Annotated in this window: 44 protein-coding genes and 4 tRNA genes (2 of these 48 only partly in view); 23 read left to right on the top strand and 25 right to left on the bottom strand. The window is 43.2% G+C overall.

Going from position 1 to position 57,671, the window contains the following annotated elements; all coding sequences use genetic code 11:
* A protein-coding gene (gene pilB / locus E0H80_RS04285; protein ID WP_131363451.1) for a type IV-A pilus assembly ATPase PilB crosses the window boundary here: on the bottom strand, positions 1-710 show its beginning. 1,003 nt of this gene lie to the left of the window's left edge; 710 of the gene's 1,713 nt are visible here — the first part of the coding sequence; it begins with the start codon at positions 708-710; its stop codon lies beyond the left edge, outside the window.
* 281 nt (positions 711-991) lie between these two features.
* Here pilB and tpiA point away from each other — a divergent pair, with 281 nt between their 5' ends.
* From tpiA to E0H80_RS04235, 10 genes are all read left to right on the top strand, one after another.
* On the top strand, positions 992-1,783 hold the full coding sequence (tpiA, locus tag E0H80_RS04280) for a triose-phosphate isomerase (protein ID WP_131363449.1): 792 nt from the start codon (positions 992-994) through the stop codon (positions 1,781-1,783).
* Positions 1,784-1,796: 13 nt separating this feature from the next.
* Entirely contained in the window at positions 1,797-2,126 is a 330-nt protein-coding gene (secG, locus tag E0H80_RS04275; RefSeq protein ID WP_131363447.1) for a preprotein translocase subunit SecG, read from the top strand.
* A 53-nt stretch (positions 2,127-2,179) separates the two neighbouring features.
* A tRNA-Leu gene (locus E0H80_RS04270) sits at positions 2,180-2,264 on the top strand.
* Positions 2,265-2,310: 46 nt separating this feature from the next.
* Positions 2,311-2,387: transfer RNA gene (locus tag E0H80_RS04265), tRNA-Met, on the top strand.
* Positions 2,388-2,458: 71 nt separating this feature from the next.
* Positions 2,459-2,535, top strand: a tRNA-Met gene (locus E0H80_RS04260).
* A 92-nt stretch (positions 2,536-2,627) separates the two neighbouring features.
* Positions 2,628-2,704, top strand: a tRNA-Met gene (locus E0H80_RS04255).
* Positions 2,705-2,915: 211 nt separating this feature from the next.
* Positions 2,916-3,440, top strand: a complete 525-nt coding sequence (rimP, locus tag E0H80_RS04250) for a ribosome maturation factor RimP (protein WP_131363445.1) — start codon at positions 2,916-2,918, stop codon at positions 3,438-3,440.
* A gap of 39 nt (positions 3,441-3,479) precedes the next feature.
* Positions 3,480-4,964, top strand: coding sequence for a transcription termination factor NusA (gene nusA / locus E0H80_RS04245; protein WP_131363443.1), 1,485 nt, complete (start codon positions 3,480-3,482; stop codon positions 4,962-4,964).
* A gap of 10 nt (positions 4,965-4,974) precedes the next feature.
* Positions 4,975-7,674 carry a translation initiation factor IF-2 gene (gene infB / locus E0H80_RS04240; protein WP_067866126.1) on the top strand — a complete coding sequence of 900 codons (2,700 nt, stop codon included), beginning with the start codon at positions 4,975-4,977 and terminating at the stop codon, positions 7,672-7,674.
* Positions 7,674-8,078 carry a ribosome-binding factor A gene (locus E0H80_RS04235; protein WP_131363441.1) on the top strand — a complete coding sequence of 135 codons (405 nt, stop codon included), beginning with the start codon at positions 7,674-7,676 and terminating at the stop codon, positions 8,076-8,078. The genes infB and E0H80_RS04235 overlap by 1 nt, the downstream gene beginning before the upstream one ends.
* A 141-nt stretch (positions 8,079-8,219) precedes the next feature.
* Here the strand turns inward: E0H80_RS04235 and E0H80_RS04230 are convergent, their stop codons facing one another.
* The 14 genes from E0H80_RS04230 to E0H80_RS04165 all read right to left on the bottom strand — a co-directional run bounded on the left by E0H80_RS04230 (position 8,220) and on the right by E0H80_RS04165 (position 24,152).
* Positions 8,220-8,621 (bottom strand): Na+/H+ antiporter subunit G, encoded by a 402-nt coding sequence (locus tag E0H80_RS04230; RefSeq protein ID WP_131363439.1) that lies wholly within the window; start codon positions 8,619-8,621, stop codon positions 8,220-8,222.
* Positions 8,622-8,632: 11 nt separating this feature from the next.
* Complete coding sequence (locus tag E0H80_RS04225) at positions 8,633-8,908, bottom strand: monovalent cation/H+ antiporter subunit F (RefSeq protein ID WP_131363437.1); 276 nt, start codon at positions 8,906-8,908, stop codon at positions 8,633-8,635.
* The gene (locus E0H80_RS04220; protein ID WP_131363435.1) at positions 8,905-9,426 is read right to left on the bottom strand and encodes a Na+/H+ antiporter subunit E; all 522 of its coding nucleotides are present in this window, start codon (positions 9,424-9,426) and stop codon (positions 8,905-8,907) included. Before E0H80_RS04220 ends, E0H80_RS04225 begins: the two co-directional genes overlap by 4 nt.
* Positions 9,427-9,428: 2 nt before the next feature.
* Positions 9,429-11,237 (bottom strand): monovalent cation/H+ antiporter subunit D, encoded by a 1,809-nt coding sequence (locus E0H80_RS04215; RefSeq protein WP_131363433.1) that lies wholly within the window; start codon positions 11,235-11,237, stop codon positions 9,429-9,431.
* Positions 11,237-11,602 carry a Na+/H+ antiporter subunit C gene (locus E0H80_RS04210; RefSeq protein ID WP_067866138.1) on the bottom strand — a complete coding sequence of 122 codons (366 nt, stop codon included), beginning with the start codon at positions 11,600-11,602 and terminating at the stop codon, positions 11,237-11,239. The genes E0H80_RS04215 and E0H80_RS04210 overlap by 1 nt, the downstream gene beginning before the upstream one ends.
* On the bottom strand, positions 11,595-14,444 hold the full coding sequence (locus E0H80_RS04205) for a monovalent cation/H+ antiporter subunit A (RefSeq protein WP_131363431.1): 2,850 nt from the start codon (positions 14,442-14,444) through the stop codon (positions 11,595-11,597). The genes E0H80_RS04210 and E0H80_RS04205 overlap by 8 nt, the downstream gene beginning before the upstream one ends.
* A gap of 371 nt (positions 14,445-14,815) precedes the next feature.
* The gene (locus E0H80_RS04200; protein ID WP_131363429.1) at positions 14,816-16,183 is read right to left on the bottom strand and encodes an ATP-binding protein; all 1,368 of its coding nucleotides are present in this window, start codon (positions 16,181-16,183) and stop codon (positions 14,816-14,818) included.
* Positions 16,184-16,213: 30 nt separating this feature from the next.
* On the bottom strand, positions 16,214-17,719 hold the full coding sequence (locus E0H80_RS04195; RefSeq protein ID WP_131363426.1) for a UvrD-helicase domain-containing protein: 1,506 nt from the start codon (positions 17,717-17,719) through the stop codon (positions 16,214-16,216).
* Between the two features lie 10 nt (positions 17,720-17,729).
* On the bottom strand, positions 17,730-18,521 hold the full coding sequence (hisIE, locus tag E0H80_RS04190) for a bifunctional phosphoribosyl-AMP cyclohydrolase/phosphoribosyl-ATP diphosphatase HisIE (protein WP_131363424.1): 792 nt from the start codon (positions 18,519-18,521) through the stop codon (positions 17,730-17,732).
* A gap of 243 nt (positions 18,522-18,764) precedes the next feature.
* Positions 18,765-19,844, bottom strand: coding sequence for a patatin-like phospholipase family protein (locus E0H80_RS04185; RefSeq protein ID WP_131363422.1), 1,080 nt, complete (start codon positions 19,842-19,844; stop codon positions 18,765-18,767).
* 187 nt (positions 19,845-20,031) lie between these two features.
* Positions 20,032-21,651 (bottom strand): ABC1 kinase family protein, encoded by a 1,620-nt coding sequence (locus E0H80_RS04180; protein WP_131363420.1) that lies wholly within the window; start codon positions 21,649-21,651, stop codon positions 20,032-20,034.
* A gap of 12 nt (positions 21,652-21,663) precedes the next feature.
* Complete coding sequence (locus E0H80_RS04175) at positions 21,664-22,326, bottom strand: ubiquinone biosynthesis accessory factor UbiJ (RefSeq protein ID WP_131363418.1); 663 nt, start codon at positions 22,324-22,326, stop codon at positions 21,664-21,666.
* Positions 22,327-22,337: 11 nt separating this feature from the next.
* Positions 22,338-23,282 carry a bifunctional demethylmenaquinone methyltransferase/2-methoxy-6-polyprenyl-1,4-benzoquinol methylase UbiE gene (gene ubiE, locus E0H80_RS04170; RefSeq protein WP_131363416.1) on the bottom strand — a complete coding sequence of 315 codons (945 nt, stop codon included), beginning with the start codon at positions 23,280-23,282 and terminating at the stop codon, positions 22,338-22,340.
* Between the two features lie 165 nt (positions 23,283-23,447).
* On the bottom strand, positions 23,448-24,152 hold the full coding sequence (locus E0H80_RS04165; protein WP_131363414.1) for an FFLEELY motif protein: 705 nt from the start codon (positions 24,150-24,152) through the stop codon (positions 23,448-23,450).
* Positions 24,153-24,359: 207 nt separating this feature from the next.
* Here E0H80_RS04165 and E0H80_RS04160 point away from each other — a divergent pair, with 207 nt between their 5' ends.
* The gene (locus E0H80_RS04160) at positions 24,360-25,778 is read left to right on the top strand and encodes a phosphate--AMP phosphotransferase (RefSeq protein WP_131363412.1); all 1,419 of its coding nucleotides are present in this window, start codon (positions 24,360-24,362) and stop codon (positions 25,776-25,778) included.
* A gap of 67 nt (positions 25,779-25,845) precedes the next feature.
* Here E0H80_RS04160 and E0H80_RS04155 read toward each other — a convergent pair whose 3' ends face one another.
* On the bottom strand, positions 25,846-26,352 hold the full coding sequence (locus E0H80_RS04155; protein ID WP_131363410.1) for a hypothetical protein: 507 nt from the start codon (positions 26,350-26,352) through the stop codon (positions 25,846-25,848).
* 184 nt (positions 26,353-26,536) lie between these two features.
* Between E0H80_RS04155 and E0H80_RS04150 the strand changes: the two genes are divergently transcribed.
* From E0H80_RS04150 to E0H80_RS04125, 6 genes are all read left to right on the top strand, one after another.
* A complete protein-coding gene (locus tag E0H80_RS04150; RefSeq protein ID WP_131363408.1) occupies positions 26,537-30,229 on the top strand; it encodes an exodeoxyribonuclease V subunit gamma in 3,693 nt (1,230 codons plus the stop codon).
* A gap of 6 nt (positions 30,230-30,235) precedes the next feature.
* Positions 30,236-33,946, top strand: coding sequence for a UvrD-helicase domain-containing protein (locus E0H80_RS04145; RefSeq protein WP_131363406.1), 3,711 nt, complete (start codon positions 30,236-30,238; stop codon positions 33,944-33,946).
* Between the two features lie 63 nt (positions 33,947-34,009).
* Positions 34,010-35,785, top strand: a complete 1,776-nt coding sequence (recD, locus tag E0H80_RS04140) for an exodeoxyribonuclease V subunit alpha (protein ID WP_171457804.1) — start codon at positions 34,010-34,012, stop codon at positions 35,783-35,785.
* 978 nt (positions 35,786-36,763) lie between these two features.
* Entirely contained in the window at positions 36,764-37,033 is a 270-nt protein-coding gene (gene rpsO, locus E0H80_RS04135; RefSeq protein ID WP_067722305.1) for a 30S ribosomal protein S15, read from the top strand.
* A 263-nt stretch (positions 37,034-37,296) separates the two neighbouring features.
* The gene (pnp, locus tag E0H80_RS04130) at positions 37,297-39,384 is read left to right on the top strand and encodes a polyribonucleotide nucleotidyltransferase (protein WP_171457811.1); all 2,088 of its coding nucleotides are present in this window, start codon (positions 37,297-37,299) and stop codon (positions 39,382-39,384) included.
* 256 nt (positions 39,385-39,640) lie between these two features.
* Positions 39,641-40,876 (top strand): magnesium transporter CorA family protein, encoded by a 1,236-nt coding sequence (locus E0H80_RS04125; protein ID WP_131363400.1) that lies wholly within the window; start codon positions 39,641-39,643, stop codon positions 40,874-40,876.
* A 127-nt stretch (positions 40,877-41,003) separates the two neighbouring features.
* Here E0H80_RS04125 and E0H80_RS04120 read toward each other — a convergent pair whose 3' ends face one another.
* The 6 genes from E0H80_RS04120 to E0H80_RS04095 all read right to left on the bottom strand — a co-directional run bounded on the left by E0H80_RS04120 (position 41,004) and on the right by E0H80_RS04095 (position 48,724).
* The gene (locus tag E0H80_RS04120; protein WP_131363398.1) at positions 41,004-41,270 is read right to left on the bottom strand and encodes a YdcH family protein; all 267 of its coding nucleotides are present in this window, start codon (positions 41,268-41,270) and stop codon (positions 41,004-41,006) included.
* A 98-nt stretch (positions 41,271-41,368) separates the two neighbouring features.
* Positions 41,369-41,707 carry a chaperone modulator CbpM gene (locus E0H80_RS04115; RefSeq protein ID WP_067866172.1) on the bottom strand — a complete coding sequence of 113 codons (339 nt, stop codon included), beginning with the start codon at positions 41,705-41,707 and terminating at the stop codon, positions 41,369-41,371.
* A 10-nt stretch (positions 41,708-41,717) separates the two neighbouring features.
* Positions 41,718-42,686, bottom strand: coding sequence for a DnaJ C-terminal domain-containing protein (locus tag E0H80_RS04110; RefSeq protein ID WP_131363396.1), 969 nt, complete (start codon positions 42,684-42,686; stop codon positions 41,718-41,720).
* Positions 42,687-43,674: 988 nt separating this feature from the next.
* A complete protein-coding gene (locus E0H80_RS04105; RefSeq protein ID WP_131363394.1) occupies positions 43,675-44,550 on the bottom strand; it encodes an Hsp33 family molecular chaperone HslO in 876 nt (291 codons plus the stop codon).
* Positions 44,551-44,600: 50 nt separating this feature from the next.
* On the bottom strand, positions 44,601-46,442 hold the full coding sequence (locus E0H80_RS04100; RefSeq protein ID WP_131363392.1) for a monovalent cation:proton antiporter-2 (CPA2) family protein: 1,842 nt from the start codon (positions 46,440-46,442) through the stop codon (positions 44,601-44,603).
* Positions 46,443-46,501: 59 nt separating this feature from the next.
* Positions 46,502-48,724 (bottom strand): primosomal protein N', encoded by a 2,223-nt coding sequence (locus tag E0H80_RS04095; RefSeq protein ID WP_131363390.1) that lies wholly within the window; start codon positions 48,722-48,724, stop codon positions 46,502-46,504.
* Between the two features lie 152 nt (positions 48,725-48,876).
* Between E0H80_RS04095 and gspF the strand changes: the two genes are divergently transcribed.
* The 3 genes from gspF to E0H80_RS04080 all read left to right on the top strand — a co-directional run bounded on the left by gspF (position 48,877) and on the right by E0H80_RS04080 (position 51,178).
* Entirely contained in the window at positions 48,877-50,082 is a 1,206-nt protein-coding gene (gspF, locus tag E0H80_RS04090; RefSeq protein WP_131363388.1) for a type II secretion system inner membrane protein GspF, read from the top strand.
* A 38-nt stretch (positions 50,083-50,120) separates the two neighbouring features.
* Positions 50,121-50,558: a type II secretion system major pseudopilin GspG gene (gene gspG / locus E0H80_RS04085; protein WP_067866614.1), complete on the top strand. Its 438-nt coding sequence runs from the start codon at positions 50,121-50,123 to the stop codon at positions 50,556-50,558.
* 284 nt (positions 50,559-50,842) lie between these two features.
* Positions 50,843-51,178 carry a hypothetical protein gene (locus E0H80_RS04080; RefSeq protein WP_131363386.1) on the top strand — a complete coding sequence of 112 codons (336 nt, stop codon included), beginning with the start codon at positions 50,843-50,845 and terminating at the stop codon, positions 51,176-51,178.
* A 233-nt stretch (positions 51,179-51,411) separates the two neighbouring features.
* Here E0H80_RS04080 and lnt read toward each other — a convergent pair whose 3' ends face one another.
* Positions 51,412-52,971, bottom strand: coding sequence for an apolipoprotein N-acyltransferase (gene lnt / locus E0H80_RS04075; RefSeq protein ID WP_131363385.1), 1,560 nt, complete (start codon positions 52,969-52,971; stop codon positions 51,412-51,414).
* Complete coding sequence (locus tag E0H80_RS04070; RefSeq protein ID WP_131363383.1) at positions 52,968-53,807, bottom strand: HlyC/CorC family transporter; 840 nt, start codon at positions 53,805-53,807, stop codon at positions 52,968-52,970. The genes lnt and E0H80_RS04070 overlap by 4 nt, the downstream gene beginning before the upstream one ends.
* Positions 53,808-54,009: 202 nt before the next feature.
* Here E0H80_RS04070 and tusA point away from each other — a divergent pair, with 202 nt between their 5' ends.
* The gene (gene tusA, locus E0H80_RS04065) at positions 54,010-54,267 is read left to right on the top strand and encodes a sulfurtransferase TusA (protein WP_004649978.1); all 258 of its coding nucleotides are present in this window, start codon (positions 54,010-54,012) and stop codon (positions 54,265-54,267) included.
* A gap of 125 nt (positions 54,268-54,392) precedes the next feature.
* Here the strand turns inward: tusA and E0H80_RS04060 are convergent, their stop codons facing one another.
* Positions 54,393-56,105 (bottom strand): electron transfer flavoprotein-ubiquinone oxidoreductase, encoded by a 1,713-nt coding sequence (locus tag E0H80_RS04060; RefSeq protein WP_131363381.1) that lies wholly within the window; start codon positions 56,103-56,105, stop codon positions 54,393-54,395.
* 188 nt (positions 56,106-56,293) lie between these two features.
* Between E0H80_RS04060 and E0H80_RS04055 the strand changes: the two genes are divergently transcribed.
* Together E0H80_RS04055 and murI are read left to right on the top strand one after the other, a co-directional pair.
* The gene (locus E0H80_RS04055; protein WP_131363379.1) at positions 56,294-56,905 is read left to right on the top strand and encodes a DUF1285 domain-containing protein; all 612 of its coding nucleotides are present in this window, start codon (positions 56,294-56,296) and stop codon (positions 56,903-56,905) included.
* Positions 56,906-56,952: 47 nt separating this feature from the next.
* On the top strand, positions 56,953-57,671 hold the 5' portion of the coding sequence (gene murI, locus E0H80_RS04050; protein ID WP_131363377.1) for a glutamate racemase. It continues 154 nt past the right edge of the window; 719 of the gene's 873 nt are visible here — the first part of the coding sequence; the start codon lies at positions 56,953-56,955; its stop codon lies beyond the right edge, outside the window.

The following is a 57,671-nucleotide window of genomic DNA, read 5'->3' as shown; positions in this document are numbered from 1 at the left end:
CGTGTGGACAATTGCAAGGGTGGGGTCGCAATGTGACGCAATACACCATCAATACGATAACGAACCCGATAACTTTTTTCATAAGGTTCAAAATGCAAGTCTGACGCACCCATACGAATGGCATCAATCAGTAATTTATTAATATATTTAACAATCGGTGCTTCATCAGCCTGTTGATTATCATCTTCATCATCTTTTTGACTGAGATCTTCCTGTTCCAGATTTAAATCAATATCATCATCAGAAAATTCAAAGTTATCGGCTTCGGCAAAATTCTGTTCAATCAGTTTTATTAATTTTTGATGTTCAACAATTACCGCTTCAATACTCATTTTACTACTGAAGCGGATCGCATCCATAGCATCCATATTGGTGGGATTGCTGGTGGCGACATAGAGTAAATTGCCACGTTTAAAAATAGGCAATACACGATGTTTGCTAATCAGTTTTTCATCGATTCCTTCACGGATAATTTGTGCCGAATCATAAACACTGAGGTCGAACAGCGGTTCCCCAAATTCTTGAGAAATTTTTTCTGCAATATCGAGGGACGAAATTTTTAATTGATCAATGAGAAAAGGAACAATATCTTGATTGGCTTTTTTTGCACTTAATACTACATTCTGCATGTTTTCCGCAGAAACTAAGCCATCTTCAACCAAACGGCGAATAAAACCAGTAAATCTTGGTGAACCTTGTAATGCTGCCATGCTTTAATATGCCTGCTCAATCAATTTGTTTATAATTGGTATCTTTAAATTATACTTTTGTTGTATAAAAATACCATATCTGAATATGTTGTCATCTACTTAATATCAGATAATACTTTGAACCAGTCGTAATTCCATGCCGAAGTTTTTCTTAACAAGGTAATGATGCGTTGCAAAAAATAAGAATGGCTGAAAAAAAGCCCTGTGAAAATTTTCTAAAAAATGCTGAATTCCGTGTAGAATGTGCGCGGTTAAATGAATTGTTTTTAATAGGTTACTGTATGTCGGGTTCGGCTATTACTCCTTGGGTTGTTGGCAATTGGAAAATGAACCCAATGCAGGCAGACGCCAAAGCGCTGTTAAATGACTTTAAAGAATTATTGCAAAATAATGAAATTAAAGAAGAAAATTGTCATTTAGGTGTTGCGCCTACGATGCTGGCTTTGGCAAGTGTTCAGCAAGAATTAGCCAGTTCGGTTAGACCTGTTTATACCGTTGCGCAGAATGTTTCGCGCATCGCGGGTACGGGGGCATATACTGGTGAAGTAAGTGCTGAACTGCTGAAAGATCATCAAATTGATTTTGTCCTGATCGGTCATTCAGAGTGCCGTGAAATCTTTGGTGAAACTGCGCAAATCCTCAATGAAAAAGTTAAAAATGCTTTAAATGCAGGCTTAACCATTATTTATTGTGTAGGTGAAAGCCTAGAACAACGTGAAAATGGTCAGGCAGAGCAGGTGGTATTGCAACAAATCTGTGATATTTCTGCGGTTGTTCAAGCGGAACAGTGGCAAAAAATTGTAATTGCCTATGAACCGATTTGGGCAATTGGCACCGGTAAAACTGCTTCACCCGAAGATGCACAGGGTATGCATGCCAAAATTCGTGAAGGTTTAACTCAAATCACATCCTTCGGTTCAAGCATCGCCATTTTGTATGGCGGTAGTGTTAAAGCTGAAAATGCAGTAGAGTTGGCCGCCTGTCCAGATATTAATGGTGCGCTGGTTGGCGGTGCATCTTTAAATGCAGAGTCTTTCTATAAAATAGCTCAGGCTTTTGCAAATACAAAATAATTAGGAGTTCAGCATGCAAACTTTTGTGCTGGTGGTACATATTATCTTAGCCATTTTAATGATTGTATTGATTCTGGTACAACATGGTAAAGGTGCAGATGCAGGCGCATCATTTGGTGGCGGCGGTGCTGCAACTGTATTTGGTGCTTCAGGTTCAGCGAATTTCATGACTCGCTTAACGGGTATTTTGACGGCTTTATTTTTTGTCACCAGTTTAACTTTAGCGGTGTTTGCCAAAAAACAAACTACAGATGCTTATAGCTTGAAATCAGTACAAACCACGACGACTGCGCCGGCGAATTCGAATGAAACTTCGCCAGTCGCACCGAAAACTGGCCAATAACGCAATTTAGTCCTTTCTTTTTGGGTTTGATGCTACTAGAATGCGACACAGCTGCGGTGGTGGTGGAATTGGTAGACACGCTACCTTGAGGTGGTAGTGCCTTCGGGCGTGGGGGTTCAAGTCCCCCCTTCCGCACCAACTTGTAATCCAGAACATAAGTTGGTGTGTGCAGCAAATCTGTTGATGCGGGATGGAGCAGTCTGGTAGCTCGTCGGGCTCATAACCCGAAGGTCGTTGGTTCAAATCCAGCTCCCGCTACCAATACTATTTAGAAGCAAACTAAATAGGCGATTTAAATAATATTTAAATGGTGATTGATTTTTGCATGTTGTTGCGGGATGGAGCAGTCTGGTAGCTCGTCGGGCTCATAACCCGAAGGTCGTTGGTTCAAATCCAGCTCCCGCTACCACTTTTTGATTAGGGTGCAACCTAATCAAGCAACCATTGAACATTTTTTGATTGAAAATGCTCAGTGAATTGTATATAATTTTTGCACGTTGTTGCGGGATGGAGCAGTCTGGTAGCTCGTCGGGCTCATAACCCGAAGGTCGTTGGTTCAAATCCAGCTCCCGCTACCAAGTTTCTAAAAGGCTCACAAACATGGTGGGCCTTTTTGCACAGTGGACTTTGGTTTTTCTGTGTACACAGGGGCGATTACGCCCTTTTTTATTGGCTATCGTGTAGTGTCGACATCCATTGGTCAAATTGTCATGTTTCACTACTAATATAGTTGAGTTAGTCTGAACTGGTCATATTGACCATTGAATCGCACAACAATGACGAGAGTAAATGAAGCTATCAAATAAAACTCAAGCACTCCAAGACCTTATAACTCCTGCAGTGCAAGCTTGTAATGTAGATCTTTGGGGAATTGAATTTGTTCCTCAGGGTAAGCGTTCTTTATTGCGTATCTATATTGATAAAACCAACGAAAATAACACGCAACCTGTTATGCATGAAGATGGTGAGCCTGAACAAGGTCAGGGTATTGGCGTACAAGACTGTGTTCGCGTAACCCAGCAAGTAGGTGCAATGCTTGACGTGCATGATCCAATTTCTGGCGAATACTCACTTGAAGTGTCTTCTCCAGGTTGGGATCGTCCTTTCTATCAACTTGCGCAAATGCCTGCCTATATTGGGCAGCAAATTGCTTTACGTCTGATCAGTGCTGTAGAGAACCGTCGTAAATTCCAAGCGAAACTGATTGCTGTTGATCTTGAGAATGAAATTATTCAAGTCGAAGTTGAAAATCAACACGTACTTGAAATCGACAGTCATAATATCGACAAATCAAATTTGATCTTTCAAGATTAATTCATTCAATCAATAAGAATCTGAACGAATAGGTGACTTATGGCTCGTGAAATTCTTACCGTAGTAGAAACGGTTAGTAACGAAAAAGGTGTAAGTCGTGATGCAATTTTTGAAGCGCTTGAACAAGCTTTAGTTGCTGCGACTAAAAAGAAATTTTACGAAGGCACCCATGCAGAAGAAGCACGTTTACGTGTGGAAATCGATCGTAAGACCGGTGATTACCGTACTTTCCGTCAATGGGAAGTGGTAGCTGACGAAGATCACGAAATGCCTGCTTGTCAGGATGCGATTTCGGATCTTGACCCGGAACAATGGGCAATCGGTGATATTCGTGAGCTTGAAGTGGAGTCGATTGACTTCGGTCGAATTGCTGCACAAATTGCGAAACAAGTGATTGTGCAAAAAATTCGTGAAGCTGAGCGTGCTTTGGTTGCTGATGCATACGAATCTAAAGTGGGTGAACTCATCTACGGTGAAGTGAAAAAACAAACCAAAGATGGCTTTATTATCGACTTGGGTGACAATGCTGAAGCATATCTTGCTCGTGAAGAAATGATTCCTAAAGAAATTCTTCGCCCGAAACAACGTATGAACGCCATTTTATATAGCGTGAATCGTGAAGGTCGTGGTGCACAATTATTATTGTCACGTGCACGTCCTGAAATGCTGATTGCTTTGATGACCAAAGAGATTCCTGAAATTTCTGAAGAAATCATCGAAATTAAAGCAGCTGCACGCCAACCGGGTGTTCGTGCTAAAATTGCTGTGAAAACGAACGATCATCGTATTGATCCTGTCGGTGCTTGTATTGGTATGCGTGGTACACGTATCCAAGCAGTACAATCAGAATTGAACGGTGAGCGTATTGATGTAGTGGTATGGTCTGATGATCCAGCACAATACATTGCAAGTGCTTTAGAGCCTGCAGATGTATCCAGTATTGTGATTGATGAAGATGCACATAGCGCAGATATCATTTTCGCTGCAACGGATCAGTTGGCACGTGCCATTGGTTCGCAAGGTCAAAATGTTCGTTTAGCCTCTGAATTGACTGGCTACAAATTGGATATGATGCTCGAAGAAGAATTCTACGCGCGTCAACAAAATGAAGCTCAACAATACCTCGACTTGTTTGTAACACGTCTTGATATTGAAGAAGATTTGGCAATGGCTTTAGTTGAAATGGGCTTTACTTCTCTTGAAGAGATTGCTTATGTTCCAGCTGAAACATTCGATGAAATTGAACTTGATGCTGAAACTGTTGAATTATTGCAAAGCCGTGCGAAAGAAATTACATTGGCAGATGCATTAAAACAACAAGAAAACATCCAAGAACCAAGTGCAGAACTTCTTGCAATGGTTGGGATGACACAGGAAATCGCGTATGCACTTGCAGCTCGCGGTGTGGTAACAGTAGATGATTTGGCTGACCAAGCAACTGACGATATTGAAGATATTGAAGGTTTAGGTGCTGAAAAAGCAGGTCAACTTATTATGAAAGCGCGCGAATCATGGTTTAACTAGGAGGAAATATATGACGGACAAGTCGATTAAAGAGTTAGCTCTCAGCGTAGAACGTCCAGTTGAGAAGCTCCTAGAGCAGGTTCGTGACGCAGGTTTGCCGCAACGTAAAGCTGAAGATATTATTTCCACTGAACAACAAAATACCCTCGTTAGCCATTTAAAGAAAGTTCATGGTCAAGACGATGGGCATGCAGGAAAAATCACGTTGAAACGTAAAACAACCAGTACTGCTAAAGTAGCCAGTACATCAGGTAAGGCGAAAACAATTAATGTAGAAGTTCGTAAGAAGCATACATTTGTTAAGCCCGATCCTGAACAGATCAAAGCAGAAGCATTGGCTAAAGCCGAGCAAGCTAAAGCTGCACCTGAGCAAACTACAGTAGCGAAAACTGCTGATGCTCCAAAAATTGGTGTAAATAACGCTAGTAAAGCCTTAGAAGCTATGCGCGCCGCTGCGAAGCAAACCAGCGACAAGCAAGAAGTATCTAAAGCTGCTGTTGTCGTGACACGCAAGTCAAACAACAAGCCGATTGTAAAACAAACGGTTAAGCAAGTTGAAACAGCTGAACAGAAAAAAGTACGTGAAGCTCAATCAGCGCAATTAAAAGCAGTTGAAGAAGCAGCACGTCGCAAGTCGGCTGAAGAAGCGCAACAGCGTACGCTTGAACAAATGCGTCAAATGGCGACTAAGTACTCAGCAGAAGACACTACAGCAACCATCCGTGTTGTTGATGATGCGCCTTTGGCAGCTGGTCTTGTTGGTCAGGCTTATGAAGATTCATTTGCGAAAGAAGACCGCGAAATCAAACGTGGTACCAATACGCCAACTGCACGTGCACCGAAAAAAGGTGGACGTCGTGGTCAAGAAGAGCAAAGCTTCAGTAAACAGCCTAAACGTGGTTTGAAAACCAGCCAAGGCAACAAGCATGGCTTTGAAAAACCAGTTAAGAAACAAATTTATGATGTTGAAATTGGTGAAACCATTGTTGTTGCTGACTTAGCTGCAAAAATGGCGATCAAGGTTCGTGAAGTAATCAAATCACTCATGAAAATGGGTGAGCTTGTGACTCAGAACCAAGCGATTGAGCAAGAAGTTGCGGCACTTGTGGTTGAAGAAATGGGTCATAACCCTGTTCTAGTTTCTGATACTCAAGCTGAAGATAACTTACTTGAAGCAGCTGAAGAAGCGCGTGGCGTTCAAACCACTCGTGCACCAGTTGTAACCATCATGGGTCACGTTGACCATGGTAAAACATCGCTTCTTGACCGTATTCGCCGTACCAAAGTGGCTGCGGGCGAAGCGGGCGGTATCACACAGCATATCGGTGCATATCACGTTAAAACCGATAAAGGCATTATCACTTTCTTAGACACACCGGGACATGCAGCGTTTACTGCTATGCGTTCACGTGGTGCGAAAGCGACTGATATCGTGGTTCTGGTTGTTGCTGCTGATGATGGTGTAATGCCACAAACTGCAGAAGCAATTGATCATGCTCGTGCTGCAGGTACGCCAATCATTGTTGCAATTAACAAGATGGATAAAGAATCTGCCGATCCAGATCGCGTATTGAATGAATTGACTGCTAAACAGATCGTACCTGAACAATGGGGCGGTGATGTACCTGTAGCCATGGTTTCTGCACATTCTGGTCAAGGTATTGATGAACTGCTTGATCTTATTTCAATTCAATCAGAAATGCTTGAATTGAAAGCATCTGAAGAAGGTGCTGCACAAGGTGTGGTCATTGAAGCACGTGTAGATAAAGATCGTGGTGCGGTTGCTTCTATTCTTGTACAAAACGGTACACTGAATGTGGGCGATTTAGTCCTTGCCGGTTCATCTTACGGTCGTGTTCGTGCGATGGTGGATGAAAATGGTAAACGTATTAAATCAGCAGGACCTTCTATTCCAGTAGAAATCTTGGGTCTTCCTGAAGCGCCAATGGCGGGTGACGAAGTTCTTGTTGTAAACGACGAGAAGAAAGCACGCGAAGTGGCTGATGCACGTATGGCACGTGAACGTGAAAAACGTCTTGAGCGTCAAAGTGCAATGCGTCTTGAAAACATCATGGCGTCTATGGGTAAAAAAGATGTGCCTTATGTGAACGTGGTGCTTAAGACTGATGTACGCGGTACCTTGGAAGCATTGACTGTAGCCTTGCAAGCATTGGCAACAGATGAAGTACGCGTTCGTGTGATCGGTTCTGGCGTTGGTGCAATCACTGAATCAGACGTAACACTGGCTGAATCTTCTGAAGCAGTTCTGCTTGGCTTTAACGTACGTGCTGATACGACTGCACGTCAAAAAGCGGATGCAGATGGCATTGATATTCGTTACTACAGCATCATCTATGAATTAATTGATGACGTGAAAGCAGCGATGAGCGGTAAGTTGGCTCCTGAGCATCGTGAAACGATTCTTGGTGTAGCTCAAGTACGTGAAGTATTCCACTCAAGCAAATTCGGTGCGGCTGCGGGCTGTATGGTTCTTGAAGGTATGCTGCACCGTAATAAACCGATTCGCGTATTACGTGATGACGTGGTGGTGTTCCAGGGTGAGCTTGAATCTCTTCGTCGCTATAAAGAAGTGGTTGAAGAAGTTCGTGCCGGTATGGAATGTGGTCTTGCGGTGAAAGGCTATAAAGACATCAAAGCACTCGATAAGATCGAAGTGTACGATGTTCAATTGATTAAACGGAGTCTTTAATGGCGGGTAGTCAACGTCTTAAGCGTATGGGGGATTCAGTTCAGCGCGAGTTGTCTGAACTGATTCGTCAAGAGCTTAAAGATCCACGCTTAGGTGGTCTGGTGACCATCTCTGCGGTGAAAGTTAGCGCAGACTTGGGATATGCCGAAGTTTATGTGACTGTAATGGGTCGTGAACTTGGTGATGAGCAAAGCGAAGTCGCAAATAAAGAAACTTTGGATGTATTAAACAAAGCATCTGGTTTCTTGCGTCACGAATTGAGTCGTAGTATCAAGACACGTATTACCCCACGTTTGCGTTTCCATTATGACAAAACCAATGCGTACGGCAATTATATGTTCGGTCTGATTGCAGAAGCAGTGAAGGATTTACCACCTGCTGAAGCAAAGCAAGATGATGAATAATTGATCTAATAAAAAAGCCACCTTCGGGTGGCTTTTTTATGCGCTGAAACCTTGTTTAGAGCAAGCTTGATATTAGGACATTGCAGAAAGCTGAATTGAATAGAGTTAAATAACTGAAATAATAAAGCAGCTAACTTCCGTTTAGATTGGCTCATCATGTGAGTTATTTTTGTCTTGAGTTGGAGCACGACGACGGCTGCGTTGCCAAGGTAAAGGGCGCTCAATCGCTTCCGGGACTTCACCACCGGTTGAGCGTAAACGTAGATGCAGTGCGGCTTGCGCCATTAAATTTGCAGATACAGGTGCGGTTATGAACGCCAATAAAGTCAATAAAATTTCGGCAAAACCAAAACGGCCCTGAAATGCTGCAAAAATCATTGCCGCAATTAAGAAGCTACCCAGTCCCAAAGTGCTGGATTTTGTCGGAGCATGCAGGCGCATAAATAAATCGGGAAGGCGAACCATACCAATGCCCCCGACCAACATAAAGAATGAGCCAATCAATAAAAAAATTGAGACCAGGATTTCCATCACGAGTTGCATCACTGTTTCTCCTAATCTACGACATGGCCAGTAGTAAAGTAGCGGGCTAAGGCTGCGGTAGACACGAAGCCCAGCATAGCAATCAATAAAGCCCCTTCAAATAAGGAGCTACTTGCCCAATAAATGCCAAGGATCACCACGAGGCAGGTGGCATTTAGAAAAAGCGTATCCAAGGCTAAAAGACGATCTACAATGGATGGACCCATAACTAAACGGATCAGGCAAAGAAACATTGAGATGGTGATAGCCACCATGCATATGCCGAGTGCATAAGGCAAAATGCTCATGAATCTTCTCCTGAGTCCACTGCAAAAATAGCCATGAGTGCCTTTTCATAACGATTTTTAATTTCTAGAATGTCTGTTTCAGCATTATCAGTACTTAAGGCATGCACTAAAATATCACCGCGATCATCATCAATTCCTGCGGTCACTGTACCTGGAGTAGTGGTGATAATCAGCGCCAGTAACACATTGACTTGTTCATGCTGCGTTTCTAAAGGTACGCGAAACCATTTGGGATGCAGGTTACGTGTTGGTCCAAGAACCAGTTTAGCCACTTGAATATTACAAACAATAATGTCCCACAGCACCACAAAAAATAATTTTACCGCCATTCGCCAGTTGATATTTGGCGTCCGGGTAATAAACGGATTGACCAAGCGCGGAATCAGAAGCCCGAGCAACAACGCCATAAGCAGTGTTGCTGCATCGAGGCTATGCGCCAGCATAATCCAGCTTAAAGCCACAATCACCGATACAAATGGATGCGGTAACCAATTTTCCCAGAAAGATGTTTTTTGCATGGTTAAGGCTCCGTCGGTTTAAGCTTGGCATCATCCGGATGGACAGGTTGCTGCGTTTGCTGTTGATTGATTTGGCGTTGTTTATACTCGGATATATGTTCACCTTGTAGCGTCTTTTTAGAAATGATGTATGGAATCAAATGTGCATTAGGATCAACCGTTTCACCGCCATATTTGGTTTCAGGCAGGATTTCAGGATCATAAGGTTGAACGCTAATCACCTGATCAAGATTGTCTTTATGCAGAATTATTGATTCATACAATGCATTATTTTGCATTTGTTCAGCCGTATTAAACATATATTGCTGAATAGGGCCGGCACAGACCATATATACGATTAAACCTGAAAGCAGTAAATAGATGGTTTTATCATTCCGTGCCGGTGCTTGTTCCGGCAAAGCTTGATAGGCTTTAAACTCTTCCTTAGCTGGATTGTCTTCAGGCACGGTGGCACGCCAAAACAGCACAAAACCGATTCGGGTAAAGGCAATAATACTGAGTAAACTGACTACCAGCACCACAATAATAATCACCAGTTGATAAGGCGAATGTGAAGTGGCTTGCAAGATAAAGACTTTGCCCAAAAAACCGCTAAATGGCGGTAAACCGGCCATCATCAAGGCAATTAAAAAGAACACCAATGACACCACTTTGTGTTGTTTCATTTGTGGTGCAATATTGAAATGGTCCTTGAATACGCCACGTTGTGAAGTAATCCAGCCCGAGAGCAAATAAAATGCCGCCCCGATCAGGGTGCTATGCACTAAATAATAAAGTGCCGCAGCCCATGCCAAAGTATTAAACAATGAAATCGCAATTAAGATGGTTCCGATCGAGGATAGAATCATAAAACCGACGAAGCGACGTAAGCGTTCTGCCCCAATCGCCCCGATTACCCCATAAATAGAGGTGATGAGACCAATCGGCAGTAACCAGTTTGCCAAAATGCTGTGGCTTAAATCATCTTCAAAAACGGTGCCGTTAATTCTGAGAATCGCATAAATGCCGACCTTGGTCATAATGGTAAAAATTGCAGCGACAGGTGTTGTTGCCACGGCATAGGTTTTCGGTAACCAGAAACCAACCGGCAACATCGCGGCTTTAATCCCAAATACCACAAATAACAATAAGCCGCCCGCGACGGCAAGTTTATGCTGATCCGGTTCTAGCAGAGGGATTAAGCGCGCGACATCTGCCATATTCAAACTGCCGACACTACCGTAAATCATCCCGAGTCCAATCAGGAACAGGGCAGAGGCCAGTAAGTTAATGGTGACGTAATGAATGCCCAGTTGAAAACGTGCTTTGCCTTGCCCGTGTACCAGCAGCACATAGGAGGCCATCAACAAGATTTCAAAGAACACGAACAAGTTAAACAAGTCACCTGTCAGGAATGCACCGCACAAACCCATCAGCAAGAAATGGAACATGGCATGGAAATAACGGCCACGTATATCCCATTCATGACTGGCATACCATAAGATTGGGGTCGCCAAGGCATAGGTCAGCACGATCATTAATGCGGAGAGTTGGTCTAATACCAACACAATCCCGAAGGGTGCAGACCACTCCCCTAAATGATAGGTGCTGATTTGCCCGCTGCTGGCCAAAATCAAATAGAAAATGGCGGTGGTTAACCCTAGAATCGAAGAAACGTAACTAATTCCACGACGCCAAGGTTGACGCCAGTCCTCTGATAATGCTCCTGCGCCAGGATTCCCCAAAAGTACCAATAAAAAAGCAGTAAAAGCTGGAATTAAAATAATAAAAATAGGGGTGTGTTCAGTGCAAAACTGGATGACAGCATTCATTAAGGCTGATCCTCACGCGAGTCAATAGGCACAATATCTTCTTTGGAGTCCACGTGATCTGTACCTGTTTCATAACGACTGCGCAAAGCCAGTTGCACAATAAAAGCCGTGGTCGCAAAACCGATGACAATGGCGGTTAATACCAGAGCTTGGGGTAGGGGGTCGGTGGCTTTGGTGGTTTCGGTCAGAACTGCCGGAGCATTGATCTGAACTCGTCCCATCGCGAACAGGAATAAATTGACCGCATACCCAATCATGGCGAGACCTAGAACCACAGGGAAAGTACGGGCACGTAAAATTAGATAAATTCCCGTTGCAGCCAGTAATCCAATAGCCGAGGCGAGTAAAAATTCGATACTAATCATTTTCTTCTCCCTTGAGTACCGGGCCAGCCATACTGGAGTGACGTGAGTCACCTAAGACTGAAATCATCAGCATGGTTGCACCAACAACAGTGACATAGACCCCGACATCAAATAAAGCAGCAGAAGCAAGGTGCATTTCACCTAAAACCGGTGGTGAGATATAAATGTGTGCACTGGTGAGGAATGGACGTCCCCACAACCACGCGCCTAATCCAGTCAGGCCGGCAATCAATAAACCGGCACCAATCCAGATTTCATATAAACGTCCAGCTTGGGCTTTCAGCATTTGTTCTGCCTGATCTTGACCTAAGGCAATATATTGGATGATTAAAGCTAAAGCGGTAATTAAGCCGGCAATAAATCCGCCACCCGGTAAGTTATGACCGCGAAGGAAAATATATAAACTCACCACAAGGGCCAAAGGTAAAACCCATGATGCAGTAATACGGAACATCAATGGAGATGGATTAAAACGGTAAGTTAATCCTTGTGTGATGGTTGTACCGTGGGTACGCATGCCATCCATTAAACATAAGGCACCAATGGCAGCAATACCGAGTACGGTAATCTCACCAAAAGTATCGAAGCCACGAAAGTCGACCAGAATCACATTGACCACATTTGTACCGCCACCCAGTGGAATCGATTGTTGCATGAAGAACCACGAAATCGAGTTGTGGTCCCGGGTCAGAATTAACCAGCTAATCCAGCCAATGCCGAGACCGCCGCCAATAGCAATTAGTGCATCACGCCAGCGACGTGAAATACTGGATTCATAAGGGGTAAGCTGTGGCAGTAATGACAAGCTCATTAGCAACAGTACGGTGGTGACTACATCGACGGTAATTTGAGTTAAGGCCAGATCGGGTGCCGACAAGGTTACAAAAACCATGGTCACCACTAAACCGACAGCACCGCTAATCAGCACCGCTTTAATCCGCTCATGGTGGAACCACAACATCATCCAGCAGGCAGAGAACAAGAGCAGCCAAAGTACAATCGCAATTGCAGGCGCATGCGTTAATTCACGTGTACCTGTGGTGAGTCCCTGATTGATCAGGGGCATGGCCAGCAAAGCGGCACTAAATAGCACAATCCAGGTTAAATAGCTTTGCAGCGAACCATTTTCAGTTTTACGTTTTAACTTGCGTGAATTGATTAACAGATGCTTTAAGAATAAATCAAACAGGATTCTGCCCTGGAATTTACCCAGCATAGGATCAAGATCAATTTCACGGATTCTGCCATTTTTGGCAAAAGCGAAATAGAAAATGATTCCTCCAAGCAGGGCAATGATACTCATCACCAAAGGCATGTTAAAACCATGCCAGATGGCTAGATGTGTGCCGGCAAAGTCCGGCATTTGGGTGCTGGCACGCGCAGTTGAATTGACAATTTTTTCAACCAAAAGGGCAGGGGCCAGACCGACTAAAATACATAAAACTGCAAGCAGAAGCGCTGGTGCACGCATGCCAAAAGGCGGCTCATGCGCATTTTGATTGGGAACTTGTCGACTTAACGGACCATCAAAAAAGACCCCATGAACCAAACGCACCGAATAAGCCACCGCAAAGATTCCCGCGAGGGTTGCTATAACCGCCGAGAAAATCATCACTGGCCCCGAAAGATTGGCCAGTAGTTCAGTAAAGAACATCTCTTTAGACAAGAATCCATTGGTCAGCGGTACGCCAGCCATAGAGGCCGCAGTAATCATGGTCAGGGTTGCAGTAAACGGTAATAGTTGCCACATCCCATTTAACTTGCGTAAGTCACGGGTTCCAGTTTCATGGTCAATAATCCCGGCAATCATGAACAATGCTGCTTTAAAGGTCGCATGATTAATAATATGAAAAATGGCTGCGGCAATCGCCAGCGGTGATCCAATCCCTAACAGGCAAACAATCAAACCTAAATGACTGATGGTGGAATAGGCGAGTAAGCCTTTTAAATCTTCCTTAAAAATGGCAAAAAAGGCGGCCATACACAGGGTAAATAATCCCACAAAAGTCACAATATTATGATAAAGCGCTGCACCGACAAAAATGGGGGTAAAACGTGCCAGCAGGAAAATTCCGGCTTTGACCATGGTGGCCGAATGTAAATATGCCGATACAGGTGTCGGTGCCGCCATGGCATTTGGTAGCCAAAAATGAAAGGGAAACTGGGCACTTTTAGTAAATGCACCTATTAAAATCAGCAATAGCGTGGGAACAAACAGTGAATGGCTTTGAATTTTCTCTGTCATCATTAAAATTTGATCTATCTGGTAGGTTCCAGTAATTTGACCAAGCAGAATAAAGCCACCGAGCATCGCCAGACCGCCCATGCCGGTGATGGTCAGTGCCATACGCGAGCCACGTTGCGCAGCCTCGTAATTGCTCCAGTAACCGACCAGCAGGAAGGATGAAATACTGGTCAGTTCCCAAAACGTAAGCAATAACATCAGGTTATTGGAAAGTGATATCCCGAGCATTGCTGCCATAAACAGCATGAGCAAGAGATATAATTTACTTAGGGAGTTTTTGGGACTTAAATAATAATAGGCATAAATATAAATCAGGGTACCGATACCGCTAATCAGCAAAGAAAATAACAGGCCTAAGGCATCCAGACGAAAGCTTAAATCAATGCCTAACTGGGGTAACCATGACCAACTCTGGGTGATGGTTCCACCATTAAAAACATATTTTGCTTGCGTCAATAACAAGATGAGACTGCTTAGACTGACACCAATTGCCGCTAAAGCGGTTACCCCGCGTGAAAAATTTTTCAGCCACGAGACAAGGGTTGTGCCTAGTACTAACGGTAACAATATAATAATCGGTAGCACACTGATATCCATTGTCGTGATTAGGTTGGTAAAACCTAAGGGTGAATCTTATCTTTCAAGGACTACAGAACCACAAGGAGCGATCCAAAACTTCTCAATCTTGAAAGCCAAATTGAATTCAAAAAACTGAAAAACAAGCTGTGTTGCGCAACTTGTAAAAAGCGATAGTAAAATCGGATTTTACTATAAAACTTTAAAGATATTTGATTTTATTACATGAGTAAAACAACATCAATTCTTTTTGCGCACATGTAAGCTATTATACGCTCATCGATTGTTTCGGGCTGTTGAGTGTTTAAACAGATAAATCCTTAAAAATAATTCTTGAAAAGAGCGCTTTGAAATATCCAATCTGTTTTGTGATTAAATTCATTTTTTTGCGGTTAGGAAAGAGGGTGGGGCGAAGACGTATCATCTTGCTGACTCAATAAATGAAGCAATTCGGTTTGTTGTTCTGGGCTTAAATATTGTTGAATCTGTCGCAAGATGCTTTGTGGCGTCAGGCTTTCTAATTCCGGTTCAGGCAAGGGATCTGTTTCAATCACTTCTTCATTAAAAAACAGATTCTCATAAATGCTATCAAACTTGTCTTGCAATGGTTGCAGTTGCATATCAAAGATCTGTTTATTTTCCAGTTTTAAACATTGATAGTCAGCAGCATGTTCCAGTAATTCGCTACGGTTGCCGGTAGCAATAATTTGTAGCCGCGGAAAAGCCTGATGCAAGCGCTGTAAAATCACTTGCGTGGTATTTTGGTCCAGCTGATGATCAATCGCATCAATCAGTAAAATTCCATCCCCTTCAAGGCACGGATACAGACTGTTCGGATTGAGCAAGCATAAACGGCGCACGATATCACCGACCAAGGCAATCCAGTTTTTAACGCTATTGGAGAGTTGTTGATAAAGCATGGTTTTGCCTTGATAACTCACCATCAACTGCAATTTGGGCTGGTACTGGATATAAATATCTTCTAAGGCAGGAATAACTGTATTTAAAGCCTGTTTTAATGCATCCAGACTGGGTGCGTTCATTTGCTTTTGGGCATTGAACAATTGCTGCAGGAAGTCATTATCTTTATTTTTCTGGATGGAGGTATTGGACAGAAATTGTTGAAACAATTGGGCAATCTGGGCATTTTCAATATCGCTAATTTCACGTAACCATTCAAAAAAACGGCTAAAGGTCGTATAAGAAACAGTTGAAATTTCATAAGCAGATGAGGTCTGGAAAACGGCCGGATTATTCTTGCTTTGAAGATTCATTTCATTGACAAAGCGTTCTGCAGGGTAATAGGCAATGAGCGGCAAGCCTTGCAGCGGGTCATGCTTGATTGCATTTTGATAAAGTTCGACCAGGTTTTCCAATTGCTGGGTTTCGGCTTTGCTGGTGCCCATGCCATGACTATTTAAAGTCTTATATAACTGCCAATCGCAATCAGAAAGCACTTTATCTTGTGGCTCACTGGCTTCAGTTAGCGTGCCAATATCATTGGGAATTCGAACCCGAATATCAATTTTGGATTGCAGCCGGGTAAACATGATGTCCTGATCAAGCATCACCACACCTGCAGCACGAAAGTCTTTATAGCGTGCGGCAAACCAGGTCAGGGCTTGATAAGTGAGTTTTAAAATTGCGGTTTTGCCTGAACCTTGATCGCCCATAATCAGGGTGATGGGTTTGTCGTTAAATTTCAGCTTGAGGTCAGCAAAATGCAGTGCGTGTTTGAGTTGAACAGATTCGATTTTCATAAAACACCTGCCTTGCGAAATGAGCTGAAATTATTCTTCCACAGCTTTACGCAGCGATAATGGCATTTGCTTTTTCAGTTGTTGAACCAGATCGTAAATGTGGTGAATATTTAAACTTACTTTAGCACGTGTGCAGGCCACGTAAAGTAATCTTAACTCTTCGTCACTAATTTTATGGTCTTTTTCATTGACCTTAAATTGATAGTCATCTTCGATATGCACCCGGTCCCACTCCAAACCTTTGGCTTTGTGTGCTGTAGAGATAATATAGTCAGCCTGTCCAATCGGGGTGATTTTGGCTAAGGCTCTTTTAAGTGGATCTGTACCATGATCATCGACCAGTTTAACTAATGGTTTAATATCGCTGCCATCATTGGTTTCGCAATATTCATGCACATCATGCCAGGAATTAAACCATGCCAGTTCAGGCACATCGGTGACCCGGCGACCTTGTTTCAGCATGCTGGCGGCATCGACAAAACGATTCAGTTTGACATGATCGGCTTGCAAACTGACTTTTTCACCATGCAGCAAACCGGCAAGCAGCAATTCCATCGCACGGGCATTGGTACGGCACAAAATCGCATCACGTTGTTTGGTATGCGGTTTATTAACCACTTTAGAATGCAGATGCGGATTGCCGAGCAAAGGAACCGTTTCGTTTAAAGCACCCAAAATGGCATTGGCATTCAAAGCAATTTCTTCACCAAAACGGAATGAGGTGGTTAAACGGGACTCAGGCAAGGGCAGTTGCTTCATGGCATTGACTGCGCCGCGCCATGCATAAATCTGTTGATGGGCATCACCGACATAAATCACTTGGGTGTTTTTTTGACGCAGCAAAATCCCCAACATTAGGGGGTCGGCATCTTGTGCCTCATCAAACAGCACATAATCTGTGGGGATATTGGGTTCAGACAAAGCCCAAAGTTTCAGGTAAATGTCGTGACCAATCCCGGCTTGATGATTTTGGTCAATCGACTCTAACCAGCGCCGTTCAATCGCCGGATAAAGATGCTTTTGCAATTCATCAATATCATCTGGATGTAACCAGTTTGGCGCCTGAAGATGACGAGGCGCAGGGTATTGCGAACTGGTCGAACAGAAATAACTGACTGCATTGGCAACCAGACTGGCCAAACGACTAGGCATCATCACGTATTTTTCATAACGTCCACCCATCATGCGGCGCAAGGTAATCGGTTGCAGTCGATACTCTTTAGCAATAAAACTTGGACTTAAACGCGGTAAACGCAGTTTGTCGGTCACGCCACGCGGCACACTACGAAAAGCCAGCGAGTGAAAGGTGCGACAGTCGACCCCACGATGAAATTTACTTTGCGCCTCTGATGCAATGGCTTTGTTAAACGCCAGATACATGCCACGCCGCTCGGGCATGGCATCACTGATCATTTGTAAAGTGGTGGTTTTACCTGTGCCTGCATAAGCAATTACTTTAAAGGATTTGCCCAAACGCGCATTGTCTATGGCAATGGCTTGCTCATAGGTTGCGCTCGGTTTTTGCGAATTAGACACAGTCATCGGCTTAGTGCTGACGATTGGCTTTTTCAACCAATCCCGATAAGCCTTGGCGACGTGCAAGTTCGTTTAAAACCAGTTGCGGTTCAAGATCGAAATAGCCCAACATCACAATGGTATGGAACCATAAGTCTGCCACTTCATAAATCAGGTCATTTTTATTATCGGCAGTCGCTTCAGCTTTAAAATCTTTGGCTGCGATAACAGTCTCAATGCTTTCTTCGCCGACTTTTTCTAAAATTTTGTTTAAGCCTTTGTGATAAAGCTTGGCCACATAAGATGAATCTGGATCTGCTGCTTTACGCTCGGTCATCATTTGACCCAAGTAATCTAAAACTTCTACTTGTTCGGATTGGGCTGTTGAGGCATTCATGGCCAGCGTATGTGGATTATGTGAATCAACAGATTTGTCAGCATAAATCTGGCTTGGATCTTTCAACTGTGCATCGACAATTTCCCAGCCATTTGCCGTCAACTTACGGTAGAAACACGATTCACGACCGGTATGGCAGGCAATGCCGCCGTATTGTTCAATCTGTAACACAATCACGTCCGCATCACAGTCTAAACGGATTTCATGTACGGTTTGGAAATGACCAGACTCTTCACCTTTATGCCACAATTTCTGGCGTGAACGGGAGAAGTAAACCGCTTGATTTTTTTCTGCAGTTAAGGTCAAAGCTTCACGGTTCATCCACGCGACCATAAGCACACGGCCGGTTTGATGATGCTGTGCAATGGCAGGAATCAGACCTTGTTCGTTAAATTTTACTTCATCGAGCCATTGCACGTTGTTCATGAGAATTTCACCAAAAATATATTCAAAATGGAAAAGAGCGAATAAAAATCGCAGCTATATAGTGTACGTGATTAGCAAGTGTTTGAGAAAAAAATATACCCATGATCATTTACTTGACTCATCACAACGGTGCATATTTTTTTCGTGCAAATGTATTTCGACAGCTTTATATAAAAAACCAAATGATTAAAACATGCCCGTTAACATTAAGCCCATCCATGCATAGGCTTAACTCAAAGTGATTTATAAATCCTGCATAAACTGCGGCAAGTTTTGTTTTTCTACCATTTCTAGAAATTCATCCCCCAAGCGCTGACTTTCCGCCACGCACTGGTTCCACATTTGAATGCGCTGTTTCTGATCTAAACCTTTTAGAGTGAAGTCTTTACGATCGGGCAGGCGTCCCAGGGGTAGCGATTTCAAATATTCTGCGGAAGGGGAAAGCAGTAAAGTGCGCGCCTGATTTTCAGGATTGGCTTTACGGTTTTTAAACATTTTATCGAACCAGCCGGGAGTGATGCTGTCACTAAAATGTGGATACAGTACAATCCCTTGGCTTTCAAATGGCAGGTCAATGTGATAGTCGATTAGCCCGCCATCACGGTAGCTGCCTTTGGGCGCATCGGGAATATCCCGAATCGCGGCCATAACTCCTGGAATAGATGCAGAAGCCATCAACCAGGGCGTGACATTGGTGCTATTTAAAGTTTGATAATGGGTAACAAAGTCATCGTCTACTTTAAATTGCTGACCGGATGAGGGTTGGCTAATGACACGTTGCATAAACAGACGGTTATGTTTACGACCCAGTGCATTACTGCCAATGATGCCGGCCACTGATGCCAGTAAGGGCAGGGAGTGATCACTCTGGAAAATATGTTGGGCTTTAATTGAAATCACAGCGAGATGATAGTCAGGATGATCAACCAGCTGTTGTTCTTTGCCTTGAATCATATCGATCAACATGCCTCGGCAAATATTACCGACGTCGTGACGCGACATTTTTTTATGGAAATACAGGTTGGTATAGAGGTCGGAAAGACGTTCAGTCCCTTCCTTAGCGCCCCAAGCTAAAATACTGGCAAAACGCCAACTGCCAATTGATGAACCCACCAAGGTTCTGCGCTGCGGTGCTTGCGATAAAAAATCGCCAAAAATGGCCTGGTCTAAACCCTGAATGCCAATGCCTTTTGGACCCCCTGCTGCTCCGGGAATAATATCCACCAAGCGTGCTTGTAAACCTTCTTTTTCAATCAGTTTACGAGCAAGATGTCCTGCACGTAAGTTTAATGCAGGCGGACGTTTTTGCAGGATTTGCGTCATAATTTATAATTAAATATATAAGTGTGCTGTTATTTTAATCTGTCATGCGGAAGCAACAATGGCGAGAGTCATCAGTTGCTGACTGATCAGTCATTGCATAGATAAACTGTCTGATGATTTAAATCATCAGACAGTTTATAAAAAGTTAGGCTGTTTACAGGTAGATCAGGGTGGTAAATGGTTCGTATTATTTCATCACTCGCCATACAGCAAGCAAGCTTGATAATGCAATCAGCAGAATTGAAACATACCACGGTGCAATAATTGCAATCGATAATAAGATTGCCATCAAACTACCGAAAATCCAGCTGCGTTGTTGTTGATGTTCCATTTGCAAACGCATACTTTGCAATTCATTTAACTGTTTAGAATGCCAAGCGGACTGATTTTTTAGACCGTTTAAACTGTCAATCAATAGGCTTGGCAAGTCTTGTGCACCGAGCAGAAGATCAGGAATTTTTTGCCCCAATTCTTTCAGGTTCTTCTGCGGATTCATTTGCGTTTTAATCCAATCGGTGAGGATCGGTTTTGCCAGTTTCCAAATGTCCAGTTCAGGGTAGAGGTCTGTACCCAAACCTTCGACATGAACCAGGGTTTTCAGCAAGAGCATTAACTGTGGTGGAATTTCCAGGTGGAAACGACGGGCAATATCCATCACCTGAATCAGGATGCCGGCAAAGTCCAGCTCATGCATCGGTTTGGAGACCATTGGCCCTACGGTACGGCGCATTTCACGTGCTAAAGCATCCTGGTCCGTACCCGGTGGAATCCAGCCGGCTTGATGCACCACCAAAATCAGTTGCATGAAGTCGCTGTTCATCACTGCCAGTAACATCCGTGCCACGGTCATTTGATCGTGTTTAGACAGCTCGCCCATAATTGCACAATCCAGTGCTATAAAGCGTGGATTAGTGGGGTTAATGGTTTCGACAAACACGTTACCCGGATGCATGTCTGCATGGAAAAAGTTGTCACGGAACACTTGGGTGAAGAAAATGGTTAACCCTTTCTCTGCCAAGTCTGCCCGATTCATGCCCATGCGGTCGAAAGTCGCAATATCGGAAATCGGTACACCGGTGATGCGTTCAGCGACCATCACATCTTTGCTGTCCATATAGACTTCAGGCACATACATCATGCTTGAACCCGTGAAGTAATGGCGCATACGACGAGTGTTGTCGGCTTCTAAAGTCAGATCCAGCTCATTTAGAATAATTTGACGGTAGTTTTGAATAATTTCAGAAAGATGCAACGCACGTGCTGCTTCCAGACGTTTTTCTAAGGCCGCACCTAACCAGTCGAGAATCTCAAAATCTTGTAAGATTTGCTGACGAATATTCGGACGGGTGACTTTCACCACCACTTCACGACCATCATGCAAAGCTGCAGTATGCACTTGAGCAATGGAAGCTGCAGCAAGCGGTTGAGTATCGAAACGGGCAAACAGAGTGTTGATGTCGGCTTTCAATGATTCCTGAATTCGCATTTTGGCAACATCGTTGTCAAAGGGTTTGACCCGGTCTTGCAATAAAACCAGCTGTTGTAAAAGTTCAGGTGGGATCAAATCGCGACGGGTAGATAACAATTGCCCCAGTTTGATCGCCAGCGGCCCCATTTCCTCTACAGCTTCTTTTAGCTTGAGTGGGTTGTTACGTTCACGACTGGACCATGCGGCAGGGTGCATGCGAATCAGGCTTAAAGCATGACGGGCTTTTTCAGGTAATTCTTCCGCAGGAAACAACGTGTCGAGTCTATAGTGCGCGGCGATGCGCCAAAGTTCAAGTAAACGTGAAACGTGCGGAATCATAAATGCGTGTGCCTAATCTTGAGTTGAATCAATCTGTGCCTGAAGTTGTTGAATTTTAGCTTCAGCACGATCTAAATTTTGATTGAAAATTCGAGTGTCTTGATTGAGATCATCCATTTGCCAGCGTGGGGCAAACAGACCTGTGTCTTCTTTTAATGCATCTTCAGCAAAGAATGCATAGCTTTCAAGCGTGCGTTTTAAATGTTTCGGTGCAAGCTGAATTTTACCCAGTTCATGTGCCAGACTTGGACCAATCCACGGACTTAAATGCGCAGCTAAATCGGGTTCAGCCTGTTGCATGATGCGCTGAATATCCTGCAACAGGTGATAATCACCCTGTAGCGGAATATTGCCGACATCATCCGACAGTAATAGCTTCAAAAGCTCGACTACATTTTTAACCTGCAAGGTGGCAGTCGCTTCAGAAAGCTGTTCATTTTTATCGAATGGGCGTTGTTCGAAGATGGATGCTGTCTCGCTTTGACCCGTGACGGTCGGTTCTAAGCGAACTTTACCCTGGTCAAAGAATACATCGACAGACAGTTGCGGTGACTCAATCACCACCCGCAACATTTTGCCTTGCAGTTCATTTAATTGGATGCGGCTAATCGCATCCAGATCAATGACATGATGAATAAATCGTTCAACTGCACCCAGTGCCAGAATCGACCACATAGCATAAACCCTTAAAGTTTAAAGCCGCGGTGAACCGCCACAATACCACCGGTTAAGTTGTGATAATCACAGTTCTGGAAGCCCGCATTTTCCATCATACCTTTAAGGGTACGTTGGTCAGGGTGCATACGAATGGATTCGGCCAGGTATTTATAACTTTCCGAGTCATTGGCAATAATTTTGCCCATGATGGGTAAAGCGGTGAATGAATACAGGTCATACAGCTTAGAAAATGGCTCAAACACCGGTTTAGAGAATTCAAGCACCAATAAACGACCGCCCGGTTTAAGCACGCGGTACATCGAAGCGAGTGCAGCATCTTTATCGGTTACGTTACGTAAACCGAAGCTGATGGTGAGCAAGTCAAAACTGTTGTCTGCAAAGGGTTCTAAGGTTTCAGCATTGGCTAAAACGAAATCTACATTGGTACAGCCGGCATCAATTAAACGGTCACGACCGACATTGAGCATCGATTCGTTAATGTCCGATAAAACCACATGACCGGTAGGCCCCACTTCACGACTGAAGACTTTAGCCAGATCGCCGGTACCGCCTGCAATATCCAGTACATGCTGGCCCCGACGTACGCCAGACATGTTAATGGCAAAGCGTTTCCATAAACGGTGAATACCAAATGACATCAAGTCATTCATGATGTCGTATTTACTCGCGACAGAGTGGAACACTTCAGCGACTTTTTGTGCTTTATCTTCGCTGCTTACCGTTTTAAAACCAAAGTGAGTGGTTACACCGACATTACCGGTGTTTGCGCCGCGCGGCAGATTGTATTTAGGCACTGAACCAGTGACAGGCGTATCGGTTAGCTGTTGTTGTAAGCTGTGTTGCTGACCTTGTGCTGTCCCTTGCGGTAAGGGTTCAGTTAAGAATGGACTCACTTTGTCTGTATTTTGTGCCGACTCGGCTGTAGAGGCAGGCGTTTGATTTTCGTTAGACATAGAGTCACTCCTAACATAAAAATAGGGTTAATGTTGCAGTGCTTGCATGATGACAGATTCTAAGACGTTGTGCAGTAATCAGCATGCAATTGTTATGAATAATATACAGAAATCTGTCCTGTATTTTTATTCGCGGCTCATTATTATTTCCATCACAGCATAAAGTTATTGAAAGGGATGGGGATCACCGGCATGAACTTTATGAATGATTTGACGTTCAACCGCAGTAAAATCTTTGACAAACTTCTCTGCCGACTTTAACGGTTTCATCGCTAAAAAGCCATCCTGCATAAATTCATACATCACCTGAAAATTGTATTTATGGGCTGCGCCTTTACACATTTTAAATGCCGTGTAGACCATAAATGAGCGCATATATTTATCTAAACTGAAGCCGAGTTGATCGAGCAAATCGAGCTGTTTTACGCGTCGTTGCACTTGATCCAGTTTAAGGTAGGTCAGACGCATCATCTCATCATTTAAAGTTGCATAGGGATGATAATCCTCAAGCAGTTGCATGGCGACTTGTTCATCCAGTTGCACCGCCAAAATTGCCAGTTCCACCCCAGAAGTACCGGTTTTAATGGCATTTTCCGGAATCAACTTTTCTGCTTTATGGGCATATTTGCTTAAACGGGCAATTTGCCCTGCTAAAGCGTCAAAATCCGGACCGCCATACAGTCGATTCAGAAAATATTCAGACATTAAAATATTCTGTTTTTCTGCAAACTGTTGCACATGGGTGTTTTGCATGCGCTGTTTCTGCCAGGCTTGCACATCTTGCAGACGCTGGAAAACGTCAGGATTTTGATGATAATTCAATTGATAGTACAACTCTAACAACTCATCCAGTGCAGCCAGTTTAGACATCATGCGTCTCTATTATTTTTTAGATGGCTAAATCTTAGAGGGAGATTGGCAAAGCTGCTATGACAAAGTGATGAAAAAATGACTTTAAATGGGTCAGTTTGATGTCGAAATAATCAATTTCAGGCAACACAAACTGAACATCTTGCTCTGTTGTGTGGTTTTCAGCTTCGCTATACTGCAATGAAGAACAATAGATTAGAGAATAATATGCTTTCAGAAAAAATAGAAAGTCAGTTGATGGATGAAGATGAGCTCTCGTTGAAGCTGATAGAAGCGCAGTATCTTTTAAAAAATACCCGTGACCAAAAAAATGCCAAAAGTGTGCTGGTTTTAGTCAATGGAATTGAACTGGCTGGTAAAGGGGAGTCGGTGAAGCAGCTGCGTGAATGGGTCGATCCTCGTTATTTGCGTGTCAAAGCTGACCCACCGATTATGCTGGATCAGAAGCAAACTTTTTGGCAGCCTTATGCTCCTTCTATTCCTGCTGAAGGTCAAATCATGGTGATGTTTGGCAATTGGTACAGTGATTTGTTGGTCACCGCCATGCATGTGTCCGAGCCATTAGATGAAACGCTGTTTGATGCCTACATTGAAGATATGCGTGCCTTTGAGCAGGATCTAAAAAACAATCATGTCGATGTGATTAAAGTCTGGTTTGATTTGCCATGGAAGTCTTTGCAGAAGCGACTGGACAATATGGACCCGAGTGAAGTGCACTGGCACAAACTCCATGGTCTGGATTGGCGCAATAAAAAGCAATATGACAATTTGCAGAAGCTGCGCCAGCGCTTTACCGATGACTGGACGGTGATTGAGTGTGAGGATGAGCAATTACGCGATCAGCAGTTTGCACAAATCATTTTAGCTGCCTTGGAGCATTGCCCGGAACATCGGGCTAAAACTAAAAGCAAGTGGAAACAGGCGACTGTTCCAGAGATTTTGTTGCATCCAGAAAATCAGCCCGCAAGTAATGAAGACTATAAAAAAGAGTTAAAGAAACTCTCCTTAAAAGTGGCCGAAGCCCTACGTTTTGATGATCGAAAAGCCATTGTGGTTTTTGAAGGAATGGATGCGGCAGGTAAAGGCGGTGCGATTAAACGCATTGTCAAAAATCTTGATCCACGTGAATATGATATTCACACCATCGCAGCACCTGAAAAATATGAATTGCGTCGCCCATATTTATGGCGTTTCTGGAATAAATTACAGACCGATGAGGATATTACTATTTTTGACCGTTCTTGGTATGGGCGGGTATTGGTTGAGCGTGTAGAAGGTTTTGCTAATCCGGTCGAGTGGCAACGTGCTTATGATGAAATTAATCGTTTTGAAAAAGATTTAGTCAATAGCCAGACGGTGGTGATTAAATTATGGCTGGCGATTAGTAAGGATGAACAAGCAGCGCGCTTTAAAGCACGTGAAGAGACTCCACATAAACGCTTTAAAATCACCCCTGATGATTGGCGTAACCGCGAAAAATGGGATGAATATCTAATTGCAGCAGCAGATATGTTTGAAAGAACCAGTACAGTCCATGCGCCCTGGTATATTATTGCCAACAATGATAAAAACACAGCGCGTTTAGAAGTGCTACGTGCCATTTTAAAGCAGCTGAGAGCAGAATAAGCTCTCAGCTTTGAGATTGTTTTTGATTATAAGCAGCCTTGATCATGTAAGATTTTGTAGCGAGGGGCTAATTCACCACATGGGCTTTTTGTTTTTGCTGAATGCCACTCGCAATTTTGTAACATTCTTCTACATGCGCTTCGGCCACTTTTTTCATCACAAAATAACCCAAACTTGCCGCAATAAGTTGTCCGCCTAAAGGAATAAATTTAGTGACCTGTTTGGTGATGATCTTGGCTGCCACGTTGTTCAGGGATTTTTTCACCGCAGTACGTGCCACGACCAAACCAGAGAATTCGACTCCACGTTTACGCAGTTCATTCCACTGTACTTGTTTTGTTTCTGGATCATAGACACTGATTTGTTCAGGAGCTAAGCCAAAACGTGCATTCACTTCTGGAATGAGTTGTGACAAAATTCCGACGTCGATGACAACATCCAGAAACGGAACAGGCACGACGGCAGCACCTGCAGAAAAATAAGCACGTTTTTTGACAAGTTCTAAGCATTCTGTACGAATGGTTTCTAAATTTAATGTTGGGTCTATTGAGTCTGGAATTGTATCTATTTTCATAATGTAAATACCCTGAACTTGGTGTTGGTTTTTATATTCAATCATTATTAAGGCACGAATTTCAAACATATTTTTGATTCGAGCCTAAATCTAAAAGTGACATAGACAGATGCAGATGTATAGTAAATAATTTTTATGGTTTTGTAGGCATTTCATTTTCGAACATTCAAGGGGTAGCTCATTTATGGCAATTCATGTGATTCAAAGTCAGCGTATTGATGTACTGGTACATGCCATGCTGACGACCGTGAATAAGCCTGCGAGTACGCCTTTTCAAGTGTTGCAAACCCAGCATTTTATTGTGCCATCACATGCGATGGAAACATGGCTCACCCAAAAACTGGCTGAACAAAAAGGCATCAGTGCCAACACCCAGTTTCATCACCGTATTCGTGGTTTTCAATGGTCAGCCTATCAGTGGGTGCTGGTCGATCAAAAAGAACAGGTGCGTAAAGCCAATATTCCACGCATTATCATTAAGTGGCGCGTGTTTCAGGCACTAAAATCCTTTATTCAAGCCGAACTCAATCCTTTGGCACTCGATCACCCTTTACATTCGATTGTGCAGCGCATTTATGACAGTGCTGACCGTCTGGAACACGGCATCGAAAAACAGCTGAAAAAGCAGGGCATGCTGTATTGGGTTGCGGAACAGGTATCACGTCTGTTTAGCCATTACATGGAATACCGCGGGCATTGCCAGAAAAATTGTCCACTGAATATGTGCAGTTGTCCAACTAACTGGTTACAGGCTTGGGGGCAGAACAAAGAACTTTCCATTGAAGATATGTTCTTTAAAACCAATACTGAAATTTCCGAATTTACCTTAAATCAGGCACGTGAACTGGAAGCATGGCAGCGTTGGCTGTGGCAGGAAGTGTTTCATCAGGACTTTGAACAAATGCAAAGTATTGATGCCATGTTCTGGGAAATTCTGGACAATCCGGAAACGCGTAAAGCGGCCTTAAAAAAACTGCCACGACAGTTGGTGATTTTCACCTTACTCGATTTACCGCCGATGCAACTGGAATTTTTACGCCGTTTGGGGCAGTACATTGATATCTATATTCTGCACTATAATCCTTCGCAGGAATACTGGGCAGACAGTGTCGATCCGAACTGGAAAGCACGTTACGACGTACGGGTAAAAGAGCGCTTTATTGCCAAAAATCCGAAAGCCAGTGATGCCGATATTGGAAAATTCTTTCAGGAATTTACCTTAAATTTCAATGCAGAACAGCGTGAGTCACGCCATCCCTTGCTGACCCGTTTCGGTAAGCAGGCGCGAGATCATTTTTCCTTGTTGTCCAACTTGTCTTCAGGTGAAGATGGGGTCTGGGCAGATGCCTTTGTAGATGAATATCAAGATAATCTGCTCGGTAAAATCCAGTCGGATGTGTTGTATCTGGTCGAGCCGGAAAAGCATCAATATATCTTGGATAAGCAGGATGATTCGATTCAGATTCATGTCTGCCATTCCAGTTTGCGCCAGCTGGAAGTTTTAAAGGAGCAGCTGATTCACTGGCTGGCACAAGGCACAAAAGATGCACCACGCAGGCCCAGTGACATCTTGGTTTTAAGCCCAAGTTTGACTGAACTTGAACCGCTGATTCGCAGTGTATTTGCACCGCCGCCCAGTGAACGCGACCTGATTCAGCAAAAAGCGGGCAGCAATCATCAACTCTCCAAAGATAGTGTGTATTTGCCGGTTAAAATTGCCGGCGTGACTCAGCTGGATGCGCTGAATGCTTGGAAAGCCGTTCTCGGACGGATTGAGCTGATTCAACGGCGTTTTACGATTGAGGATTTTGCTGACTGGCTTAGCTTAAGTGCTACCCAGCAGCGCTACGCTTTAGAAGTCAATTCGATTGAACGGATGACACAGTTGCTGATTGATGCCGGCTTTAAACGCGGACTGGATGCCCAGCATTTACAGCGTAGTTTGGGTGAGGGCGATGAGGACTATCGGTTTAGTTTTAAGTTTGCGCTTGATCGTTTGGCTTTGGGCATAGCCATTCCTGAACATACCTTGTTTCAAGGCACACTGAGTTTTGCCAAAGTGTTGCCAAGTGACTTTGAATTGATTGCCAAGTTGATTCAGATTTATCAGGATTTTGATGCACGCCGTGACTGGATGATTGCGCATGAGCAAGGCCAGAGTGTGCCTGTAGAGCAATGGCTAAAACGCCTGATGCAGGATATTGCCGAGTTTGAAGAAGCAGGTGTTGAATCCTTAACGGCGCTTTATAAAATTATCAAGAAACAGGAACGGATGCTGACCTTGGCCAGTTTCTATGATGAGCACGATCATCATGCCTTGCGTAGTTTAAGCTTGCCGTTGCCTTATTTGCTGGCTGAAATTAACACCACTTTGGAAGCACAACTGGATCATGCTGAACCGACCGGGCAGATTACCTTTAGCCAGATTGGGCAGATTCGTCCTGTACCGTATAAATTGATTGTGATGCTCGGACTCGACAGCGGTAAATTTCCAAATCGTACCCAGCATTTACCTTTCGATTTGATGGATTTGCTGAAACCGCAATTGGGTGATCGTTCCCGTCTGGAAGACGACCAAGGGGCATTTTTAGATAATCTTTTATTGGCGCAGGAAAACTTGTGGCTATTTTACAATGGTTTCGATATCAATGACGGTGAAGTGCGTGATCCATCGACTGTGTTGCAGGAACTGGTTCAGCATCTGGCCTTTATTGTGCAGACCCAACAGCCCGATACCGAAGTCGATACCACTGTAGAAATCAATGGCGTGGAAGTACCTGAACAGCTGCAGTCGCTTTATCATGTGCATCCTTTATTGCCTTTCGACCCTGTGGGGTTTGAGTCGGCTCGACCGGTGCGTTATCAGGATCAATGGTTCTGCGTGGCTGGGCAGCTTCGACATGCCACCAGACAGCGCACGTCTTGGGTAAATACGCCGTATCAACATTTACAACAAGAGGTTCAGGTGCTGGACAGTCATCAATGGATTCAGGATATGACTTTTCCGGCACGGCTATATTTAAAAACTTTAGGTGTAGAAAACTTGCGTCCTGAAGCCTTGCCCGCATTACAGGAACCGTTGTTACTGGATGGTTTGGGCCGTTATGCCATACGCCAGTTCTTGCAAAAACAGGATGGTGCAGCACAGCCTGAATTACTGATGGATCAGCTGCCGATTGGCAAGTTGCAACACAGTAGCTGGCAGATTAGTGTAGTGGAACAAGAACGCTTAAAAGCGCGGCTGTTAAAATATGCCACGGAAGTCACCCCGACCACGCAGCAGGTGTGGAAGGTCAATGATCATGTCTATATGAACATCAATCTGCCCAAAAACAGTGCTGAGAAATGGGTCAGTCTGGAAGCCTCAAGCGCACGTGCCAAGCGTCGTGCCAAAGTCTGGCTGGAATATCTACTCTGGCTGGCTTATCTGAATATGGGTGAGGGCGGTGAAAAGCTGACGCGGATTGTGGTGTTCAGTGACCGAACCATTTTATGTCATGGTGTCAGCTCGAATAAAGCGCGTGAATGGCTGGATCACTGGCTGGCGGCCTGGAAATACGGGCAAAGCCAACCGCTGGTTTTACCGGCAGCCTTGTTGCTGAAAATTGCTGAAAAAGACAAACAGCATGACTGGCAAGCCAATGATCAGAACCAGATGTGCATTGATGATATGGATGTGATCTATAAAGACTGGCATGAGGATGGTAAATTCACGGGCTTTTCGGTCGCGGATAATGAAGCGACCAAAATGCACCGGGACTGGCAGTTTATTTTACAGGAGCAGGATGCGACCGCACTGCTTGAAGATGCCTGCGCACAATTTTCCTATCAGCTTTATCAGCCGGTATTCTGGCATCAACAAGTCATTGAGGAATAAAAATAAATGAATCATCCTCAAAGCTTAAGAAGGATATCCTTTAACCCGATTGCGGATATGCAGTTTAAAGGTTTGCACTGGATTGAGGCCTCGGCCGGCACAGGGAAAACTTTCACCTTATCCAGTTTGATGGTGCGGATATTCCTGAATCAGTATTTGCCCAATCAGGTGGTTGCGACGACGTTTACCCGTGCTGCTGCAGCCGAACTGAAAAACCGCATAAGGCTGCGTCTGGTTGAGACTTTACGTTATTTTGAAAGCTGCCAAAAACTTACCGATGCTGAAATTCAGGCCAAAATTGTGGCTGAAACCGATCCTTTATTTCAAAAAGTACTGAGCGATTATGCCACGCGTGTAGATTTCGCCCGCGAGCGTTTAAAGCTGGTGATTGACCAGCTGGATGAGCTGTTTGTCGGAACGCTGGACAGTTTCAGTCAGAAATTATTGCGCGAGTTTTCATTTGAAAGCGGCAAGATTGAACGGGCCGATATTACCGATGATGCCAAGAGTTATACCCATCAGTTGATTCATGATGTATTACGTGAATGGATTCAGTTACAACCGCAAAATGTGGTCGATTATCTGCTGCTCAATCAAAAGTTAAAATCGCAGGAGGCTTATGTTCCTGTGGTAGAAAATACCCTGAACTTTGCTTCGGCACAGTTTCAGGAAGTCACTGCGCCAGAACTGGATTTAAACCAGTTTGAACAACTGCTAGATAACTTTATTCAGCTGGATGTAAGCCTGATTCCCACCCTGAGCGAATACTATTCGACTGATGGACAATATCACTCGGTGATTGGTAAAAAATGGCGTACTGATGGCTTGATGCAACGCACCTTATGTGATGATTTACCGGCTTTTATTCAGGCTTTGACTGAACAGCGCAGTTATGCTTTATTCGCGCCACATTTTGAAAAAACCTTAAAAAATCTGACCGATCTGGCGACTAAAAAAGTCCTGAATAAATGTGCTGAAGATGTGCTGCATCAGTTTGAGCAGCATGTAGTGATGCAAGCACTGAAAAGTTTCTGTGAGGCTTTGTCGAAACTGAATATGGATCTGGATTTACTGGATGCTTATTTGAAATTTTATTTAAGCCGCGAAGTCAAAAAGCGCTTGCCACAAGTACTGCAACAGAAAAGTGAAACCACTTTTGCCCAGCAAATTCGAACTTTATCAGAATCCCTGCAAGGCGAACAAGGACTGCGGTTTGCCAAATTTGTGCAGGCCCATTATCCCTTGATTTTGGTAGATGAATTTCAGGATACCAACCAGGACCAGGATGATATGCTGGCGCGAATCTGGCGGGATCAGCAGCGCTATATGCAAGGCTGCATGATCATGGTCGGTGACCCGAAACAGGCGATTTATGGCTTTCGTGGTGGCGACATGCTGACCTATAACAAAGCTCGCGCCGATGTGCTGTCCAAGCAAGGTCAGGAATATAGTTTGCGACATAACCATCGTTCCGTTAAAGCGCTGGTGGAAGTGGTCGATGCCTTATTTCAGCGCCAGATGGGTTTTGGCGAAGAGGTGTTTTACAGTCCGGTGGAGGCAGGTGTTCGTGCGCATCCTCCGCTTATGGATGGACAAGGTGAGAATCATCACCCGCTACGCTGGTTGCAATTGAGCGATAAAAAAGCCGAACCGATTCAGGTGGCATGGAAAATTCGGAATTTACTCAATCAGGGTATAGAAGAAAAACTGTATCTGGCAGAAAAAACTGGCCCCAAATATTTGATTGAAAATGACATCGCGATTTTATCGAAAAACCATGATGCTCTGGATAAGGTTCAATATGAATTGGAACGTTTGGGCATTCGGGTCAATCGCCCGTCGAAACGTAGCGTGTTTGATCATCAGGTCGCCAAAGATGTCGGTGCGGTGCTGACAGCCATTCTGCATCCCTATGATGAAGGCAAAATTAAGCGGGCCTTACTCAGCCGATTATTGGGCTTTAATTTGCAGCAACTGATTCAGCTTGAAGCACAGGCGGATGGTTTGAGCCAGTTTATTTATGACTTCGACTGCATTCGGGAGATGTGGCTGGAAAAGGGTTTTTTAACCGCATGGCAGTATTGTCTAAACCTGTTTCAGGTCTGGAAAAATCTGGTTGCAACGCAAAGCCGTGATAATGAACGCACAGTGGTAAATTTGCGCCATCTGACTGAATTACTCAGTCAGCACAGTGAGCAGTATCAAGGTGCACAAAAACTTTATCACTGGTATTTGAAACAACTGCAATCACTGGAGGAACGCGAGTGGGAACTGGAGCGAAAACTGTCGAATGAGGCAGGGGTGCAACTGATGACCATTCATCAGTCCAAAGGACTGGAGTTTAAAATTGTTTTTTTACTCGGTGCCGATAAAGACTTCAGGGAAATGAACAAAACCCTGAATTTTTCGACTGTAGATCATGTGCACCCGGTGACAGGAAAAGTTGAAGTGCAGCGTGTGGTTGCGGTGAATGACAAGAACTTGCTGCAACAAGACGCAATTGATCAGCACAATGCACGGGCTGTGGCAGAGCAACATCGACTTTGGTATGTGGCACTCACTCGAGCCAGTCATCGTGTCTATGCCATGTTGCAGGATCAGGACGGCAAATCCAATCATGGCTTGGCGTTCTGGCGCGGACAAGCAGCGCAAGTTTTTGCTCATCCGGGCAGTGCAGAAGAATCCTTGCTGAATGACAAGCCGAGCAGGTTGCAGGTCAAGCAGCAGCCAGAAGCTTTACCTTTACAGGCGCTAGAATTTCCCAAGCAGCGTTTTTATCCACGGTCCAAAACCAGTTTCAGTGCGTTGGCTCAACATTTAACCCGTAAACAAGCTATTGATGCCTTAGCAGTGAATACCGAACAAATGCTCAGTGCGGCAGATGAAATTCACGTGATTGAGCCGGTTGCCCCGGTAGCGACGCAACCGCTGTCATGGATCAAGCGTAATTTTCCGATGGGAACCGTAGCGGGAACCTTTTTGCACGAAATTTTTGAACATATTGATTTCAAAGATCAGCAGGACTGGCCTTTGGAGATTCGCCGCCGTTTTAAAAATGACTATCCCGGTTTATGGTTAGAACTCTCAAATAAATACGAGCAAGAGTTTCAGCAGCAGGATGAAGAGCAGCTGATTGCCTGGATGAGTGAATGGTTGCAACAGGTTTTAACCACGCCCTTGCATCAGGATTTCCAGTTGAATCAGCTGGTTGAACATGAATTTCTGGCTGAATTTCCATTCTATTTATCATTGTCAGATCATGTCTTGGCAATTCAACGTATTCATCAACTGTACGCAGAACATGGCATTGACATGCTGGATTTCAATCAGGCCAATTCCGCGCGGTATTTAACCGGTTCAATCGATCTGGTTTATTTTGATGGACAGCAATATCATATTGCCGATTATAAAAGTAACTTTTTAGGCACTGATCAATCGCATTATGTTGATGGCGAAATTAGACAGAGTATGTCCCAAGCCAGCTACTGGCTGCAGGCAGGCCTGTATCTGGTGGCATTGCATCGTTATTTAACCGTACATATGCAGGACTATGCCATTGAACAGCATTTGGGCGGTGCAAGTTATCTGTTTTTGCGTGGCATGAATGGACAGGCTGAACAGGGCTTTTATCACTGGAAGCCGAATGCCGAGTTTGTACTGCGGCTTGATGCTATTTTGGGCTATTTCGCTGAAGATAAAAGCAGCAAAATTGCCTGATTTGTCAAAATTAGTAGATTTTAAACAATAGATTAAGTTGTGGATAACTTTGAGGATAACTGTGTGGAAAATAAACAATACAAAGATGATCAAAGCGCTGAATGGGTCAGCACTTGGAGTCAGTTTATTCGCCAGAAACCCTTTAGTCATGCATCATCGGACGCAAATCCAAGCGACATTATTGAGCAGGTTCTTACCGCAATTCAACAGGGCGACAGTTGTATTTCTGCAACTCAAGCACAAACCGACACACTGCATGATTTAGTGGTTGAGGTGTCCAATATACAGCAGCAGATTGCGCCTTTTGTTTATGAAGACAATCGTTTGTATTTATATCGCTATTGGGCGCTAGAACAGTCTTTGGCGGAGCAAGTTGCACGTTTAAAACAACAAAGTATTGAAGCTGTTGATATTTCATCTTATCCCGATTTATTGACTGATCCACATCAAATTCAAGCTTTAACCATGGTGGCGAAGCAAGGGTTAAATATTATTACCGGCGGACCGGGGACGGGGAAAACCTACACGCTGGCACGTATTATTGCCGTGCTGAATCAGGCGATGCCAAATATTCGTATTGCCATGGCAGCACCGACCGGTAAAGCTGCACAGCGTATGAAAGAGGCGCTGCAAAACTCGCTGAATGACGAAAAGTTGCAGGATTTGGTTACAGATGATTTAAAACAACTCAATCCGATTACCATTCACCGATTATTGGGTTTGGGAACGACTTATCAGCCACGTTTTCATAGCAAACAACCTTTGCCCTATGACGTGATTGTAGTCGATGAAGCTTCCATGCTGGATCTCAGTCTGGCGAATATGTTGCTGTCTGCGGTGCCAGATCATGCGCGGTTAATTTTGTTGGGCGATGCAGATCAATTGGCCGCAGTCGATGTCGGTTCGGTACTGGCAGATTTACAACAAGTCCCCGCTTTAGCCGAAAATCGAGTGAATCTGCTCACCAGTCGCCGTTTTAAAGCGGGTGCATTGATTGGTCAAATGGCGAAATTTATTCAAGTGCAACCACCTACTCAAAATGGCGCAGCATTGCTCGAAAAGTTTGCCGAGCAAGTGGTTCGTCCGAGTGAAATTAAATCAGTGTCGCTGCAAGTTGAAATGGATGATCAAATTCAATTGGAATATCTGCCACAGAATATGTCCAAGCAATTTGATCGAACACCGTATTACGACAAACTCATGCTCGGTTATCAGCATTATGTTGAGGCATTGAAAAGCTATTTAACTGCCGATGAGCCGGAACTTTGGGTGCAACACGTGGTCGAAGTTTTTGATGATTATCGAATTTTGGCAGCCATTCGAAATGGGGCTTTGGGCTTGACCCAGCTGAATCTAAAAATTGAACAACGCTTACTCGATGCTTTATCGCTACAGATGAGCAAGCAAGGCGATTGGTATGTCGGCCGTCCGGTGATGATGACCTATAACGATTACCAGCTGGGCTTGTCGAATGGTGATATCGGAATCTGTTTTAAACGCAGTCGAGATGGACAATCGCAATTTGAAGTTTATTTCCCCAGTCTGGAAAAATGGGTGCCGGCTACCCGCTTGCCGAAAAGTATTGAAACTGCCTTTGTGCTGACCATTCATAAGTCGCAAGGATCGGAATTTACCCATACCGCAGTGGTTTTAGATGAAACAGCAAAGGATTTATTAAGTAAAGAGTTACTGTACACCGCCATTACCCGGGCTAAAAAGGTGGTGAGTCTTTTGGCAGACCCAGAGGCTTTAGTACAAGCTTTAACCGTTAAAACCATGAGGAAAAGTGGAGTATTAGAGAAGGTTAATAATTTACTCAATTATCCCTTCGATTATTAATAATAAATAAATAAACTTTATTTTGTACGAAATTGCTTACATCAATTCGAGAAATTGACGCATAGAGCTTTACGACCGTTTTTGAGATGATGGCTGCACATAAAAAGCTCAACACGGAAAGTTGGGTAAAATCGCCATAAAATATAATAATAATGTCGAAAGACAGCGAACTTACAGTGAAGTAAGTAAAAAGAGGAAACTTACAGCCGCTAAGCCTTGTAGTTTTGGGAGAGACTACAGGGCTTTTTTATATGCAAAAAAATAGAGTTTTTTTATAACATGATTTGCTTAATCTATTATCAATACTAAAAATACGAGTAAATTTATTTTCAAGTGGATTTGAAGATTACGTTTTGTATTAAATAAATCTTAAATTACTGCTTAGTTATTGTATTTACATAAAAATATTAAATTAATCGCATTACAAGAATAATAAAAGAACAATTAATGTACGTAAAGGCTTACAAATAGATACGCAAAAGGCGACTTCTTTACACAAAGCTTTATGGCAAAATCAATCTCACAGGGAAGTATCAGTTATACAAGGATTGTTTATAATAATAACCGCGAAAAGCGAACATTATTACTATAAATAAAATAATAATTATTAAAAAATAAGAAACTACAGCGCAAAAAAGCCCAAGCTTAGCTTGGGCTTTTTTTTATCTTGTATCGGCATGATGTGTGGAACGGATGGATAAGCTTCAAGATTATGTTTTTTAAATAGAAAAAAATCCAAAAGGATATCTAGGACATGAGTTTTATTGCTGGATGAGTAAGTTAAACTTAAAGATAGAAGAATAAAAACTGTAGCTAATCAAGGAATTGAAATAAAAAGATAAAAACACGTTTCTATTTTTGCAATCAACCGACTTTTCCCTTAAAATAGCGCACTTGCTGTAGTGATGCACGGCAGTCAATTGAGTAATCAATTGATTCCTATCATATGTAATTTTTTAAGCATCTCGGAGAAATCGAATGGCTTTAACAAACGCAGATCGCGCAGAGATCGTTGCTAAATATGCTCGCGCTGAAAACGACACTGGTTCACCTGAAGTACAAGTAGCTTTGTTGACTGCACAAATCAATGATTTGCAAGGTCACTTTAAAGAACACAAACACGACCACCATAGCCGTCGCGGTCTTATCCGTATGGTTAACCAACGTCGTAAGCTTCTTGACTACCTTAAAGGTAAAGACACTACTCGTTACAGCGCTTTGATCGCTGCTTTAGGTTTACGTCGTTAATTCGATTAAACTTATTTTTCGGACTATTGCATTTTGAATGCTGTCAGACTGAAAAAGAAAGTCCACCTGGCTCCAACCAGGTAAAGGGAAGGGGCGATTGTTCGCTCCTTCTTTGTGTCTTAAATTAGTGTTTTGAAAATCTGGTGAGGTCGGCTTCTAAGCTTTGTCATTTATACTTACAGTTGAGTAATGTGAATGCCAAACCTTAGGGGTCTCCACTAGAATAGTTGTTCACAAGAACTAGGAAATATAAATACATGTCGATGTTTAATATTATTCGTAAAGAATTCCAATACGGTCAGCACCAAGTTGTTTTAGAAACAGGCCGTGTTGCGCGTCAAGCAAACACTGTTGTCATTACTATGGGCGGCGTAACTGTATTGGTTGCAATCGTAGCTCAGCCTAAAGCAAAAGCAGGTCAGGACTTTTTCCCGCTGACTGTTAATTATCAAGAAAAACAATATGCTGCTGGTCGTATTCCAGGTGGTTATGGTAAACGTGAAGGCCGTCAGTCTGAAGCTGAAACTTTAATTTCACGTTTGATTGACCGTCCAATTCGTCCGTTGTTCCCAGAAGGTTTCTATAACGAAATCCAAGTAACAGCCAGTGTAATTTCGTCTGACAAAACCATGGATGCTGACATTGCTGCAATGCTCGGTACTTCAGCTGCAATGTCAATTGCAGGTGTTCCGTTCCGTGGTCCAATCGCGGGCGCGCGTGTTGGTCTAATCAACGGCGAATACATCCTTAACCCGAACCATGAACAATTGAAAGAATCTGATCTTGATCTTGTTGTGGCAGGTACTGAAGCTGCAGTGCTTATGGTTGAATCTGAAGCGAAAGAGCTTTCAGAAGACCAAATGCTGGGTGCTGTACTTTTCGGTCATGACGAAATGCAAATCGCGATTCAAGCGATTAAAGAGTTTGCTGCTGCTGCAGGCGCGGTTGAATCTACTTGGGTTGCTCCAACCAAGAACGAAGAACTTCTTGGTAAACTTAAAGAAGCATTCGAAGCGAAAATCTCTGAAGCATACACAATTGCAGTTAAACAAGACCGTTATGCGGCGCTTGATGCACTTTATGCTGAAGCAGTTGCACAGTTCGTTCCAGAAAATGACGAAACGGGTATTGCTGACGAAGTTAACGAATTATTCGAAGACCTTAAATACCGTACCGTTCGTGACAACATCTTGTCTGGTAAACCGCGTATTGATGGTCGTGACACGAAAACTGTTCGTGGTCTAGATGTACAGGTGGGTGTTCTTGACCGTGCACACGGTTCAGCATTATTCACACGTGGTGAAACTCAAGCGTTGGTAACAACGACTTTGGGTAACACGCGTGATGCATTGATGGTTGATACTTTGTCAGGGACTAAAACTGATAACTTCATGTTGCATTACAATTTCCCTGCATACTCTGTAGGTGAAACAGGTCGTGAATCAGGTCCTAAACGTCGTGAAATCGGTCATGGCCGTTTGGCACGCCGTGGTGTTCAAGCCGTGCTTCCACCAGCTGACCGCTTCCCGTACGTGATCCGTATTGTATCGGACATCACTGAATCGAACGGTTCATCTTCAATGGCTTCTGTATGTGGTGCTTCATTATCACTTATGGACGCAGGTGTTCCATTGAAAGCGCCAGTTGCGGGTATCGCAATGGGTCTAGTGAAAGAAGGCGAGCGTTTCGCAGTTCTTTCTGACATCTTGGGTGATGAAGATCACTTGGGTGATATGGACTTTAAAGTAGCCGGTTCTGCAAACGGTATTACTGCGCTTCAAATGGATATCAAGATTGAAGGTATCACTGAAGAAATCATGGAAGCTGCATTAAACCAGGCTTATGCTGGTCGTATGCACATCCTAAACGCCATGAACCAAGTGATTTCACGCGCTCGTCCTGAAATTTCTATGCATGCGCCTACATTCCAAGTCATCACCATCAACCCGGATAAAATCCGTGATGTGATCGGTAAAGGCGGCGCGACTATTCGTGCAATCACTGAAGAAACTAAAGCATCGATTGATATCGAAGATAACGGTACAGTTCGTGTATTTGGTGAAACTAAAGCGGCTGCAGCTGCTGCGGTTGCTAAAATCCAGGCGCTTACTGCTGAAATCGAACCAGGTACAATTTACATGGGCAAAGTGATTCGTATTGTTGAATTCGGTGCGTTTGTAAACATTATGCCAGGTACTGACGGTTTACTTCATATTTCTCAAATTTCTAACGAACGTATTGCCAATGTTGCAGATGTATTGACAGAAGGCCAGGAAATTAAAGTACAAGTTGCTGATGTTGATAACCGTGGTCGTATCAAGTTAACAATGAAAGACATCGAACAAGTATAATTGTTTGAATATTCACATGAGTTAACTCATGTGAATGAAAATACATGAAAAGCCTTGAGCTTGGTTAAAGTGATTACTTTGGCTGGCTCGGGGCTTTTTTTTTGGTGATTTAACTTAGATTGAGATTTAGAAATAAACTGTTATTTGATTGCTTAAGTCTTCGGCTCAGCTCATAATTTTAAGGCTCATAGATTGAGTTGCCCAAATTTCTAGCGAGTAACAAAAAAAGCAGAATACTAAATAGAGAATTGTTTTAATGCAGGTTTATTACTTCTACCAACATCCGACAGAACATCATATTTTTGTACAAAAAAAGCTCAACACTGAAGCTGAAATTGAATTTATCTGGATTGATTGTACTCGGGCTGATGTGGTCAATCGTGCGGAGGCGTGGCAAAAAGAAATAGATCAGCATACACCTGTGTGCTTAAACGAATTTCATGTCAGGGATATTCTCAATTTAGAACATCCTTGCGCATTTGATACCATGGATGAATATGATTTACTTATTTTTCGTAAACTGATTACTCCAGATGATGACATAGAAACGGGTGAGCAGGCGCTTGAACAGCATGAAAACACCTTTGGTTTAGCCACCACACCGATTAGTTTTATCATGACACCTCAAGTGCTGATTACAGTGCGTGAGCAAGGCAATAAAGCAATAGAAAATTATATTTCCCGTATTGAAACCAATTTTATCCGCTCTACTCAAGAACAAAATAAGTCACGAAAACTTCCGATTACACCGCTCGATTTATCTTTGCGCTTAATAAACAGCATGGTGGATGGTTATCTGGATTTACGTGTGCCTCTAACCCGGCGGGTTGAATTTTGGCAGCAGGAATTACTGCAAGGTCATCGCCGCTTTGCGAAGTGGAATCAGTTATTACAAGAAAGTATGTCTTTTCAGCAAGTAGAAAATCTTTGTGAAGAACAAATTGATGCTTTACAAGAATTAAGAGATGAAATTGTCGATAATTACCCGCATTTAAAAGGCAAGAAAAAGACTGAACGACAAGATATTATGTTGGTGCGTATGAATGATCTGGTCAGTCATGTAGAAAGGATTCAAAAACATACGGTGCGCCTTCGTGCGTCCATTCAAGCAGCAATTGATTTGCATTTTTCGGCCATTGCCAATCAAACCAATGAAAATATGCGTATCTTGGCCATTATTACCGCCATTTTTGCACCGCTGACTTTATTGACCGGGGTTTATGGAATGAACTTTGAGTTTATTCCAGGTTTAAAATCTCCAACCGGGTTTTGGAGTATGTTGATCGTCATGTTCATCACCACTGTGTTGCTGGTTTATTATTTTTATCGCAGACACTTGGTGGGGCGAGGGGAAAAGAGCGTGATTGATTTATTGGCACAACAACATAAAGATCAACACGTGAATCTATTCTGGTTCTTGGACTATGGGCCGATTAAGCAATCTGTTCAAGAAACCATAAAAGAAGTTGAAAAGCTGACCAAGTTAAAATAGAGATTTGCTTTTTTATAAATCGCTGTTGATAAAAAGAAATCCTGTTTTTAAGTGCAACCCGATAAGTTGCTTTAAACTTAAAATCAGCTAAGTGGAATGATCTGTCTTTTCTTATTAATATTAAAAATTAAGAAGGATCAGCCACTTGAGCAGTTCGCGTCAGTATTTTATAGATCTCGTCTTTTATTTTAAGTTTTTTGCGCTTCATTGACTCAATATCATCATTGATCAGATGAACTGGATTGAGTTCAAGTTGAGCAATTTCTTTATCCAGTTCCTGATGACTCTCAAATATTTTTGCAAAATGAGGATCATCATGACGCAGTTTATGGATGAGTTCCTGATGTTCTGGAAACATCTTTTTCACTTTTTTATTGCATTCTTTGGTTTTCATAAGCCTAGATTATTCTCACAAAAAGTTGGTTTAAGGATAAAAATAACAACCATGTACTTGCCCCTATACAGCAGTACGCTTCAGTTTCAAAGACTCAATCAAGAGTCTTTTACATTCATGTGTCTAACTTGCTTGCGTAATTGTTGCACTTCATCAATTAAATCCAGCATCATCGCCACCGCGGAAAGACTGGCATCAAAGTCGCGTTGTAAACGGTAAGCCCGGCGTGCACGAGACACATCATCACCAAAGAATTGGTGAATCCTTTCTTCTGGGCGAGTGTCTAAAATATCGTATTCAAGCAGTTGTAAAACCCATTCCGGACTTTGTCCACACGCATCAGCAAAATGCTTTAAATCAAAACTATGGTGTTCATCAATGATTTCGGCATGATTAAACCCATCACATACAACTTCACGATAATGAATAGTGGTCATGATTGTCTCCTTAAGCATTACGAGGCTTAAATGCTGAAAAAGCTTCTGCAAAAGCTTGATAAGCCTGCTGTTCATGTTCAGTTTGCGCAGCTGGATACACGATATTTAAAACCAGGAATAAATGACCGGGTACTTTACTGGGTATCCCTTTGTCTTTGAGCCGAAGTTGCTGACCTGTCTTGGCATTTTTAGGCAGATTTACTTGCACCTTTGTTCCTTCAGGTATTGAAATTTCAATACTTTGGCCTAGGGCTGCTTCCCATGGCGCAACATTGATGGTGTAGTAAATATCTGCACCTTCAACTCTAATTTTTTCAGTATCTTTATAATGAATTTCAATATAAAGATCACCATTTTTCCCGCCATTGATTCCCGCTTGACCTTGTCCGGAAAGACGGATGCTTTGGCCTTCTTTCATTCCTTTAGGAATTTTGACCTGTAATATTTTGCGCTGAACTTCAGCTTCACCAAAAGCATTTAAAGTCGGAATTTGCAAGCTAAGCTGTTGCGTTGAGCCGTGGTATGCAATCGCCACATCAACTTCGATGCTGGCGTGTTGGTCTTCACCTTGATAACTACGCTGCTGTTGTCTTTGTTGATTTTGATATTGATAGTTTCCTCCACCAAAACCTGAACCGAAACGTCCAAAAAGATCTTCAAAGCCACTAAAGTCTGAAGGGTCTTGCTGGTTAAATCCTTGGCGGTAGAAGTGTGCATTGTCAAAACCATCGGTTCCTGTCTGTGCCCCCGATTGATGAAAAGCTTCAGGATGATCAAGCTGAAAATCATATTCAGCTTTTTTCTCTTCATTGCTTAAAGTGTCATAGGCAACATTAATGCCTTGCATCTTCTCTTCCGCATCCGCTTCTTTACTGACATCGGGATGGAATTTTCGAGCCAATTTTCGATAGGCTTTCTTTATTTGATCTGGTGTGGCATTACGCGTAATGCCAAGAACTTCATAATGACTTTTAGGCATAAAATAAGAAGCTAAAATTGGTTAGGTTTTAATCATTATTAAACCTTTCATGAAATTGAAATAGTGTAGATCTGTACCTTATTGTTTCAAATTATGACAAAAAAACTTCCAGTGAGCAGTCTGTAGAAATTTTCAATAAGATCAATATTTAACTTAGGCTGCACGAGTTCTAATTACTGAACCTCCAACATCGCCTCGAAAATTTAACCGTTTGTCACTGATACTTAGAGGTAACCTGCCTTATAGACTATTATCAATAGCATCTATAACCCAATCATGATTAAGTTCACGTGAGTTATCCGAATTTTGTTTAAAACCCTCCAATGAAAGGTAAATCGAGAAAGGATTTATTTTTAAGTTACGTGGGCAGATAGAACGGAGCATCATTTTATCTATTCCCTCGCACATTTCGGGTGACTACTATGATTCCTTGATAAGGAGCAGCGGGTTTAGTAATTTCAACCTGCTTTGTCTTGGTAGGCATGATCTCAGCTAGAACATGCTCATTAAGAAGGTCTCTTTATTTTTGAAGTCCTGTTGAATGCCTGGGAAGGGGAAGAGCAATCGGAGGTGCATTTTTAAGGCAGCCTTACATTTTGCATAATGATGAATTGAAGTGATCCTCCTTCCCGCATAAGCTCCATTTTTTTGTTTGCTAATCAAAACGTCTGCCGACGCATATCCTGTTTCGTCTTTAGATGGTTATCCATCTACTGCTGAATAAATAAAGTTGCTAACAAGCAATAATCCAGAAAAAAATATTTTTTATTCATACCCATAGTCTAAGTGCAATTAATTGTTTTTATCTTTCAGAAATAAAGCGTTATCGTCATTGCTGGCTTTGATCTATAGAGAAGTTTTACTCAAAAATAGGCAGATTACAACTAACAAGCTTCAGGTAAAATGACAGCAGGAATATCAGCTTAAATTTTCTGATAAAAAAAAGAGCAGCTAGATTGCCACTCTTGTTTTAGCGTTTGAAGCCAATTTAGCTCAGATGTTGGCCAAATAAGCCCAGAGCTTCTTCTGCAGTAAAGGTGTAGCGTGTACTACAGAATTGGCAGTCCATGGTAATTGGGTTTTGAAAATCCAAGGTTTCCTGTACTGCTTCCACTCCAATTTGAATGAGTGCATTGGCACAGCGCTCTTTGGAACAGGTACAACCAAAGCTTAACTTTTCCACTTCTGGTAAGCGCACATCCTCTTCGTTATATAAACGATAAAGAATTTCTTTAGCTTCGAGATCAGTCAGTTCTTCTGGTTTTAATGTGTCAGTCAAAATGGTTAGGCGTGGCCAGAGATCGTCATCAACAAGTTGCTGTTCTTCCTCACTAATGCGCGGTAACAGCTGAATCAGTAAACCGCCAGAATGCTTTGCAGTACTGGCCAAGCGAATTTTTGTCGGAATTTGTGCAGATAAATCATAATACTGCATCAGACAACCGGCTAAAGTGTCATGTTCGATAGGCACAATACCTTGATAACGTTCACCAAATTCAGGTTCAATATTAATAAACAGCACTGGGCTGACCAACGCTTTGAAAACCGTACTGCTGTCTTGTGCCTGAAAAAAGCGCGGATCTTCTTCGTAGTCAGCGGAAGCCCGTAATTCACCTAAATGGTTGCATTCCGCCATCGCCCATTTAAATGTGCCCGCTGCCTGAATTTGCAGACTAATACGCCCTTTAATTTTAAGGGTGCTGGCCAGTAGGGCTGTCGCACTGAGCATTTCACCCAAAAGGATTTGAAGCGCTTGCGGATAGTCGCGTTGGGCCAGAATGGTTTGCAAAACTTTTTCGAGATGCACCACTTCACCCCGAATCGGGCAATTTTCAATATAAAAGCGTTGACGTAATTCAGACATAAATTTCTCCAATAGCCGGTGTTAATGGTGTCTACATTGTAAAACACAAGCTAGTTACGATCATCTCTTGTGACATCAATACGCTGATGTGCTAAGCCACGCTGCAAATTGACGCCAGTCGGTTCTTGACGAATCTGGGCATCACTTTCAAATAAGTGTTCAAGCTCTGCTAAAGCATTACGATGTGTTTCATAAATTTTTTGTTCATCGGTATAGACCCGTTGTTGCTGAAGCAATAGTTTTTCATCGTAATCACGGAACAATTCAATACTTTTATTCGCATCTTCTTCACTGATATCCAGTTCGCGCAAGGCACGGTAGGCCATCCCCAAGGAAGATAAATAGGTTTCACGCCAGATATGGACTACCCCTAAATCACGCAGTAAATGCACATGATGACGATCACGTGCCCGTACTAAAAGTTTAAGGTGAGGATAGTTTAAACGAATATGACGCGCTACATTCATCGAGTCTTCAATATCATCAATCGCCAGCGCAAAAACTTTGGCCTGTTCAATTCCTGCCGAACGCAAGATATCGGGTTGGGTGGCATCGCCATAGTATACCTTACCGCCATACTTTCGCACGAAATCCACTTTTTCTAAATTGCTGTCAATTGCGGTAAAGGATTGATGCTGTAAATGGGCAATACGGGCTATGATCTGTCCGAAACGTCCAAAACCGGCAATGATCATTGAGTTATGCGTATCTGGAATTTCATCATAGACAGGCACTTTTTCTCTATCAATTAAAGGAATAATCCAGCTGCTGATCAGCCAGTACAGCATCGGGGTGAGCACCATGGAAAGTGTAACAATCAATGTTATAGGCTCAAGAATCGCTTGGGTGATGACTTTTTCACTCCCTGCCACTTTGAGCACCACAAAAGCAAATTCACCCCCTTGAGATAAACAGGTCGCAAGCAGCAAGCTGTTACGCCATGAATATTTTAAATAATGGGCAATTGCGGTCAGCGTAACGCTTTTGACCAGCATTAAAATGAAGGCACCGCCAATAATCATCCAGGGCATATCGACCAGTAGAGATAGCTGGGTGGTCATGCCGACCGTCATAAAGAACAGACCTAGTAACAGTCCTTTAAAGGGTGCAATACTGGCTTCAAGTTCATGGCGGAATTCCGAATCAGCGAGTAACACTCCAGTTAAGAAGGCTCCCAAAGTTGTACTGATACCCAGTACATCCATCAGTACAACTACGCCCAAGACAATAAACAGACCCACTGCAGTAATCAGTTCATGTGCGCCACTTTTTGCTACAAAGCGGAAAAATGGACGCATCAGATAGCGGCTAAACAGGAATAAGCCGCTAAAGGTGGCAATGATTGCGGCAAAATAAGCAACCCCATGATGGGTCGATTCGGTGCCGGCCAATAAGGGAATAATCGCCAATAGTGGAATCGCGGCAATATCCTGAAACAGTAGAATAGAAAAGGATTGTTGTCCGAAGGTGGTATTGAGTTGTTGTTTTTCCGCAAGCAATTGCAGAACAAAGGCGGTAGAGGATAAAGCCAGCGCAGTTCCAATCACAAAACTGGCCGAAAGGCTCTGGTTTAAGGCAAAAAAGATAAGGCTGGTAAGAATAACGCCAGTAATGCCGACTTGTAGACTCCCCATCAAAAAAATGGATTTACGCATCTCCCACAGTCGTTGCGGACGCAGCTCCAGCCCAATAATAAACATCAACAAAATGACGCCAAATTCCGCCAGTTCCTGAATCGCTTCCGGATCACTGGCAATATTAAAGACGCTGGGACCAAGTAAAATACCGGTAAACAAATAGCCGAGCACAGTGGCAATTCCAAAGCGCTTGGCCAAGGGAACCAAGAGTAGCGAAGCACCAAGGAAAATCGTAATTTGTAACAGTAGCGACATCGGTCTGTCCTAGAATTTATTCTAATTTCAAAAATTTTAAGCAAAGCCCGAACTTTGGCTTAGCTTAATTCCTGAGGATCTATATCCAGTGTAAGTTTCATGCTGGAGGGCTTTTGATGCAACATATTTTGCCACCAGGCACGAATATAAAAGTGTAATCGGGCACGATCTTGTGATAACAGCACCATATGTGCCTGATAGCGTCCGGCTTTACGTTCCATTGGGGCAGGAATCGGCCCCCAGATATCAATCAGGTTTTCAGAAATCTGTCTGAGCGCTTGGGCATGTTGCTGTAAAAATTCCTGATTTTGTTCCTGACTTTTCGATTCACAGCGAATCAGTGCTGCATACCGGAAAGGGGGTAATAGTGCTGCTTGACGCTCTTTTAAGGTCTGCTGGGCAAAATGCCGGTAGTCTTTGTCAATTAAAGTGTTGAGTAGAGGATGGTCGGGTCTCAGAGTTTGTAAATACACTTCACCTTTACGTTCACCGCGTCCGGCACGACCGGCAACTTGTACGATTAGTTGTGCGGTACGTTCAGTCGCACGAAAATCGACACTGAGCAAGCCTGAGTCAATATCCAAAATAGCCACTAAGGTGACGTAAGGAAAGTGATGTCCTTTGGCCAGCATTTGCGTACCGAGCAAAATAATCGGTTCACTTTTCTGAATTTTGTCATAAATTTTTTGCCAGCTACCGACTCGGCTGGTGGAATCCCGGTCGACGCGAATCACATCGAAATTGGGAAAAAGCAGTTGCAGGTGTTCTTCAACTTTGGCTGTGCCCAGACCAATGGATTTCAGTTCCGTATGCTTGCACTGCGGACAATGCTCCGGCATGCGATGAATGGTGCCACAGTGGTGACAATGCAAATGCTGATAAGGCTGGCGATGTACGGTAAAGTTGGCGTCGCAATGCGGACATTTGGCTTGCCAGGCACAGCTCTCACAAATCAGCACCGGCGCATAACCGCGGCGGTTTAAAAAAACCAAAACCTGTTCTTTTTTATCCAGCCGTTTTTGAATTTCATTAATCAGGTTTTGGCTAATACCATTTTGCTTTTGCGCAATTTTCAGATCAATCAGATGAATCTTTGGCATCAGCGCGATCCCTGCACGCTGATTCAGCTCTAAACGTGTCATTTTCCCGGAGTCAGCCAGTGCATAACTTTCAATGCTCGGTGTGGCTGAACCCAAAATAATCGGACAGTTCTCTAAATGTGCACGATACATTGCGACATCACGGGCGTGATATCTGAAACCTTCTTGCTGCTTAAATGAAAGGTCGTGTTCTTCATCTAAAATAATTAAACCCAAATTTGGCAATGGAGTGTAAATTGCAGAACGAGTGCCTAAAATAATCGAGGCTTTACCGGTTTGTGCCGCCTGCCAGGCTTGTAAGCGTTTGGAATCATTCAGTCCTGAATGCAGCAGCACAATATTGCCATGAAAACGCGACTGGAAACGGCTAATGGTTTGCGGAGTAAGCCCAATTTCAGGCACTAAAACCAAGACCTGTTTGCCTTGTTTTAGTACCTCTTGCATGATTTGCAAATAAACTTCAGTTTTACCGCTACCAGTTAAACCATCCAGTAAAAAAGCCTGATATTTTCTCTGTGCTTTAAGCACCTGTTGTACCGCTTTCTTTTGGTCTTCATTCGCTGTTAACGGCATTTGCGCCAGTGTCACCGGCTGTGGACTAAAATCCTGATTTTCCAGAACACATTCAATGATGTCTTTTTTTTCTAAAGCTTTCAGCGTCGCTGTTTCAATCCCGGCCAAATTTAAAATATTTTCGGTCGTTCCCTGAGGATGCAATTTCAGTATTTTATAGGCCTCTTGCTGTTTTTCAGAGCGCTTCACTTTAGTCTCAGCCGCTAAATCTAAAACTTTCCACATGCGTGCCAATAAATTATAGGGTTTTCCCTGACGTAAGAAGGTCGGCAAGGCACTCTGAAAAACTTCACCCATGGGGAACTGATAATATTGAGCTGACCAAGTAAGTAAATTTAAGCTTTTCGCATCTAAAATTGCCTCATCATCGAGTAACTCGGTAATGGCTTTAAGTTTAAAACGGGGATCAATCGGGGTGTCTGCTGTTAATTTTTCAACAATAATGGCCACCAGATTCTGACGTCCAAACGACACAGCAACACGTGCCCCAACTTCAGCTTTTTGGTATTGTTCAGCACTGAGTAAGTAATCGAAGCAGTCATAGAGATGTACAGGCACTGCAACACGAATGCGATAAATATCGGATGAAGTCGAGGGTGTATTTGGCATAAATTAGGGTCAAAGCGTCCTGATCAAATTTCGTCGTACTCAAGATAGAGTTATGTTAGAGTGAGCAAATCATGAATATCTAAGAATATGAATGATTTTGGTGGTCAGACGCAACAGCGCTGAAGCAAATTTTGGAAAATTAGAGCATCACAATGCCTGCATATCAATTTACTGCCATTGATGCTTCAGGGAAGCAGCAAAAAGGCGTGTTAGAAGGCGATTCAGCACGTCAGATTCGTCAACAGTTAAGAGACAAAGAGCTCATTCCTGTGACTGTCGATCCTGTTGAGCAAAAAGATAAGCACAATTCCACCCGCTGGTTTCAGAAAAAACTCACTGCTTATGATTTGGCCTTGTTTACCCGGCAGCTTTCAGTTTTGGTTGCAGCAGGGATTCCTTTAGAAGAAGCGCTGCGTGCAGTGGGCAAGCAAAGTGAAAAAGCTCATGTACAAAATTTGTTGATGTCCGTGCGATCAAAGGTCATGGAAGGGCATTCACTGGCCAATGCCTTGCAGCAAGCCGGGCGTTTACCGGATTTATATATCGCCACCATCGCAGCAGGTGAGCGCTCGGGTCATCTCGATTTAATTCTGGACCAGTTGTCAGATTACACCGAAAACCGTTTTGCCATGCAAAAGAAAGTGCAGGGCGCGATGATTTATCCAATTATCTTAATGCTGATGTCCTTTTCAATTGTGATGGGACTGATGACTTATGTGGTCCCCGATATTGTCAAAACCTTTGATCAAAATAAAGATGCATTGCCCTGGATTACGGTGGCGCTGATGAAAACCAGTGATTTTATTCGTGTGGCATGGCCATTTTTGCTGATAGCCAGTGTAGTGGGTTTTTCTGCTTTATTTCGCTTTTTAAGAACCTCTGCAGGGCATTATGCGTTTGATCGTTTAACACTCAAGTTGCCATTATTTGGTAAATTATCCCGTGGTATAAACGCAGCACGCTTTGCCAGTACCTTGTCGATTTTAACGCAGTCCGGCGTGCCTTTAGTAGATGCACTGAAAATTGGTGCCGCAGTGAGCAATAACTGGGTGATTCGTGATTCAGTCAATTTGGCTGCCGAAAAAGTCACCGAAGGAGGCAACCTTGCAACGCAACTGGAGCGCAGTGGTTATTTTCCACCGATGATGGTACAAATGATCAGAAGTGGTGAAGCCTCGGGCGAGCTGGATCGTATGCTGGAACGTGCTTCAATTATGCAGGATAGAGAAGTCACCACCCTCATTTCAACCCTACTTGCTCTACTTGAACCATTGATGCTGGTATTGATGGCCAGTATTGTACTGGTGATTGTGATTGCGGTGATGCTGCCAATTGTAAATATGAATAATATGATTTAACCCATTTTATAAAGATAACGATTTTGCGAGAGAGTGATATGCAAGGAAAAATATATCAAGCCAAGCAATCAGGTTTCACCTTGATTGAAGTGATGGTGGTCATTGTAATTTTAGGCGTTTTGGCTGCGCTGATTGTACCGAATGTAATGGGTCGTGGTGAAAAAGCCAAAGTCGATACTTCTGCCATTACCTTAAAAGGTGTTGCTGGAGCTTTGGATCAATACAAGCTGGATAATGGTAAATATCCTTCTATGCAAGATGGCGGTTTAGATGCACTGGTGAATCAGCCTGCTTCTGCAAAAAACTGGATGCAGGGCGGTTATGTCAAAGGTGGCTATCCGAAAGACAGTTGGGAAAATGATATCCAGTATGTGATTCCAGGTGCTGAAGGCCGTGCATTCGATTTATATTCTTTTGGCGCAGATGGCAAAGAAGGCGGTGAAGGGACAAATGCCGATATTTATTACCAGCCTTAACTGAAATCTATTATTTATTTTCAATGAATAGAATATATCACTTCACTTAATTTGACTGTTCAATGCTAAGTGAAGTGATAATAAATCTTAATTATAGAATATATAATAAGATATTGAATTTTAATATATTTAAATAATAATCCCGGTTTGATATTTATAATAAGAATGATTACCATATTTGATGGTTACAATAATGCGGGTATGTGAATAAAAATAGACTTTTCATTTATTCAAAAGCTTGCATAATGTTCTGAATGGCAAGGATTTTGCATCGGGAGGATAGAATGAAAGCATTAATCATATCGGATGAAATTAACCAATTTCATGCAGCAATGCTCAAATCTGTTCTTTTAATTTTGAGCTTACTTCCGATGAGTCAGAGCATTTTAACTTTATGGAATGCTACGGAAGGAAGTAGCCAGATTATGGTAGGCTTCTTTGCGATCAGTCTTTTCAACGCACTATGTGTACTGTGCTTTTGGTCTGCATTAAAAGCGACTGTATTAAGCGTAAAACAACAACAAATTTCAGCCTTAGAACAAAGGGTAGTGAATGTTTACCGTTATATCCCCATGCTATTTTTAACCGTAATGATGTCTTATTTAGTCACCCAGTTATAAAATCAGTCGAAACAAAAAAACCGAGACATTGAGCTCGGTTTTTTTGTTTCATTAAGTATATGCATGATTTAATCTTTCCCTCACCTCCCGTTTTTAAAGGGAGGCGCATCCTCTGGCAAAGGTAGAGGATTAAGGAGAGAGGGATATTTTAAGAAACTCTCTAACCCTTAACTTGAAACTTCGCTTTAAAAGCCATGCTTTAAAGCTCGTTCAGGAGAGAGAATCTATAAACCTTAACGCCGTGACTTAAACGACACATCAACCTTACGTGGACGATAAATCCAGCCCAGAATCAACAACAATAATGAGAAACCAAGAATCGGCCAGTCACTGAGACGCATATATAAGGTTTCACCTTGCATTGCTGGAACATCACCCCGAAGGATTGTTGTTTGATTAATAGGTGCCTGTTTCACAATATGACCATTATGATCAATAAATGCAGTCACACCGGTATTGGTAGCACGAATAAACCAGCGACCATTTTCTTTGGCACGCATTTGTACCATTTGTAAATGTTGCCAAGGCCCGGCAGTTCCGGTAAACCAGGCGTCATTGGATACGGTCACCAAGTAATCGCTTTGACTGGCATTACGACGGGTCAAATTGGGATAAGCCACTTCATAACAAATAGCAGCCCCCAGTGCATGATTTTTCACATGCAATGGTTTTTGATCACTTGCACCACGGGAAAAACCACTCATCGACGGGTCATTTTGTAATGCAGGCAACACCCAGCTGAGCCAGCCAGATAAAGGGATATATTCACCAAACGGAACCAGACGCTGCTTTTTATATAGACCGTTCGTCTCATCACCTGTCGCCATGATGCTGTTGTAGTACATTGGCATGCCTTCAGATTTAGATTCTTTCAAGTCCCAATAGGGAAGACCTGTGACCCATGCTGTGCCTGATTTTTCTGCCTGAACTTTCATGGCATCCAAGAAGGGTTCAATATCGGTCTGGAACATTGGGATGGAAGATTCAGGCCAGACAATCAGGTCGCGGCCCCATTCAGTACGGCTTAAATTGGCATAGATCATCAAGGTTTTGAATTGGTATTCTGTCAGCCATTTCAGGTCTTGCGGAATATTGCCTTGAATCAGGGAAACTGAAAGTGGCTTCTCATCCTTTTTTTCTACAAAGTTGAGATATGAAGCTCCCCAAGCCCCGAGCAGTAAGATCGCGGAAGGGATAATCCAAAATATACGTCTATTCAGAATTTCAACCAGCGCACAGGCCAGCATGATCACCACAAACGATACACCGAAGATCCCAAACAAGGGTGCATAGCCATCTAGAAAGCGTTCCGTGAAGGCATAACCGACAAATAACCAGGGAAAACCGGTGAATACCCAAGTTTTTGTCCACTCAAACAACACCCAAAGTGGTGCAAAGGTGAGGGGGGTTTCCGGAAAGAAGCGACGGTAAATCCAGGTTTGCAGAGCGGTAAATAAACCCATCACCAAGGCCATGAAGGCAATCATCAGTACACTTAAAAAGGCACTGGTATCACCATAAACATGGATGGAGGTATACAGCCAAAATGCGCCGACAAACCATAAGCCAAAGCCATACGCCCAGCCAATGCCAAAGGCTTGTCGGGCAGAGCGTTTACGCAAGGAAGCATACAGCAAGGCCGGGGACAGCAGTGCAAGCCACCAGTAATAATAAGGTGCCAGTGCAAAACTGAACATGGCACCTGAAAATAACGAAATTAAAAAGGGATAAATAAACGGGAGCTGATTTTTTTGTTGGGATGGATTTAGCAGCTTATCAAAGTATGTTCTCATTTACGGACAGCTCGAATCAGATGAATAGTACGTGCATCTGCTTCTACAATGGTGAATTCCCAATTTTCAAGTTCAATGATTTGACCTTGTAAATCGCTGACTAAACCAATTTCTTGAAGCAATAAACCGCCGACAGTTTCTACTTCATCATCAGAAAATTCAGCATCTAAAACATTGTTAAAATGTTCAATTGGTGTAAGTGCTTGAACGAGCCAGGTATTTGCGGTTTGAGGGTCATTATCCGGAATGATGTATTGAGCCTCTTCATCGACCGTATCATGTTCGTCTTCAATTTCACCGACAATTTCTTCTAAAATGTCTTCTAAAGTCACCACTCCAGAAGTTGTGCCATATTCATCAATGACCACGGCGATATGGGTCTGGGTATTTTTTAACATACGCAAGACTTGGTCAGAGCGGGCACTTTCAGGGACAAAGATCGGCTGGCGCATTAATGCACGAATATCGACTTTAGTGTTCTGTTCAGTCAAAAAGGGCAGTAAATCCTTGGCCAATAAAATGCCAACCACGTTATCGGGTTGATCAGACGAAAATACCGGGAAGCGAGAATGCGCAGACTCTACAAGAGTATGCAAGATGTCGAGTAGCTGATCATCTTCTTGCAGGCTAATCATCGATGTACGTGGGGTCATGACCTCACGGACTTTTGTTGCAGGAAGGTCAAGTACGCCTTCAAGCATTGCAACAGTATCGGGTTCTAAAAAACGACGTGAATCTTGTACTAATTTTAGCAGTTCGTCGCGAGTTTCGGGTGCAGTGCTTAACCATTTACGTAAGCCACGCATGCCCCACGACGGGCCTGATTCCTCGTGCATGATCTTTCCTAAAGACTCTTAATATCTAAAAAAACAAATTTTATCATACTCGAGAAAATATAGATGTCTATCTATAAAATTGCTGTATTTTATGAATGCATGAGTCATCATTTTTTATCATTTGGATCCGGGCTTTGAAAGCAAAAGACAGCATTTAAGTTTATGTTAAAATGGCGATGATTTTTTAATACCGAGTTTAAGAATGTCTGAACCGCTTGTTACTCCCACTATTCAGCTAAATACACGAGGACTACGTTGTCCTGAACCTGTAATGATGTTGCATCAAGCGATTCGTAAATCAAAATCGGGTGATGTGGTAGAAGTGTTTGCCACTGATAATTCGACGTCTTGGGATATTCCAAAATTCTGCATGCATTTAGGCCATGAATTATTATTACAAGAAGAAGTGCTGGATGAAGCCGGCAATAAAGAGTTTCATTATTTGGTCAAGAAAGGCTAATTGCGGTATTGGACGCATAAAAAAATCCCTGCATTATGCAGGGATTTTTTTATTGTAATTTTAAGAAAATTATAAATTTTCCTTGCGCAAGGAGCGAGCAATGCTCGACTTAATCCTTGTTCAAATTACATATTCGGATAGTTCGGACCACCGCCGCCTTCCGGCGTTACCCAAGTGATGTTCTGGGACGGATCCTTGATGTCACAGGTCTTGCAGTGCACACAGTTGGCTGCATTGATCTGGAAACGCTTGGAACCGTCATTATTTTCCATGATTTCATAGACCCCGGCCGGGCAGTAGCGCTGTGCAGGCTCATCCCATTTCGGCAGGTTCACATTCACCGGAATCGAGGCATCGGTCAGCTTCAAATGCGCCGGCTGGTTTTCTTCATGCACGGTGTTAGACACAAACACCGAAGACAGACGGTCAAAGGTCAGCTTGCCATCCGGTTTTGGATAGGTTGGCTTAAAGCTTTCCGCAGCCTGGGTTTTTAGTACCGCGTAGTCCAGAACCAGATCATGCAAAGTGAACGGAACTTTAAACACGTTCTGATCGATAAAGTTAAACGCACCGCCCATCCACTGACCGAATTTGTGCATCGCCGGGCCAAAGTTGCGCGAGTTATATAGCTCTTCTTTCAACCAGCTGTGGTTGAACTTGTCGGTGTAAGCTGTTAATTCTTTAACAAAGAAATCTTCGCCTTCCACCACACGCGCAACAGCCAGATCACCGCCTTTTTCCACACCAGCCGCAATCGCTTCAAACACCGCTTCACCGCAGAGCATGCCAGATTTCATCGCGGTATGTGAGCCTTTGATCTTGGCAAAGTTCAGGAAGCCGGCATCATCACCAATCAAAGAGCCGCCGGGGAAAGTGAATTTCGGTAGCGAGTTAAAACCGCCTTTGGTCACGGCACGCGCGCCATAAGAAATACGTTTACCGCCTTCCAGATACTGCTTGATTAAAGGATGGGTTTTCCAGCGCTGCATTTCCATAAATGGATACATGTGCGGGTTGGTATAGGACAGATCGACGATCATACCCAAGGTCACCTGGTTGTTTTCAGCGTGGTACAGCCACCAGCCGCCTGAAGAACCGGTCTCAGCAAGCGGCCAGCCTGCACCGTGCATTACCAGACCCGGTTTATGTTTTGCCGGATCAATTTCCCAAAGCTCTTTAATCCCGATGCCGTAATGCTGTGGATCAGCATCTTTATCCAGATTGTATTGTGCAATCAGGCGTTTACCTAAATGCCCCCGGCAGCCTTCAGCAAAAATGGTGTATTTGGCATGCAGTTCATAACCCGGGGTAAAGTTATGCGTCGGTTCGCCATCCTTGCCAATGCCCATATCACCGGTTTGAATGCCTTTTACCGTACCATCTGCATGATAGAGGATTTCTGAAGCGGCAAAGCCCGGGAAGATCGACACTTCCAGCTCTTCGGCTTTCGTGCCTAACCAGCGCACCACGTTGCCAAGCGAGATGACATAGTTGCCATTATTGTGCATGGTTTTTGGCACCATCCAGTGCGGTGCTTCCTGTGATTTTTCCTCTGAAAGCAGGAAGAATGTTTTGTCTTCTGTTACAGGGACATTAAGCGGCGCGCCTTGTTCTTTCCAGTCTGGGAACAACTCATTCATGGCACGCGGTTCAAGTACTGCACCCGACAGAATATGTGCACCGACTTCAGAGCCCTTTTCCACGACACAAACGGACAGATCGTTTAGATTGTTTGCAATTGCAAGTTGGCGGATTTTGATCGCTGCAGAAAGACCCGCAGGGCCTGCGCCTACGATAACGACGTCAAACTCCATCGATTCACGTTCGATGTGTTCCATGTAGGACTCCTCATATGATTTGAAGGTGGCAACCGTAATGATTTCACTCGGTGCTGCCATGAGTGTTCTTGATGCCCAGACACAATTTCATTATCGTGTCTTTTATATTGTGGGCTAGTATAGTTTTAAACCGTGATCTAGCCAATTGGCTGAATCATATTATTTTTCCGTCAGCAGGGGTATTCCGTATGGTTAATCAAAATAACTCACCAAATCAGAGGAAAAATGTCGCTATTCCTGATAATAAAAATTTAACGGATATTACACAATACTTAAAAGATGCACAGACCGGTCAAAAAAGGTCAATCCCCCCCTTGGATCAATTTAATCCAAAGCATTGTGGTGCAATGGATTTAAAGGTAAAAGCCAATGGAGAATGGTGGCACGAAGGTCAATTGATCAAGCGTCAAGCCATGATTGACTTGTTCTCAACCGTACTTTGGAAAGAAGACGGCAAGTTCTATCTAAGAACCCCGGTAGAGCAAATTGAAATAGAAGTGGAAGATGAGCCTTTATTTATCAATCAGGTGGATCAGGTTAAAATTGGGGTTAAAACCTATATTCAATTGACGACTACAACGCAGGATGTGGTGATTGTAGATCAGGAACACCCCGTTTTTATGCGTGAATATTCAGGAGAATTACGTCCTTATGTGCATGTTCGCTTTGGCATTAATGCCTTAATTCAACGTTCTGCTTTTTTTCATTTAATTGAAATGGGACAGCTGCTTGAAAATGCTCAAGGTGATACCATTTTAAGCCTACAAAGTGGCGATTTTTACTTGCAATTAGGCACCTGAGGTTTAAGCTTTGGTCTCTCCAATTTTGAACTGCTGAAAGTGAAGCTATGACAGCCATTCATCCTATTTATCCTTTAACAAATCCAATGCCCAAGGCGCAACCTGATGCTCCTATTGGGATTTTTGACTCTGGAATAGGGGGCTTGTCTATAGCACAGGACATTGCAAATTATTTGCCCAAAGAACGCATCCTCTATTATGCCGATACTGCAAACGTGCCTTATGGCCCGCGTGATGATCAAAATATTCGTGATCTGACCGCAAATGCAATTGAATGGTTATATCGTCAAGGCTGTAAAGTGGCAGTGGTAGCATGTAATACCGCATCTGCCTTTAGCTTGGATTATTTACGTGATCATTATGGTGAAGACTTTCCGATTATCGGATTAGTGCCGGCATTAAAACCTGCTGTATTACAAACCAAGTCAAAAACAATCGCGGTTCTTGCAACGCCAGCGACTTTTCGGGGCAAGCTGATTCAAGATGTGATGCAACGTTTTGCCCTGCCTGCCCATGTGAATGTTATTCCGGTGACCTGTCTGGAATTAGTGCCCTTTGTCGAAAATGGGGCGCAGATGAGTCTGGAATGTTTAGCCACTTTAAAAGAAATATTACAACCCGTGGTCGACCAGGGAGCAGATTATCTGGTTTTGGGATGCACGCATTATCCCTTCTTGAAACCTGCGATCGAATCGATTTTTGGTCAGAAACTGACATTAATTGACTCTGGTGTACCAGTTGCGCGACAAACAGCCCGAATTTTGAT

The organism is Acinetobacter sp. ANC 4779, from assembly GCF_004331055.1.
Classification (GTDB): Bacteria; Pseudomonadota; Gammaproteobacteria; order Pseudomonadales; family Moraxellaceae; genus Acinetobacter.
The sequence above is the reverse complement of the archived record's forward strand: the minus strand, read 5'-3'. Positions and strand labels throughout refer to the sequence as shown.

Coding starts and splice junctions, on each gene's coding strand:
- hisIE (WP_131363424.1), bottom strand. CDS start 18,521: ATGAACAACGTGCAATGGCTCGATGAAGTAAAATTTAACGAACAAGGT.
- E0H80_RS04210 (WP_067866138.1), bottom strand. CDS start 11,602: ATGATTAGTATCGAATTTTTACTCGCCTCGGCTATTGGATTACTGGCT.
- E0H80_RS04150 (WP_131363408.1), top strand. CDS start 26,537: ATGGCAATTCATGTGATTCAAAGTCAGCGTATTGATGTACTGGTACAT.
- secG (WP_131363447.1), top strand. CDS start 1,797: ATGCAAACTTTTGTGCTGGTGGTACATATTATCTTAGCCATTTTAATG.
- rimP (WP_131363445.1), top strand. CDS start 2,916: ATGAAGCTATCAAATAAAACTCAAGCACTCCAAGACCTTATAACTCCT.
- infB (WP_067866126.1), top strand. CDS start 4,975: ATGACGGACAAGTCGATTAAAGAGTTAGCTCTCAGCGTAGAACGTCCA.
- E0H80_RS04105 (WP_131363394.1), bottom strand. CDS start 44,550: ATGTCTGAATTACGTCAACGCTTTTATATTGAAAATTGCCCGATTCGG.
- E0H80_RS04155 (WP_131363410.1), bottom strand. CDS start 26,352: ATGAAAATAGATACAATTCCAGACTCAATAGACCCAACATTAAATTTA.
- E0H80_RS04095 (WP_131363390.1), bottom strand. CDS start 48,724: ATGCCAAATACACCCTCGACTTCATCCGATATTTATCGCATTCGTGTT.
- E0H80_RS04225 (WP_131363437.1), bottom strand. CDS start 8,908: ATGAGCATTTTGCCTTATGCACTCGGCATATGCATGGTGGCTATCACC.
- nusA (WP_131363443.1), top strand. CDS start 3,480: ATGGCTCGTGAAATTCTTACCGTAGTAGAAACGGTTAGTAACGAAAAA.
- E0H80_RS04165 (WP_131363414.1), bottom strand. CDS start 24,152: ATGTCTAAACTGGCTGCACTGGATGAGTTGTTAGAGTTGTACTATCAA.
- ubiE (WP_131363416.1), bottom strand. CDS start 23,282: ATGTCTAACGAAAATCAAACGCCTGCCTCTACAGCCGAGTCGGCACAA.
- lnt (WP_131363385.1), bottom strand. CDS start 52,971: ATGAGAACATACTTTGATAAGCTGCTAAATCCATCCCAACAAAAAAAT.
- E0H80_RS04080 (WP_131363386.1), top strand. CDS start 50,843: ATGAAAGCATTAATCATATCGGATGAAATTAACCAATTTCATGCAGCA.
- E0H80_RS04185 (WP_131363422.1), bottom strand. CDS start 19,844: ATGACGCAAATCCTGCAAAAACGTCCGCCTGCATTAAACTTACGTGCA.
- tusA (WP_004649978.1), top strand. CDS start 54,010: ATGTCTGAACCGCTTGTTACTCCCACTATTCAGCTAAATACACGAGGA.
- pnp (WP_171457811.1), top strand. CDS start 37,297: ATGTTTAATATTATTCGTAAAGAATTCCAATACGGTCAGCACCAAGTT.
- E0H80_RS04100 (WP_131363392.1), bottom strand. CDS start 46,442: ATGTCGCTACTGTTACAAATTACGATTTTCCTTGGTGCTTCGCTACTC.
- E0H80_RS04235 (WP_131363441.1), top strand. CDS start 7,674: ATGGCGGGTAGTCAACGTCTTAAGCGTATGGGGGATTCAGTTCAGCGC.
- E0H80_RS04145 (WP_131363406.1), top strand. CDS start 30,236: ATGAATCATCCTCAAAGCTTAAGAAGGATATCCTTTAACCCGATTGCG.
- E0H80_RS04125 (WP_131363400.1), top strand. CDS start 39,641: ATGCAGGTTTATTACTTCTACCAACATCCGACAGAACATCATATTTTT.
- E0H80_RS04200 (WP_131363429.1), bottom strand. CDS start 16,183: ATGAAAATCGAATCTGTTCAACTCAAACACGCACTGCATTTTGCTGAC.
- E0H80_RS04230 (WP_131363439.1), bottom strand. CDS start 8,621: ATGCAACTCGTGATGGAAATCCTGGTCTCAATTTTTTTATTGATTGGC.
- tpiA (WP_131363449.1), top strand. CDS start 992: ATGTCGGGTTCGGCTATTACTCCTTGGGTTGTTGGCAATTGGAAAATG.
- E0H80_RS04070 (WP_131363383.1), bottom strand. CDS start 53,807: ATGCACGAGGAATCAGGCCCGTCGTGGGGCATGCGTGGCTTACGTAAA.
- gspG (WP_067866614.1), top strand. CDS start 50,121: ATGCAAGGAAAAATATATCAAGCCAAGCAATCAGGTTTCACCTTGATT.
- rpsO (WP_067722305.1), top strand. CDS start 36,764: ATGGCTTTAACAAACGCAGATCGCGCAGAGATCGTTGCTAAATATGCT.
- E0H80_RS04180 (WP_131363420.1), bottom strand. CDS start 21,651: ATGATTCCGCACGTTTCACGTTTACTTGAACTTTGGCGCATCGCCGCG.
- E0H80_RS04160 (WP_131363412.1), top strand. CDS start 24,360: ATGCTTTCAGAAAAAATAGAAAGTCAGTTGATGGATGAAGATGAGCTC.
- E0H80_RS04175 (WP_131363418.1), bottom strand. CDS start 22,326: ATGTGGTCGATTCTGGCACTGGGTGCAGTTGAACGATTTATTCATCAT.
- E0H80_RS04120 (WP_131363398.1), bottom strand. CDS start 41,270: ATGAAAACCAAAGAATGCAATAAAAAAGTGAAAAAGATGTTTCCAGAA.
- gspF (WP_131363388.1), top strand. CDS start 48,877: ATGCCTGCATATCAATTTACTGCCATTGATGCTTCAGGGAAGCAGCAA.
- E0H80_RS04220 (WP_131363435.1), bottom strand. CDS start 9,426: ATGCAAAAAACATCTTTCTGGGAAAATTGGTTACCGCATCCATTTGTA.
- E0H80_RS04215 (WP_131363433.1), bottom strand. CDS start 11,237: ATGAATGCTGTCATCCAGTTTTGCACTGAACACACCCCTATTTTTATT.
- E0H80_RS04055 (WP_131363379.1), top strand. CDS start 56,294: ATGGTTAATCAAAATAACTCACCAAATCAGAGGAAAAATGTCGCTATT.
- E0H80_RS04205 (WP_131363431.1), bottom strand. CDS start 14,444: ATGGATATCAGTGTGCTACCGATTATTATATTGTTACCGTTAGTACTA.
- E0H80_RS04110 (WP_131363396.1), bottom strand. CDS start 42,686: ATGCCTAAAAGTCATTATGAAGTTCTTGGCATTACGCGTAATGCCACA.
- E0H80_RS04060 (WP_131363381.1), bottom strand. CDS start 56,105: ATGGAACACATCGAACGTGAATCGATGGAGTTTGACGTCGTTATCGTA.
- E0H80_RS04115 (WP_067866172.1), bottom strand. CDS start 41,707: ATGACCACTATTCATTATCGTGAAGTTGTATGTGATGGGTTTAATCAT.